We start from the raw sequence: 57,671 nt of genomic DNA, 5'->3' as shown, positions 1-57,671 counted from the left end.
TACTGATGGGCCAGGGAGTTGGCCGGCTCCATTTCGATAACGGCGGCCAGCAGTTCTTTGGCGGCGGTATATCGCCCGGCTCGCAGGTACGAGCGAGCCAGCGGAATCATAATCTCGCTTTTGTTGCCCTCCAGCTCCAGAGCACGCCGGTAGGCGTCAATGGCCTGCAGGTGGTCCTTCTGCATTTCATACAGGTCGCCGAGAAGAATTTCCGTTTCGGCTTTGTTGGGGTCAATCGCCTGGGCTTTTTTGGCGTATTCGAGGGCCTGGGTGTAATCCTCCACCAGATAGAGACACTTGGCGGCATTGTAATGGGCCTCATAGTGGCTCGGATTGAGGGTGCAGGCGGAGATATAGGCCTTCACGGCCTTGGCGAATTCCTTCAGGGCCTGATAGACCTTGCCCAGATTGAAAAAGTCCTTGAAGGACCACGGATCCAGTTCCGTAGCTTTTTCATAAGCCTTGGCGCTGTTTTCGTAGTCCTGCATCTGCTGATAAATATCCCCCTGCATTGAGTAAGCGATGGCGAATTCGGGGTCCAGCTCGGTGGCCATCTGGAGTTTTTTGAGGGCTTCGGCGTGCTCATTCAGTTCCAGCAGCATCATCGCATCGACATAGAGAGCAACCGCCATTTCTTTCTGCTGCCGGGCCTGCTGAGCCAAAAGGTCTTCGGGGGTCGGGGGCTGCGGGACGGTTTGGCCTGCCGGCGGCATCTGACATCCGCCGCTCAAACACAGACCGACTCCAACCATTGCTGTCAATGCCAATCCGAAAACCAGTTTTGCTGTCGGCATAGAAACACCCTTTCACCTCTTTTTTTCCCCGGCCGCAGACAACAGGAAGCTTCTGCCGGTCCGGCGGCGCTTGTTGTAATTGGAGACAAAAACCGGCGGTGATTATACCAGAACCTCCACCCCTGTCAAAACGTTTTTTAAGGGCTTTGATACAGGCAGGTTAGGAAAAAACGACATTTTCCGCTGCAGGAACCGCCAAAAGCACTGATTGGGGGGAACTTCGGACCTTTGGGGGCGTAAAATCATTGACAGAAAGAAGTTGAGATTTTACCATACGGTCTTTTCGGCAGGTGGAAGACACAATTTTTCTGGAGAAAAAGATGGCTCAGACCAATGTGCGGCTGCGCAAGAGACCTTGCGTAATGATTATCCGGGACGGCTGGGGATATAACCCGAATCCGGCGGAAGATGCCTTCAATGCCGTCAAACAGGCCAAGGTGCCGGTCGATACGATGCTGATGAAAACCTATCCGAATTGTCTGATTCGCACCTACGGCGAGGATGTCGGACTCCCGGAGGGCACGATGGGCAACAGTGAAGTCGGCCATCAGAACATCGGCGCCGGCCGGATTGTCTATCAGGATTCCGTGCGGATTACCCTGTCGATTCGTCAAGGGGATTTCTTCCGCAATGAAGTGCTGCTGGAAGCGGTTCGAAGCGCCAAACAGAAGAACCGGCGGCTTCATTTGTTCGGATTGTGCAGCGATATCGGTGTGCATTCTCTGCTGGGGCACCTGTACGGGCTTCTGGAACTGGCCAAGCGGGAAGGGCTCCAGAAGGTCTATCTGCATGCCTTTACGGATGGGCGGGATTCCCCGCCGACCAGCGGGGCCGGCTATCTGAGGGATATTCAGGCCAAGATGAAGGAAATCGGGGTCGGACAGGTGGCTTCCGTAATGGGCCGTTTTTATGCGATGGACCGCGACAAACGGTGGGAGAGGGTGCAGGAGGCCTATGACTGTCTGACACTCGGCAAGGGCGGCAAGGCCCGCGATGTCATCCAGGCGATTGAAGACAGTTATGCCAGGAACGAAACGGATGAGTTTATCAGGCCGGTCAATATCGTTGACGGAGACGGCAGGCCTGTGGCGCTGGTAGAAGACGGCGACAGTGTGATTTTCTTTAATTTCCGCGGCGATAGGCCGCGGGAACTGACGCGGGCCTTTGTGGACAAGGATTTCACCGGTTTTGTCCGGACGGCTCATCCGAAAGTTCACTACGTCTGTATGACGGAATACGATGCGACGATTCGGACGCCGGTGGCCTTTCCGCCGATTCGGGAGATGCCGAATATTGCCGGGGAGTATTTCAGCAAACTGGGCTTAAAGCAGTTTCGCTGTGCGGAGACGGAAAAATATGCGCACGTAACCTTCTTTTTCAACGGCGGACGGGAAGAACCGTTTGAGGGCGAAGAGCGGCAGATTGTCCCCAGCCCGAAGGTCAAGACCTATGACCTCAAGCCCGAAATGAGCGCCAACGAGGTTTGCGAAGTTATCCTCGAGAAGCTCGACTCCAACCGATTTGATGTGATTATCTGCAATTTTGCCAACCCGGATATGGTGGGGCATACAGGGGTGCTGGCGGCGGCCGTAAAAGCGGCGGAAACGGTGGATGCCTGTGTGGGCCGCATTCTGGAGAAGGTTCGTCAGATGGGGGGCAGTGCGGTAGTGCTCGCCGACCATGGCAATTTTGAGAAGATGTGGGATTTTGAGAACAATATGCCGCATACAGCGCACACGGTCGGCGATGTGCCGTTTATCGTGGTGGATGAGGAGTTCCGTCATCGCAAGATGGCTTCCGGCGGGCGCCTGGCGGATGTGGTGCCGACGTTTTTGGAGGTGATGGGGCTGCCCAAACCGGAGGAAATGACCGGACGAAGTCTGCTGTTGTAAGTCCGTTTGGGGCGGACGGCGGACGGGAGAGATGCTGCGTGGGCAAAATTGCAGTCCTCGACGACAATCTGGTGAATATGATTGCGGCCGGCGAGGTTATCGAGCGGCCCGCCAGCGTCGTTAAGGAACTGATGGAGAACAGCATCGATGCGGGCGCTCGGCGGATTGTTGTACAGGTCGAGCAGGGGGGACGAGACCTGATCCGCGTCAGCGATGACGGCTGCGGGATTGCTTTTGAGGATTTGCCGCTGGCTTTTGAACCGCATGCCACCAGCAAGATTCGCACCAGCGAGGACCTGCTGCGGATTTCCACGATGGGCTTTCGGGGGGAGGCGCTGGCGAGCATTGCGGCGGTTTCCCGATTGATGATGGTCAGCCGACCTGCGGACAGCATAGAGGCCGGACGCATTGAAATCGACTGCGGACAAAAAAATCCTCCGGTGCCCGCCGCCGGGCCGGTGGGAACCACCGTCGAGGTTCGGCAGCTTTTTTATAAACTGCCGGCGCGGCGCAAATTCCTCCGTTCGGCTAATACGGAAATGACGCACGTCGTCGAGCAGTTTACCCGGATTGCCCTGGCTTATCCAGAGCTCGAATTGGTGCTGGAGCACGGGGGACGAACGGTGTATGCTCTGCGGGCCGGACAATCGTTGGCGGAGCGGATTGGGATTTTGTTTCCGTCGGCGGTTGCGGAGGATTTGCTGGAGGTTCGGCGGCAGGAAAAGGCAATCACAATCCAGGCCTTGCTGGGCCGGCCCGACCGGGCGCGAACCAGCAGCAGTTATCAATATATTTTTCTCAATCGCCGCTTTATTCGGGACAAATTTATCCTGCATGCCTTCAAAGAGGCCTACCGGGGGTTGATTGAACCGCAGAAGCACCCCGTTGTTTTTCTCTTTCTTCAGATGCCGCCGGAGCTGTTTGATGTAAATGTGCACCCGACAAAGACGGAGGTACGCTTTGAAAATGCCAACTGGGTTTACTCGCAGGTGCTTTCGGCGCTGCGGGATAAGCTGCTTTCAACAGAGCTGCCGACCGCCGGAACCGTGCCGACTTCCGCTGCCTCGTTTCACGCGGAGGACCCGCTGGAAGAGCTGCTTCAGAAAGACCGTGAAAGCCGGATTCGCCAGGCGATGAGCGACTTTTTTCAGTCGCATTCCGCCGGTTCAGCCGTTCAGAAAAGACTGCCTTTTTCGCCGGTTCCGTCGTCAGATTGGAAGCCGCTGAAGCCGTCGGATGCAGGAGAATCAAAAAGCGAGTCGTCCTCATTTGCCTGTCTTCAGATTCACAACAGTTATCTGGTGCTGCCGACGGCGGACGGCTTTGAGGTGATTGACCAGCATGCCCTTCATGAGCGAATCCTGTATGAACGGCTGCGTGCGGCGGCCGCGGCGGGCCCCCTGGCTTCCCAGCGGCTTTTGGTTCCGGTCATTCTGGATGTGTCCGATGCGCAGCTGGACGCCTTGAAACGGGCAGCCCCTCTGGTGGGCAAACTGGGCATTGAATGGGATATGTTCGGCCCCCGCAGCATCGCCGTCCATTCGTTTCCGGTTTTGCTGGAAGGCGTGTCCGTGGAGGAGTATATTCAGGATATGCTCGATGCATTTCTGGAGAAAGGTTCGGACGTGGATGAAGAACAGCTGCTGGCGGAGGTGCTGGAGCGGGCGGCCTGCCGGGCGGCGGTCAAGGCGGGACAGCCGCTGACGCCGGCGGAGATGGAACAGCTGCTGGCGGACCGCAAACTGGCCGAAACCCCCGGCCGCTGTCCGCACGGCAGACCGACTTCGCTGGTCTTTACTCTGAAAGAATTGGAGAAACAGTTTAAGCGGACCGGTTTTTGAGAGGCCTTCGGTGTCACATTTCCGGAAAACGCTGGTATGGTTTTGCCTGCTGCTCGGCTTTGTTCTGGCTGCAGCGCTGGTTTCCTTTCGGCGGACAGACCTGAAACCGCAGTCTTTGCAGCCGGCGGAGGATTCTCTTCGTATCGTCTCGCTGGCCCCGAATCTGACGGAGATTCTGTTTGCGATGGGGCTGGGCGAGCAGGTCGTTGGGGTCAGTTCCGACAGCAATTTTCCGCCGGAGGCCGCCCGCTGCAAAAAGGTCGGAACATTCTGGAATCCGGATGTCGAGGCGGTTCTGGCGGCTCGTCCGACCCTTGTGATTACGCTTGGCTTTGAGCAGCATGTGAATTTGGCTGCTTTGCTGGAGCGGAACGGCTGTCGAACGCTGCGGCTGGATGTCGATACGCTCCCTCAATTGTATAAAGCCATTGAGGCAATCGGCTCAGCCGCCGGATGTCCGCAGGCGGCGGAGAATTTGGTTCGTCAAATTGCAGACGGTCTGGAAGCGTTTCGAGGACGAGCGCGTGATTGTGCCCGCAGAGCAGTCTGGGTTATTCAGCGTCAGCCCCTGCGGGCGGCGGGAAAGAAAACGTATTTTACAGAACTTTTGGAGATAGCCGGAGTCCGCAATGCGATCGAGTCGTCTCTTTATATGTTTCCGCCCATCAGTGATGAGCATTTTTTGTCCTGTGGAGCGGAGGTGATTTTCGAGACGGCAGACACCCCGGCGGACCTGGAGCGTCAGAAAGCGACGGCAAAGACCTTTTACGGCCGCTTTCGCGGGGTTCCGGCCGTGGAGCAGGGGCGGATTTATGTGCTCAACGGAGATTGGCTTTGTCGGCTGGGGCCGCGGATTCCGCTGGCATTGGAAGAGATGGTCCGCTGTCTGTGCGGGCAGGCGGAGGGGGCGAAATGATTACAGCCAGACAGCTGCTGAAAGAAACGATAATCGGCCTTTGCGGGCTGGCGCTGGTGGTTTTTTTGTGTGCGTTTGTCGGTTCAGAACCGATTTCTGTAGAGGGAATCGTGAAGGGCCGTCAGCCGGATGCCCAGATTTTTTTTCAGGTTCGGATTCCCCGTCTTCTGCTGGCGGTTTTGGTGGGAGCCTCACTGGCGTCAGCCGGGGCGGTTTTTCAGGTTTTGCTCAGAAATCCCCTGGCGGAACCGTATCTTCTGGGGATTTCCAGCGGGGCGGGTCTGGGGGTGGTGACGGCAGTCCTGGCGGGCTTTCATTGGAGCGGGTGGGGGCTGTCGGGGGCATCTTTGCTCGCTTTTGTCGGAGCGGCCGGAACAACCCTGCTGGTCTGGTGGCTCGGTGGTTTTACGGGGCGAACGGCGGGTCCCGGACTGATTTTGGCTGGTGTCATCGTCAATGTTTTCTTTTCCGCCGTGATGATGCTGATGGCCTCGATGGTTCCGAGCGGTCAGTTTCAGACGACCCTCTTTTGGCTGATGGGCAGTTTGAGTTCTTATACGGATTGGCCGGTTTGGCTGGTCAGTATAGTGCTGGCTGGAGCGGGGTTCGGGGTGCTGTTCCGCTTGAGCCCGCAGCTGAATATTCTTTCGCTGGGCACCTCCGAGGCCCGCAGCTTGGGCGTGATGCCGGAGCGGCTTTTCCCGGCAGCCCTGGCGGCAGCTGCTTTGATGACCTCGACAGCCGTCAGTTTGAGCGGTCTGATTGGGTTTGTAGGATTGATTGTCCCCCATACCGTTCGGCTGCTTTTTGGGGCTGATCATCGACGGCTTCTGCCGATGTGTGCGTTCTTCGGTGCCGTATTTCTGGTAATTTCAGATACAGTCGCACGGATTCTCGTTCATCAGGTTCAATTGCCGACAGGGGTAGTTACAGCCTTGACGGGCGGCCCCTTTTTCCTGTTTCTGCTTATTCGACAGTCCAGAAAGATTTACGGAGAGACTTTTTGAGTTTTATTCAGATCCAGAATCTATCTTTCTCCTATGGGGAAATAGAAGTTTTTACGAATCTATCCCTCACGATAGAGAAGGGACGATTCTGCGGGCTGGCTGGACCAAACGGAGTCGGAAAAAGCACACTGCTGAAACTTATCGGCGGGCATTTGAGGCCTTCTGCCGGGACTGTTCAAATAGATTCCTTGACGGAAATTTCGAAAATGGCGGCTTATCTGCCTCAGGAGTCGATGCCAGTATTTGGATATACCGCATCTGAAATAGTGATGATGGCCCGGTATTTTCGCAAAAAAAAGCTGTTTTTTGAGGAGGAAGAGGATTTTCGCGCGGTACAAGAGGCGATGCGTCTGACCTCAACGGAGCACCTGGCTTCCCGTCCGATTACGCATTTGAGCGGCGGAGAACGCCAGCGGGTTTATCTGGCCCGTGCGATTGCTCAGGAAACCCCTTTGCTGCTTCTGGATGAACCAGTCATTTATCTGGACCTGAAACATCAGATTCGTATTTGCGAGGTTTTACGTCGCCTTCAGACGGAACAAAACAAAACTGTAATCATGGCGACACATGATTTGAATCTTGCCTCTTTATATTGTGATTGGATGATTCTTCTGGGACCAGAAGGTCGGCTGTTCAGCGGGCCTGTTTCGGATGTCCTGACAAGGGAAAACATAAAGGATATATACGACATAGAATGTTCTGTATATACAACAGACCAAGGTCGCTTTTTTGTTCCCCGAGCGGAAAAAGAGGGGAAATCCGGCGGATAGCGTTTTGACTAAATATCGGAGGAATAAAGAGATAGTTTGCGTTCAGCCATTCGTTTGAATTGCCGATACATCAGGAAGTATTTGCTTTTCGAACGGATAGGGTTTGTGTAAGATATGCAGATTTAGTTGATAAAAAAATGAGAGGCAGGAACCGTGGCGAAAAAGACATCCAAAACCAAGGTCGGAAAGAAAAAAGTATCCAAAAAGCCGACAAAGCCGACCGCTTCCAAAAAGGTCAAAAAAAGCAGCCCTGTCAAAGGCAAAACCGCCGGGAGTGTTAGGAGCCGAGCCAAGAAAGTTGCGGTGAATACCAAACCAGCCAAGGGTTCCGAGAAAAACTCTTCCAAAATCCGGGAGTTGTTGACACCGGAGGAAATAGAGCATTTTCGTCAGCTGCTCCTTGAGAAGCTCAAGGAAATCACCGGAGATGTTCATTGGCTGGAAAATCAGGGACTCCATCGGTCCCGTCAGGATTCGACGGGGGATTTGTCCAATATGCCGATTCATATGGCGGACATCGGAACGGATACGTATGAACAGGAATTTTCGCTGGGGCTGATGGACAGTGAGCGTCGGCTTGTCCGGGAGATTCTGGATGCCTTAAAACGCATTAACCAGGGAACGTACGGCATTTGTGAGGGCACCGGCAAACCCATTCCGAAAGGACGTCTGGAAGCCAGTCCCTGGGCCCGTTATTGTGTGGAATATGCATCCTTGCTCGAACAGGGCAAGGTGATTGAACACCGCTATTCCGGTCCGATTCGCTTTGCCGACGGGTTGGAGGAAGAGGCGGAAAACGAAGAAGAAGCCGACACAACCGATGAGGGGATTGAGGAGGAATCCGATTTGATTGCGGAGGACATCGAATCGGAGGAGGGACTGGATGCGGAGGATTTTGAAGAGGAGGATGAATCGTTTTTCTAAACGGAACGGGTCAGGTGTGTGAGTTCCGAGGCAAAGGAGAGGATGAAAAGGAAGCGTTGTCCAATCTGCGGCAAAGAGACATTTTATCAGCAGGGAACGGAGAAGAATCCGTTTTTCCCATTCTGCAGTGAACGATGCCGCTGGGTTGATTTGTCTCATTGGCTGGACGGAGCTTATCGGATTCCGGGGGAGGAAACCTCGCCGGCCCGGGAGAATGCAGATTCGGAAAAACCGGACACAGAGGAGCCATGAAATCCTTGTTGGTCTGCAGAGAAAACCGTGATAAGATAAGACCGGGTTGAGTTGTATGGAGCAGCCGGACAACGTATCCGGGTGAGGAATTGTGATGGTTCGTGAACATTCCATTCGGCAAATGTGGGATGATTTGGCCCTGCCGGAGCTGACGCGGACGCTGCGTTTGGCCATCGGGCCGACGAAGATTCTTTTGTCGTTTGTGTTTGTTGTGCTCCTGTGCGGGGGCGGGCTTTTGATGGATTTGCTGACCCGCTCGGTGGTGGTGCTTCCTGTACAGGCGGGGGCTGCGGTTCCGGCGGATTCGATTTTCCGCAAAGCCGATGAACTGGCGGTGTATCTGGAAAATCCGTCGCGAACGGAGGAGTATATCCGGCTCTACCGGGACTATACAGAAGGGCGCGGGGTGTTTCAAACTCTCTGGACTCATTTTGCCGAGCGGTTCAACCACGCCACGACGCGGCTGCTGGATTTGAGCTCCTCCAACTTTTTTGCGAATTTAGCCAATGCGGGTCATAATCTGTGGCTTTGTCTTCGCTCGCTGGTGTGGGCGGTTACGTATCATCCGTTTTACAGTGCAGTTTATTTTACATATGCAGGACTGCTGATTTGCTTTTTCGGCGGGGCCATCTGCCGGTGTGCGGCTCTCGAGTTTGCCCGTTTCGAAAAGCCCGGAATGGGCGAGGCCCTTCATTTTGCCCGCGAGCAGTGGAAGGCCCTGCTGACGGCTCCTCTGGTGCCGCTGGGCATGCTGACGGGAATGGGGGCGGTCATTTATCTGGTTGGATTGGCCGGCAATATTCCCTGGTTTGGAGAGCTGCTTCTGGGGCTGCTGATCGGCCTTCTGTATCTGATTGGTCTGGCGATGTCGATTCTGCTGCTGGCGACACTCACCGGCGGGTGGTTTTTCTTTCCCGCGGTGGCTTATGAAAAAACCACGGGGCTGGATGCCATCGGACGCGCGTTCAGTTATGTCATCAACCAGCCGTTGTGGATGCTTTTTTACACCATTGTGGAGCTGATTTTGGGCACGCTGTTTTACCTGGCCATCCGCCTTTTTGTGTTTTTGTTCTTGCGGCTGACCTACACGCTTGTGAGTTTGGGCTTTACCAAGCCGCAGATTGAAAAACTGCACCGAATCTGGGCGGAACCGACGTTTTTTCATCTGCTTGATTCCCCGATGAAGGCAGCCAACTGGTCGGAAAAGATTGCCTGGGGAATGATTTATGTCAGCCTGCTTTTTATCGTGGCGGCTGTGATGGCGCTGATTGTCAGTTATTTCTTTTCCGCCATTACGGTTTTATATGCCCTGATGCGGAAAAAAGTGGACAAAATCGGAATCACCCAGGTGGAAGGTCCTGCAGAAACCTGCTCAGGAGAATTGAAGGATTCGTTATGAGTTCAGAGCCCCAGGTTTTGCATTCTGAAAAGACGGAGTTGTCGGGGGGGACTTCGAATTCATCCAACGGAGGTTGGAAAGCTCTTCTTTTGTTTTATCGCAAGCCGCTGATTGTCCTGGCCCATGTGATTGTTTTTGTAGCTGCGCTGACACTGGCGTTTTTGTTTGCCTTTAATATGCAGCTGCTTCGCCGATGGGCGGTCTATCCGTTCCCGATTCTTCTGGCGGCGGTTTTGCCGATCAAGCTGCTGGTGTTTGCCCAATTCGACCAGTACCGGGGTTGGTGGCGGTATGTGGGGATGTCGGATCTGATTCAGATTTCCAAGGCCTCTCTGGTCTGCACCGTCATTCTGATGGCCCTGTGGTATTCGTACGGGTGGTTTGGATATGCGATTGTGCCGTCTTCTGCCGTTCAGTCCGTTCAGGAAAAGGTGCAGCTGCTGGAAAAACAGCTGTCGGAAGCCCTCACCAGTGAGGAAATCCTTCGGCTGCGCCGGCACTATTACAATCTGAAAGGCTTGGAGAATCTGCTTTCGGTCAGTCAGCTTTCCGTTCTGCGCAGGGAGGCGCAGAAACTGGCGGTCAACTGCCAGGAACGGCTGCGGCTGGAGCTGGAAATTGAACGCTGTGTGGAGTTCCAGAAGACCCTCGAAAGCGTGATTATGCTGGACCTGTTTACCACCATTATGCTTTTGTCGGGTCTTCGAATGCTCATTCGGCTTTATCATGAGGAATTTTTTGCAGAAAGCCGCAAGGCGCTGCGGCGGTTTTTGATTGTAGGGGCCGGGGATGCCGGCGAGGCCCTGTTGCGGGAATTGATGCGCCGCAAGGACAGTCCCTATCAGGTGGTGGGCTTTGTGGATGATGACCCGGCCAAATATCGGATGAAAATTCACGGTGTGCCGGTGCTCGGCAGCGTCGAGCAGCTGCCGCAAATCTGTCAGAAGTACAGCGTGGATGAGATTGCAATAGCGATTCCCAGCGCCACCCCCAAGCAGATGCGCCGGGTTGTTCAGATTTGTCAGGGAACCAAACTGCGGTTCAGCACCGTGCCGTCCATTACGGATATTGCCTCCGGCAAGCTGCGGGTCTCTCAGATTCGCGATGTGGATATCAACGACCTGCTGGGGCGCGAAGAGGTGAAACTGGACATCGAGGGGATTCGGCGGTTTTTGACAGGCAAGACCATTCTCGTAACCGGGGCGGGGGGCTCGATTGGCTCCGAAATGTGTCGGCAGGTCTGCGGATTTGTCCCCAAATGTCTGCTGCTGGTGGAACAGGCGGAAAACCCCCTCTTTTATATTGAAGGGGAACTGCGGAAGGCCTATCCGAATGTGCCGCTGGAACCCCTGATTTGTGATATTACAGACCGCGTACGGGTGGACCAGATTTTCGACCGATTTCGTCCGGAAGTCGTGATCCATGCCGCAGCTCATAAGCATGTTCCTCTGATGGAAATCAATCCCGGGGAGGCCATTAAGAACAACGTCATCGGGACGATGAACGTAGCGGATGCGGCGGACCGAATCGGCTCTGAACATTTTGTGATGATCAGTACGGATAAAGCCGTGAACCCCACGAGCATTATGGGCTCTTCCAAACGGATTGCCGAGATGTACATTCAAGACCTGAACAACACGAGCAAAACCCATTTTGTGACGGTTCGGTTCGGGAATGTGTTGGGCTCGAACGGTTCGGTGGTGCCGATTTTCAAAAAACAGATTGCTGAAGGCGGTCCGGTGACTGTGACGCATCCGGAAATGCGGCGGTATTTTATGACGATTCCGGAGGCCAGTCAGCTGGTGCTGCAGGCGGCGGCCATCGGCAAGGGGGGAGAGATTTTTGTTCTGGATATGGGTGAGCCGGTGAAAATTGTGGATTTGGCTCGCGATTTGATTACGCTCAGCGGGTTTCGGCCGGGAGAGGATATTGAGATTGTCTTTACAGGCCTGCGGCCCGGGGAAAAACTGTTTGAGGAATTGTCGATTGCCGGCGAGGATATGATTCCGACCGTGCATCCGAAGATTGCCGTTTGGAAAAATATTCCCAAAGACCGGCAGTTTTTACGCACCCACATTCAGAAACTGATTGAGGCGGCCTATACACAAGACCGCGCTCGTATTGTGGAACTCATTAAGATTTTAGTTCCCCAGTATATGGGAGAATCCGGAGGCGGCGCATCGGCATCTGCCTGAGAGAGCCGGATGCCGGCCGGGGGGCTACCGAACCGCCGAGTGCACCACTTCTTCCCGCGGATGGGCGTTCTGATACTGCTCTTTCATCCGGCTGGTCGTTACATGGGTGTAAATCTGGGTGGTGGACAGCGACTGATGCCCCAGCAGTTCCTGAACGCTCCGGAGGTCTGCTCCATTGTTGAGCATGTGGGTGGCGAAGCTGTGCCGCAGCGTGTGGGGACTGATGGACGGATCCAGCCCGGCCTGAATGAGGTATTTGTCCATTTTGCGGCGGACGCTGCGGGTGCTCAGCCGCTTGCCGTGCTTGTTGGCAAAGAGGACCTTCGTGTCAAAACTCGGATCGGTCTGAATCCGTTTGTTGCGGAATTCTATGTAATGCTGGATGGACTGCAGGGCACTGGAGCCGATGGGGCAGATGCGCTCTTTCTTTCCCTTGCCCCGAACGTGAATGACCTCGCCCAAAAAGTCCACGTCTTCGAGATTGAGAGCCACCAGTTCGCTGACTCGCATTCCGGTGCTGTAAAGCACCTCGAGCATGGCCCGGTCTCTGGCCCCCAGCCAGGTATCCGCCGGCGGGGTGTTCAGAAGTTTTTGAACCTGCTCGTATTCGAGGAACTTGGGCAGTTTCTTTTCCTGCTTGGGGGTTTTGATGGACGACACCGGGTTGCTGCTGAGCCGCCCGCGTTTGACCAGAAATTTATAGAAACTGCGCAGGGTTGCCAGTTTTCTGGCTGTGGTGGATTTGGTGTAATGGCGTTCATTCAGGAAAGCCATGAATTTGCGTACGGTCTGAACGTCGACAGACAGCAGAAGCTGATCCGGTCCGGCGGAAGGAGCATTGGGGTCGGCTTTTTGCTCATCCTGAAGGAACTGAACGAATTGTTCGAGATCGGCGCCGTAGCACTTGGCGGTGTAGTCGGAAAAATGCTTTTCCAGTTTAAGGTACGTGATGAAATCCTGAATGATTGCCGCGTCTTTCATAATCGTTCCTTCTTTCTATCGTTCCTTGCGAAAGGTTATTCAGGGTCTTCGCTGTCATCCAGAGGTTCGGAGGTCTGCATAGGAAGAGGAAGGTCTTTATACAGAAGCTGGTCGGCCTGACCGATTAAGGATTGAGTCAGGCGAAAACTGAGAACGGCGGCGTCAAACCAGTCAAAGTCTGTCCGCGGGTCCGTCGCACACGCCACCAACGCGTCCAGAAGAGGCCCCTCCTGTCCCGGTTCATAACGGAAAATATATTTTTCTCCGCCTTTGTTGAGGACCAGTTGTTTTTTTTCTGTATTCATAAATGACGTTCCGATAAGTGAAAATCTCTACATCTTTTATCGGTCGGAATGACGGTTTCTAAAGTATTTTTTTGTTTTTTCAGGCAAAAAGAAGGGCTCTTTTTAATGCGGCTGAAACAGGACCGATAATAAAAATGATTTGAAGATAAAGAAAATCAGGAAAGAAGCGCAGTCAGCAATGTTCTAATTGGCACAAAAATAAGATTTGCCGTTTCGGTTTTCAATCCGTACCTGGCCGCTCTCCAGAAGATGCTGAAGGTACTTGGCTGCAAGAGAAGGAGCAATCTGGAGACTGGCGGCCAGCTCGTCGAGGGCACAGGGACGACGCTTGAGGGTTTCGAGGATTGTCTGTTCGGAAAAGGGCTTTTGCTCTTCCATTTGGGCTTTGGGAAAGTCGGCAATGACCTCGGCGTTTGGATGAAGCTGAGGGGCTATCTGCTCCAGGACAGACAAAGGAACAGCCCGGATATGCGGATGAGCGGTGGGCCGGACGGCGGTGTTCAGCTGGACTTTGTCCGGATTAATTTTTTTGATAAGGCGATTCAGATTTGTAATGGAATTGGGGTCGGTGTTGAGCCCCTCACAAAGGAAGATTTCCAGCCAGATTGGGCCTTTGTATTCCCGGCGAAAAAGAATCAAACCTTCCACAAAACGTTCAAAGGAAATCCCTTGATGGGGCTGGTTGATTTTTCTGAATGTTTCCGGGTCACCTGCATCGAGGGACGGAAGGACCACATCGGCCAGGGAGCATTGTTTTCGGACTTCCGGGTCCCAGAACAGCGTGCCGTTGGTAATGAGGGCTGCCGGAATTTTGGTTAAGCGATGGATTCCTTCAATAATTTCATCGAGACGGCTGTGAAGGGTTGGTTCACCGGAACCGCTGATTGTAATATAGTCCGCCGCGATTCCTTCCGTCAGCCGCCGGCGGATTTCTTCAAGAATGTCCTCGGGGGGAACATAGTTTTTTCGTTCGAGAGTCTGGGCGGCATCTGTCCCTAATTGGCAATATAGGCAATTTTGTGTGCAGGTTTTGAAGGGGACCGGGTCCACGCCGAGACTTCGGCCGAGCCGTCGGGAGGGGACCGGACCAAATAAATAGCGATATTTCGGAGCCGGATTGGTCATGTTTTTTGGCGAACAATCTGATAGATCTGATAGCAGGTTTTTACGAGGGGTTCGACCTGGTCTAAGGGCAGCATACAATCGGCATCGCAAAGGGCCTTTTGCGGGTTCGGGTGCACTTCCATAAAGAGACCATCAGCTCCGGCGCCCGCAGCGGCCCTTGCCAGAACAGGGGCCAAATCCCGCCGACCCGCACTGGCGGTTCCTAAGCCGCCGGGTCTTTGTGTGCTGTGGGTCGCATCGAAGATGACCGGACAGCCGAGGTTCTGCATAGCCGGGATGGCGGTCATATCGTTAACCAGGCGGTTATATCCGAAAAAGGTTCCCCGCTCTGTAAGGAAAATCTGCTGCCCGCCGGCGGCCCGGATTTTTTCAACAGCGTTTTTCATTTCTTCCGGACTGACGAACTGGCCTTTTTTGACATTGACGGGTTTTCCGCTTTTGGCACAGGCAACCAGAAGGTCGGTTTGGCGACACAAGAAGGCGGGAATTTGCAGGCAATCCACTACTTTGGACACTGGAGAAACCTGAGAGGGTTCGTGGATATCTGTTAAAACGGGCAAACCTGTTTTTCGACGGACTTTTTCGAGCACTTCAAGGCCCTTTTCCAGACCCGGGCCGCGAAAACTTTCGATGCTGGTTCGGTTGGCTTTGTCAAAACTGGCTTTGAAGACAAAGGGGATTTGGGTTCGTTTTTGAATCTGGAGAATCGCATCGGCTACATCCAGGCACAATGACTCACTTTCAATCACACAAGGCCCGGCGATAACAAAAAACGTTTTCCCCAGCTCGATGGAAGCCGGTCCGATTTGATAGATGGTTCTGTTTTGCATAGAGATTATCCAATCATTCTTCTCAGTCGAGTCCGAATGCCGGCGGGTTTTGTGCCGGGCGGAACAAGAACATTGATGGCCTGAGGAATCAATTTAATTTCGGCAGGGGGTTCCGGGCCCGGGTCACCGTCAATCTGGCAGTAAATCGGCTCTTTGGCTAAAGACTCTACGGTAATCACAGTGCCCTGTTTGTAAAGGACGTCTTTTCCGCGAGTATGCATCTTGAAAATGGTGGCGACGGCGTGTTTGAGCAGATGAGCCTGATGACGGCATTTGTAGATGCATAAATCCAGTTTTCCATCGCCGTATTGGGCATGTTTGCAGATTTGCAGCCCGATGGCATACCGGGAGATGTTCCCGACAAATACCAAACCGCGGCCGGAAAAGCACTCCTGGCCGTCGATGGTAACCCGCATCGGAGGAAAGGTGTGGGACCAGAAACACCTCCAAATCGGCCAAAAATAATCGAGATGGCTGATATGTCCGGTTCGCCAGCTGTGGATGCGGTGAATGACATCTCCATCGAAGCCGAACCCGCAGATGGAGGTAAAGCATTTTCCGTTGATGGTTCCCAGGTCAAGAGGACGAAGCTGCCAGGCCTCGTAGGTTTTGATGAGTGTTTGGGGCTGCAGGTCGAAGCCCAGTTCGTTGGCCAAAAGATTTTCAGTTCCGGATGGGATAATCAGGAGGGGTTTGTCGCTTCCTTCCAGACCGTGGATGACTTCTCGGATGGTGCCGTCTCCGCCTGCAGCGGCTACCAGAGAGCAATCGTAATCCACTGCGGCCTGACGGGCCAGTTCACAGGCATGCGTGAGCGACTGCGTCAGGAACGTTTTCATCCGGCAGCCGGACTGCTGGAAATAATTCTGGAGGCATTTGACCAGGTGTTTTCGGCTGCTGGCACCGGATTTGGGGTTGATAATCAGAAAGATGTATCCGTTCAGGTTCGGCATGGTTTTCATCCGGAGAACGGGTCAGATTTGTTTTTTCAGAAGAGCTCTGGCCAGAAGTTTGGCGTATCCTTCCGAGAGGTGGTGTTCTCCCTGAAGGCCGAGGTGAGCCAGGGCCTGTTCGACTTCGATTTCCGTGGGGGCCTCCACTTCGACGAAACAGCCCATCGGAGGCACACGGTCCAGGCAGATATGACAGTGCTTCCAGGTCCAGATTTTTCTGGTTTTTTTGACAATGATGCCGGAGGTGAATCCCAGTCCGAAGAAGATTTTTTTGGCGGCCTCAAAATCGCTGATTTGAACTTCGGCTTCGGGGCGTGTTTTAAAGCGCCGTTTTTCTTTGGGGCCTTTGAAGGTCAGGAAAAATTTTTCCCCTTCCGGCCCGTGCTGTCTGCGCAGCCGCAGGCCGCAGCCCCGTTTCAACGGGTGGCCGTGCGTTCCTTTCAGATACAAATCCGTTTCGCGGACTTCTTTAAGAAAAACAGCATTCATTTTTTTCAGTCGCTCTTCGAGCGGAGCCAGCGACGGGACAGCGATTTTGGCTTCAATTTCAATTTTCACGGTCCATTACACCCCTGGGTTACGGGATTATGTTTACCAGCCGGGATTTGACGATGATGACTTTTTTGGGTTTTTGTCCATTCAGAACGGCCTGAATTTTCGGATGAGCCAGGGCCAGCCGTTCGATTTCCTGTTCATCCGCATCGGCGGAAACACAGAATCGGTCTTTGATTTTGCCGCAGAGCTGGAGGGCCAGCTCCACCTGTTTTTCCTGCGCCAGCTGAGGGTCAAATTGCGGCCAGGGTTCATAAGCCAGCGTGTTGGAATGGCCCAGCCGCTGCCAGAGTTCTTCGGCGATATGAGGAGCAAACGGCGACAAAATCAGGATAAACGGTTCGAGAATTTGTCTGGGACGGATGGTCTGACGGCCGAGGTGATTGACAAAAATCATCATTTGGCTGATGGCGGTGTTGAAGGCGAAGTTTTCGATGTCTGAGGTCACTTTTTTGATAGTCTGGTGGAGCAGCCGCAGGGTTTGTTCATCGGGGTCTGCGTCCTGAACCGCCGGATTCAGATTTCCGGTTTCGGGGTCCACCACGAGCCGCCAGACTTTATGGAGAAAGCGGTGAACGCCTTCAACCCCCTGCATGCTCCAGGGTTTGACGGCTTCCAGGGGCCCCATGAACATTTCATAAAGCCGCATCGAGTCGGCGCCGTATTGGGCAATGACAGAATCGGGATTGATGACATTGCCGCGGGATTTGCTCATTTTCTGGTTGTCTTCCCCCAGAATCATTCCCTGATTAATCAGTTTCTGGAAAGGTTCCGGCGTGGAGACATATCCGAGGTCATAGAGCAGTTTATGCCAGAACCGGGAATAGAGCAGATGGAGAACGGCATGCTCGGCCCCGCCGATATACAAGTCAACCGGCATCCAGTATTTTTCGATATTGGGGTCGAAGGGTGCCTTGTCGTTTGTCGGGTCGAGGTAGCGCAGGTAATACCAGCAGCTGCCGGCCCATTGGGGCATGGTGTTGGTTTCGCGTTTGGCTTTTGTCCCGTCCGGCAGGGTGACATTGACCCAGTCCACGGCCTTGGCCAGGGGCGGTTCTCCGGTGCCGGTGGGTTTAAAATCGTCCAGTTCGGGCAAGCCCAGCGGCAGGTCGGATTCGGAAAGGGCGATGGTGCGTCCGTCCTCCGTGTGGAGGATGGGGAAGGGCTCGCCCCAGTAGCGCTGCCGGCTGAAGAGCCAATCGCGCAGTTTGTAATTAACGGCCTTTTTCCCCAGCCCTTTTTCTTCGAGCCAGGCTGTGATTTTCTCTTTGAAAACCGGTGTAGGCAGGCCGTCAAACGGTCCGGAATTGAAGGCCGTTCCATCGCCGGTGAAACAGACTTGTCCGGCCTGGACCTGTTGGGCCAGCGCCGGGTCGTCGGGTTTGACAACGGGGATGATGGGCAGGCCGAATTTTTGGGCGAATTCGAAGTCGCGTTCGTCATGGGCCGGCACGGCCATAATGGCACCGGTGCCGTAACTGATAAGGACATAATCGCTAATCCAGATAGGAATCTGTTTGCCGTTGACCGGATTGACGGCAAAAGCCCCTGTAAATTGACCGGTTTTTTCCTTGGATAATTCTGTGCGGTCGAGGTCGCTTTTCCGGGCGGCCTGCTCTTTGTACTCCGCAACGGCTTGTTTGTATTGCGGGGTTGTGATTTGGTCCACAAGCGGATGTTCCGGAGCCAGAACCATATACGTGGCCCCAAAGAGCGTGTCGGGGCGGGTGGTGAAGATACGGATTGTGGTGTTATGGCCGACGACGGAGAAACTGACTTCCGCACCGACACTGCGTCCAATCCAGTCCTGCTGAAGTTTTTTGATGGATTCGGGCCAGTCGAGCTGATTGAGGCCTTCGAGGAGGCGTTCGGCATAGCGGGTGATGCGAAGCATCCATTGACGCATCGGCTTTCGGATGACCGGATAGCCGCCGCGTTCGCTGACGCCGCCGACGACTTCTTCATTGGCCAGCACGGTTCCGAGAGCCGGGCACCAGTTGACCGGGGCTTCGGCCTCGTAGGCAAGCCGGTGGTCATCGATGTATTTCCGGACCGCTTTCTCGCCCTGGGCAGCAATTTCTTCCGGAATCGGCAGCTCTTCAATCGGTCGGGCCTTCTGGAGTTTTTCGTCGAACCAGCTGTTGTAGAACTTCAGGAAAATCCATTGAGTCCATTTGTAATAGCGGATATCGGTGGTATCGACCTGTCGGTCCCAGTCATAGCTGAAACCGAGGGCCTGAATCTGGCGTCGCATGTTTTCGATATTCCGCTGGGTGGTGACGGCCGGATGGGTGCCGGTCTGGACGGCGTACTGTTCGGCAGGCAGCCCGAAGGCGTCCCAGCCGATCGGATGGAGGACATTGTAGCCCTTCATTCGCTTGTACCGTGCGACAATATCGCTGGCGGTGTATCCTTCCGGATGGCCGACATGGAGCCCCTGGGCGGACGGATAGGGAAACATATCGAGGACGTAGTACTTGGGGCGTTCGTGAAGCGGAGCTTTCGGGTCGGGCTGAGGGGGCTGCTGGCCTTTTGGAAGGGGTCGGCCGTCCGGGGCCTTAAAAGTTTTATTGCGAAGCCAATAATCCTGCCATTTTTTTTCGATCGCAAGAAAGTCGTATCGGCCGTTTTCCATAAGAATTCTCTAAACTGGTCAAACCCTACATTATTTATCAGCAATGAATGATTTGATTGAAAAAACGTATTATATCCAAATTTTATCCGTAAGCAACGGCAAGCATTTATTTCTCTTCATTCGTCGCGCTCAGGTCGATGAGAAATAGGGAAGAGGAGGGCAAATGATTCAGTGCTTCCCGAGTCAGGTTAAACCAGCCGGGGCATTCGTCCAGAACGGCGCTGTCGCTTGTAGCGACCGGCGAAGGGGTTTGCCGGAGGAGCTGGTCCGGGTTTTGATGGATTTCGACCTGCCAGGGGAGGTTTTGAGTTTTGAAGAAGTCTTCGAGGAGGACTTTCAGCCGGCCGGAGTTCGACACAGGACGGTCCAGGAGCCAGAGGACTTCTTTGGGGTTTAGCTTTTTGAGGGTTTCTGCGGCCAGTTCGACCGCCGGAAGGGTTTCCGAAACTTTCCTCCATGTCCCGTGAAGACCGGATAAGTCCCGGATGCATCCATCCTGACCGACGAGAAGCACTCCGCCGCTGAGGGCTGCTTCGAGGGTGATGAGAATATTGTATCCGTCGAGCAGAAGCGTGCGGTTTGCAAGGTTTGAAAGGGGGATTTCTTTCTGCTTTCGCAGGATTCGCTGGGTGTCGGAGCAGGCGGAACGCATCACGGCCAGCCGCTGTCGGCTGTCGAGGGAAAAGTGGTCGCCCACCAGTTTCAGGGCGCTTGTCTGGGCATATCCGCGGGTCAGGAGCCAGGAGTAATGGCTGACGGCCTTTTGGAGAAGGGGAATTTGGTCGGCGGCGAAGAGCCGCTTATCTTCCGGATGGGGACCGCGATGGGTGCGTTTGTCAGGCATTCTTTCAGGATAGCGAGTGGAGGAGGGCAGTTCAAGGGAGGAAAAAGTTGACAGAGAAGGTTGTTTTTTCTACGATTCGTTTTTTTAGGAACAGGATATGCCCAGTCATAATCTGGCCCACATACAAATAGGCAATCTGGATGTTTTGGGGTATTCGGTCGCCGGTGAGGAAACGGTGGTTGCTATGCCGCAGCTGGATGTCTGCTTTGACATCGGCAAAGCCCCCGACCAGGTGATTCCTATTAATCATGTGCTCCTGACGCACGGCCATATGGACCATGCGGCGGGGATTGCCTATTATCTTTCGCATCGCCAGTTTTGCGGTCTTTCGCCGGGGACGGTTCTGGCTCCGCCGAATACGCTCGGCCCGATTCGACAGATTCTCAATGCCTGGAGCAAGCTGGATGGAAGCCGAATAAAAGGCAATCTTGTTGCGGTGGGGCCGGGGGAGGAATATTCGGTAAAACCGAATCTGTTTGTGAGGGTTTTCCCTACAAAGCACACGGTTGGGGCGGTTGGGTTTTCTGTTCTGGAACGGCGAAAAAAACTCCGAGAGGAATATAAGGGGTTAACGGGTCCGCAATTGGTAGAATTAAAGAGGCAGGGAATCGAAATAGACCGGCCGCTGGAGATTCCGCTGGTCAGTTATCTGGGGGATACCCAGTATGTGGACTTTTCGCAGCTGGATTATATTTCCAACAGTCGGCTGTTAATTGCGGAATGCACCTTTTATGAAGAGGAACATGCCGGCCGGGCGGAGGCGGGGCGGCATATGCATATTGAGGAGCTGGGGCCGCTTCTGGAAAAGATGAACAATGAGTTTGTCCTGCTGACACATCTAACCCAGCGGACGAGCTTGTCGGAGGCCCGGCGAATGCTGAAGCAGAAGCTGCCGTCGTCGGTATTCCGCAAGGTGTATCTCCTGATGGATTATCTGCCGAACAGACGAACTCGAAAGAAGCCGAAGAAGTCCGGTTCGCCGGAGGGGACTCAGGACGAAGCGGCCTGCTGAAGGAGCAGCCAGATACGCAGGACTTCCGCCACACTCCAGGCCTGGGCGGGACATCCGCGTGGATAGTGCGGTGCGTCCCCATCGAAGATTTCCGAAATGCTGCCCAGACAGGCGTGGTTGGCAAAATGATGAATCAAAGGAGAAAGCATGGCGGCGGTCTGCTTGCGGGCCTGCGGACTGTTGTTGTGGACTTTCAGAAAGGCCTCCAGAAAAGCCCCCATCAGCCAAGGCCAGACGGTTCCCTGATGATAAGCGGCATCGCGGCGGAACATATCTCCTTCATAGCGTCCGATGTACCGGGGGTCGCGCGGGCTAAGGGTCCGAAGGCCGTAGGGGGTCAGCAATTCCTGCTGGACAATTTGAACCACGCGTTTCTGGCGGTTGGGCGACAAGGGGCTGTGAAGGAGGGAGACGGCGAAAATCTGATTGGGACGGATGGACGGGTCGGGGGTGCCGTCGGGGAGGATGCAGTCATTCAGGCAGCCGGTGTGTTCATTCCAGAAAAGCCGGCTGAAATTCTGTTTGACCAGTTCTGCGCGAGCAGCGAAAAACTCGGCCTTGGAGCGGTTTCGGTTTTGGAAGTAGTCGGCTGTGCGGCAGAGGATGTCATACCAGAGGGCGTTGATTTCCACGGCCTTGCCGTATCGAGGGGTAAAGACCACATCGCCGCATTTGGCATCCATCCAGGTCAGCTGCGTCTGCGGGTCGCCGCCGGTGATAAGACCGTCGGCGTCGGCGTGGATGCCGAAACGGGTCCCTTCCTGGTATCCGCTGAGGATTTGCAGAACGGCGGGCAGAAGATTTTTTTCGAAAAAGGATTGGTTCTGCGTTTGTTGGAGCCATTGGTAGGCGGCTTCGACAAACCAGAGCGAGGCGTCGATGCTGTTGTAATGGGCCGGTCCGCCGTAATCGTCAAAGCGGTTGGGAATCATTCCTTCGCTGACGGCCTCGGCAAAGGTCTGCAGAACGCCGGCGGCCGTGTCGGTACGGCCCGTGCTCAGGCAAAGACCCGGCAGGGCAATGAAGGCATCCCGTCCCCAGTCGAGAAACCAGGGATAGCCGGCCAGGATAGTCGGGCTTGTGCGTCCCTGAATGGTTCGTTCGACCACGAATTGCCCCGCAGAGATAAACAGGGCCTTTTGAATGGGGTCTCGCGAGAAGGCGCTGCGGCAGAGGTCTTTTTGGCGATTGGCGAGGTCTTTGAGCATTTGGTGAAAGTCCGGCGGTTCGAAGGAGGAACCGGCAGGCTTCAGGGCGGCCCACAGAATGACTGAGCCGGGCTGTTCGATGCGGCAGGAGTACCAGCCGGGGGCCCAGAGGTCCTCGAAACAGTCCTGTCCCCGCTGGGCCTCGATGCGGTAGTAAAAGCGGTACCACCAATGGGGGGCCGGCCGGAAGGTCATTGATGAGACGACGAGATGCAGCTGAAGGTCGTCTTCAGAGGGGCCGGTAATGCAGACGGCGTGAGGCCTTTTTGTTTCAGCGGTTATGGGGCGGGCGGCGTTTTGGAGGCCGTGAAAATCCCGCATGGCCGCCAGCGGCAGCAGAGAAAAAGTGAATGGGCGGACCAGATGGCTGAAGGCGTACTCGACGGCGACGATGTCTTCGGTGGGGTGCAGATAAACGGATTTGGTGCATCGGGCCAGACCGAGTTCATATTCGAAGTGGACGCCGATATCGCGGGAGAAGGCGGTCAGATGTTCGTAACCTTTCGGGTGGAAGGTTCGGTCGAATTCAAAACAGCTGAATTCCAGCGAATCTTCTTCGAGAGAGATTTTTTCCAGGCAGGCGGCCAGGCCGAGAAACCGGGCGGCGGGAGGATGGGGAGTTCCGATGAGCAGGCCGTGATAGCGTCGGGTATTGCAGCCGGCCAGCGTGGAAAAGGCAAAACCCCCGCGGCTGTTGGTCAAGAGCCATTCCCGGCTGAGCATCTCCTCCAGCGGCAGGTCGCTGAGGTTGACGGCCAGGATGGCTTCTTTGTGCAGTTCCATTGCATTCTTTAATCCGCGCAGGCGTTCAGGAGGCCTGTTCGGAGACGGTTTGCTGAGTCAGGGCCTGTTTGCAGCGTTCCCGCAGATGATTAAGCACGTTCATATAATTAATATAGGAATCATACGGCGACTCGTAGGGATTGAAGTATTTGTGGACATCGCCGTCGGAGAAATACTTGGTGCACATATAATAGAAATGATCGGAGGTCAGCAGTTTTCTCCAATCCTCAATAATCTGGGGGTCCTGGGTCTGCTTGACGAGTTTCTCCATTTTATAAACTTCGTGGAGGGCGTTGGACTGCATGGCGTTGCCCAGCCAGGCGGACAAGTCCCGTTCCATATCGGCCCAGCTGATAACGTGGGGGACATCGACCACGTCCATGACCGGATAAGTGCGAACCACTTCGCTGGGCGTCATAAAGTTGTTGTCGGGGTGGCGGAGGATGTATTCGGGCAGATGGTACATAAAGTCGAAGATGCCGGTGTCCTCCCACTGGTGTTCCCCGAAGGTTTCGTAGTCCATAAAGAGATTGACGGTATGGCCGCAGCCGTTAATCTGGTCAATCCATCGGGCAAACTTGGGGGCATCCAGCGGCCATTCCTCCCAGCCGCGGTTGCTGAAGCGGAAGGCGATGTCATCGGACAGGGAGTAGTTTTTCAACAGCAGCTTCAGGTGCTTGCAGTTGGGGGGGCGATAGACAAAGTTGGCGTTGCGGTGGCCGAGAATGCGGTCGGCGCCCTCCGTGATGACGGCGTCAAACTGATTTAAGGACTCGATGGTTTCCGCCAGCTGGTTGTTGTAAATCAATTCTGTATTGCGGAAGATGCGGGGAGTTTGGCCCCAGAGTTTCTGCATCAATTCAATATGCTTTTGAATCTGTTCGAAAAATTCATTGCGGGAATAAAGGAAGCTGAGACTGTGGTAGTAGGTTTCCGCGATAAACTCGACGCATCCGGTTTCGGCCAGAGCATCAAAGGTGCTGATGACCTCGGGGCAGTATTTCTGGAATTGTTCGATGACGACGCCGGTGATGCTGAAGGAAACCTTAAAGCGTCCTTCATAGCGGCGAATCATCTTCAGCAGAAGCCGGTTGGAGGGCAGGTAGCACTTGTTGGCGACCTTGCGGCAGATGGAGGCGTTTTTGAATTCGTCGAAGTAGTTACCGGATTTGTCAAAGACGGTATAGTGCCGAAGCCGAAACGGCTGATGCACCTGGAAATAAAAGCAAACCGACGGCATACGAAACCCTCACCTTCCATGAAGTTTCAGACGGCGACCTGGGTGACTTCCTGATAGACCTTCAAACATTTCTTGGCCGCTCCGGACCATTTGAGTTTGCGCACCTCGAAGTTTCCATGTTCCCGCAGGGTCATCTGGAGCGGCGGATACTTCAGGACGGCGATAATTTTGTTGGCCATTTCCTGAATGTCCCAGAAGTCCACTTTGAGGACGTGTGTGAGGACTTCGGCGACGCCGCTTTGCTTGCTGATGATGACGGGCACGTCGTGGTTGAGGGCTTCCAGGGGAGCGATTCCGAAGGGTTCGGAAACGGACGGCATGACATACAGGTCCGCCATCTGATAGACCCGGTTGACGTCTTCGCCCCGGAGAAAGCCTGTAAAGAGGACTTTGTGTCCGATACCCATCTGGGCCGCCATTTCGATGATGCGGTGCATCATATCGCCGCTTCCGGCCATGACGAACTTGACGTTTTCCATTTCTTCGAGGACCTTGCGGGCGGCCATGAGAAAGTATTCGGGACCTTTCTGCATGGTGATTCGTCCAAGGAACAGGACGATTTTTTCATCACTGCGGATACCGACCTGCTGCGCGGAAACGCGGTTGCTGTCTTCGGGCTCTACGCCGTTGTAGATGACCTCGATTTTGTCGCCGAGCGCGCCGTATCGGGTCAGGAGGATGTTGCGGGTCAGATAGCTGACGGCAATGACCTTGGCGGCGGCGTGGATGCCGCGTCGTTCAATATCGTAAATCATCTGGTTGACGTGTTCGCCGCTGCGGTCGAATTCCGTGGAATGGACGTGCACGACCAGCGGTTTTCCGCTGACGGCGGCAACGGCGATTCCGGCCGGATAGGTCATCCAGTCGTGTGCGTGAATTACATCGAATTCCTGCTGGAGGGCCAGGCGAACGGCGGCGGCGGCGTAGCGGTGCACTTCGGTGTACATATCGCCGCTGTACTGGCCGGGGCTGACGGAAAGGCCTTCGATTTCCTGCTCCAGCCACTGGTCGAGCATCTGCTGTGATTGGGACGACAGGAGCTGCTTTTGACGGATAAGTTCCTCCAGCCGCTTTTGGTACTGCTGCGGGGTCGTGTACGGCTGAAGGGGGGAGCTGACCGTATGGAACTGAACGTTCTTGAGTTCCTGCGTGGTTTCGGCGGTTTGGGTGACCGTCCGGGTGGCTCGGCAATGCTGAGGCGTGAGCATCTGGACATGGGTGGGCGTTTTTGTTTCAATCGGTTTCGGGAGGACAAACGTGATTTTGACTCCCAAATCGCTTAACGCTTTGGTCAGTCCATGGCACGCGGTACCTAAGCCCCCGCTGATGTAAGGCGGAAACTCCCAACCAAGCATGAACACTTTCATATCAGACCCCGTTTACTCACACATTTTTTCTCAAAAAGATTCAAGATGTAATCTCATCCTACCACCTTCTGACAATAAATCAATTATAAAATAAATCTGCAAAAGACCTAATGAAATTTACTGAAAATGGGGGAAAAAAGTTCAGGATGTCGGGACACAGATGGAGCGGTGAAAAATTTATCTATCTTGACAGGGAGAGGGGTTTCCAGACAAAAAAAAGCCACTTCTTTGGAGGAAGCGGCTTTTGATTCTTTGCCTGCCGACTGCCTGCGGCATGGAGAACCTAAGCAGTCAGGACTCTTACAGGTCCTGCGGCTTGACGGTGCTGCGCCGGTTTGCCTGGGTGCGGCAAACGGCCGCATCGAGCAGCTGATAAATCTTGTCGTTCAAGGCCGCAATCGAATCACTGGCAGTCATCATCCCTTTGGACTTGATGTAGGCCTTGACTTTGCTGGCGACGACCAGCATTTCCGACTTGCCGCCTTTCGGGGCAGCTTTCTTTGCAGCGGCTTTCTTCTTTGCCATACGGCACCTCCGTGTAAAAGGTTACTTGGTTCCCATAAAAGCAGCACGCACGTGCCGCTAAACGACGTTTTGGCGTATTGTGGCTGTATTTGACCGACTTTGCAATAAAAAATTTGCGAAAAAACGCAAAATTTTGCATCCAGAGGGCCTATAGACGCAAAAATCCCTATGAACGCTTTGTTCCGTTTGACCCTTCCGCCCCCGTCTGAAGCAGGGGTTTTTTCTGCGGGAAAGTGCTTAATTGGGTGTGCGGCTTGGTCGATGAAAGGGTCGATGCAGTCAGACAAAAACTCAGAATTGTCCGTGTTTGGAGCGGAATATGTCGGAGCCGAAAAAGCCGAATAAGCCGATTCAGAAGACATCGCTCGGAGAATTTGTGACGGTGGCCTTCGCGGAAGATATGGATTTGGCCCGTCACTATAAGAAAATGCTGGAGGAGAACGGAATTCCCGCCGTAGTCCGGCAGCCCGAAAGCGAGGGGGCTGCGTCGCCTGGGATAGCGGTCCTGGTGCCGGAAGATGTGCTCGATGAGGCCCATTCTCTGATTGCGTCGCAGGCGCCGTTTGAGCATTTCTTTGATGTTTTCTTTCACGGCAGCGGCTGCTGGCTGGAAGATGACAGACAGGATGAGTAAGCGGCAAAGAAACGGTAACCTACAGTTTTTTACAGGTGTGATGAAATGACGGAAAAGATAAACGAGAACAATCCGCAGGAAGAAACGGTTCAGGAGCGTCGGACTTTTGTGGAGCGCCGCAAGAATGTTGTGGACCGCCGCAGCGGGTGGGACCGGCGGCGCGGTCCGGGACATCGCCGGACGGAAGAACGCCGGTTGGCTGAAGAAGGCCAGATGACGGATGAGCAGTTCGAGTTTCTGATGGCCATCGACCAGTATAAGCGGGCCAACCAGCGTCCGTTCCCGACCTGGACGGAGGTGCTGGAAGTCATTAAGGCCCTCGGCTATAGGAAAGTGGCCGAGCCGCAGTCGCTGGAATCGTTCCGCAAGGCCGACAAGGCCGTCCCCTCCGGAGTTTAGGCGTCGGTTTTTGCCGTCGGTCCTTTGGGGGGCAGGGCGGCTCGAACCTCCGAAAGAAACCGTGTAATATTCTCCCGCATTTTTTCCGGGTTATCGGGGGCTTCTTCAATAAATTTCACAATTCGGCTGCCGATAATTACTCCGTCTGCGCCTGCCCGGGCAACCTCGCAGGCGTGCTGAGGGGTGCTGATGCCGAACCCGACACACACGGGCTTGTCCGTCAGCCGTTTCAGCCGGGCTACCAGCGGGCGGACGGCGTTGGAAAGGGCCTGGCGTTCCCCGGTAGTTCCCAGCAGAGAGACTGTGTAGATAAACCCTGTGGTTTTTTCGGCGATGCGTCGGAGCCGTTCGTCGGGGGTGTTGGGGGTAGCCATAAAGACGGTTTCCAGCCCGGCTTTTTTGGCCGGAATGGCGATTTCATCGGCATCGTCGATGGACAAATCCGCCACGAGGACACTGGTGCCGCCGGCTTTTTTAAAATCCTGCAGGAACCGTTCGGTTCCGTACTGGACGAGGAGGTTGTAATAGACCAGCAGGCCGATGGGGATGGGTTTATAGGCCGTAATTTCCCGGATAAATTGAAGGGCTTTGGCGGGTGTGATGCCTGCCTTCAGGGCCCGCAGGTCGGCTTTTTGGATGGTAGGGCCGTCGGCTACGGGGTCGGAAAAGGGGATGCCCAGTTCGAGAATGTCGGCGCCGGCGTCCACAGCGGCCTTGACCAGCTGTAAAGAAATGTCGTACGAGGGGTCGCCGATGACGAAGAAGGGAATCAGGGCCGCCCGGTTCAGTTTGGAAAAGCAACTCTGATAGGGATTCATAGGGACCTCGCAGTCAGGGGTCTGTGGTGTTCGACGATATCGATGTCTTTGTCGCCCCGTCCGGACAGGTTGGCGATAGCGATGGTATCCGGCGGGAGAAGTCCTTTTTGCCGGACGAGCCAGGCGAGGGCGTGGGTGCTTTCGAGGGCCGGCAGGATGCCTTCCATTCGGGAGAACAGGAAAAAGGTATCCAAAACCTCCTCATCGCAGACGCTCACGTAACGGGCGCGTCCGGTTTCTTTCAGGTAGGCGTGTTCGGGCCCGACGCCCGGGTAGTCCAGACCGGCAGAGATGCATTCGGTGTCGCGAATCTGTCCGTTTTCATCCTGCAGCAGGTAGGTACGGGCTCCGTGCAGGACGCCGACCGTGCCGGTGCAGAGGGTGGCGCAGTGCTGGGTGGTGTGGAGGCCTTTTCCGCCGCCTTCGACGCCGACCAGCTGGACCTGCGGGTCATTGAGGAAACCCGAAAAAATGCCGATGGCGTTGGAGCCGCCGCCGACGCAGGCCGTGACAAGGTCGGGGAGCCGGCCGGCTTTTTCGAGGCATTGCTGCCGGGCCTCCCGTCCGATGGGTTCCTGGAAGTGCCGGACTATGGTCGGGTAGGGATGAGGCCCGCCGGCTGTTCCAAACAGATAAAAAGTATCTTCGACATGGGCTGTCCAGTATCGAAGGGCTTCGTTGATGGCGTCTTTGAGGGTTCCGGTGCCGCCTTCCACAGGGATCACTTCGGCGCCGAGAAGTTTCATTTTGTGGACGTTGACATTCTGGCGGGCGACGTCGGTTGCGCCCATAAAGATTTTGGTTTCCATTCCGAAGAGGGCTCCGACGATGGCGGTTGCCAGGCCGTGCTGGCCGGCGCCGGTTTCGGCAATGAGTTTGGTTTTGCCCATATAGCGGGCCAGAAGTCCCTGTCCTAAGGTGTTGTTGATTTTGTGGGCGCCGCCGTGCAGAAGGTCTTCCCGCTTCAGATAGACTGTAAACCCGACCTCTTCACTGAATCGGCGGGCATGATAAAGGGGAGTAGGCCGGCCTGCATAGTCGGTATAGAGGGCGTTTAAGTCTTTCAGGAAGTTCGGGTCTTCCCGGAATTGTTCAAAGGCGGCCTCAATTTCCTCGAGGGCCGGAATAAGCACCTCCGGCACATAATAGCCGCCGAAGGGACCGAATCGTCCTTTGGATTTCATATATGGACCTTTCCGCCGTGGATACGGCTGATGGAGTCAAAAAGCTGTTTGAGTTTTGCAGGGTCTTTTTTGCCGGGGGCGCTTTCCACACCGCTGTTGACGTCGATGCCGTAGGTTCCGACTTCGAGGGCCTGACGGATATTGTGGGGGCCGATTCCGCCGGACAGGAAGATGCGCCGGGGCGGATAACCGATGAGGGACCAGTCGAAGGTCTGTCCGGTTCCGCCGTACAGTCCGTCGGTGTAGGTGTCCAGGAGCACCGCATCGGTCGGATAGGTCAGGGCTTTGTCGATATCGGAGCGGTCTTTGACCCGGACGGCCTTCATCAGCTTGATGTTGAGCCAGTGGAGCGACCGGCAGAAATCGGGGGTCTCGTCCCCATGCAGCTGGACCCAATTAAACCAGCCCTGCTGGGCGGTTTCCTGGACCTGCTGGAAGGTCGGATTGACGAAAACGGCCACGGTGTCGACAAAGGTTGGGATTTTGGCGATGATATCCCTGGCCTTTTGGGGGTCAATATATCGGGGGCTTTTGGGGTAGAAAATGAACCCGAGCAGGTCCGCCCCGAGTTCGACGGCGGTTAAGGCATCGTCCAGGTTTGTGATTCCGCAGATTTTGATTTTTGTAAAGATCATACCTGTCAGCGATTGCTCAGTTCAATGAGTTTTTCGAGGCATTCGGCGGCCTTTCCGCTGTGAATGGCCTGGTCGGCGCGTTCGATGCCTTCGACGAAATCTTTGGCCAGGCCGGCTACCATTATAGCGGCGGCGGCATTCAGGACCACAATATCTTTTCGGGGGCCGGGGGCTTTTTCGTAAAGGATTTCGCGGATGATGTGGGCGTTGGTGTCGGCATCGCCGCCGGCCAGGGCGTCAAATTCGGCTTTGGGGATGCCGAAGCGCTCGGCGTCGAGGATTTCCTCGGTAACAGAGCCGTCCGGCATCAGATGAAGAATTCGGGTGGGGCCCATGGTGCTGATTTCATCCAGGCCGTTGCTGTGAACGACCATCGCCCGCTTCAGACCGAGGGTTTTGAGGGTTTCGGCGATGCGAGGCATCAGGGACACATCGGCGACGCCCATGACCTGCGCCTGGGCACGGGCGGGGTTGGCCAGGGGGCCAAGGATGTTAAAGGCGGTGCGGAAATCCAGCGACTTTCGGACGGGCTGGACGTGCTTCATGGCGGGGTGGTATTTCGGAGCGAACATGAAGCCGATATGCGCCTGGCGAATGCACTCGGCGACCGTATCGGGACCGGCTTCAATATTGACGCCCAATGCGCTTAAAACGTCGGCGGAGCCGCAGATGCTGGTGATGCCGCGGTTGCCGTGTTTGGCGACATAAACCCCGGCTCCGGCGGCGACAAAGGCGGCGGCGGTGGAGATGTTGAAGGTTTTCAGGGCGGCCCCGCCGGTTCCGCAGGTGTCCACGAGATTGTCGATGCCGACCCGGACGGGCACAGCATGTTCCCGAAGAGAAGTGGCCAGCCCCGCCAGTTCGCTGACGGATGCCTTTTTGACCCGCATGGCCGCCAAAAAGGCGGCGATTTGGACCTCAGCCACGTCGCCCTTGAAGATGGTGTCCAGCAGCTGCTTGGCCTGTTCGAAGGTCAGGTCGTGCCCTTCGAGGATGATTTCGAGATACTCGGTAATTTTGGTCATAACGGCTCTCCTTTTATGGGTGTTTCTTTTTGTTGTTGAGGGCGATTTTGAGGATGTTTTCGATGACTTTTCCGCCGGCGGGAGTCAGGATGCTTTCCGGGTGAAACTGGACGCCGTAAATCGGCAGGGTTTTGTGCTGGATTCCCATGACGACCCCTTCAAAGGAGGCGGTTTCTTCCAGACAGTCCGGCAGGGTGACGGCACACAGGCTGTGGTAGCGGCCGGCGTGGAGCGGATTTTCGAGGTTTTCGAAGGCCCCTTTGCCGTTGTGGGTGATTCGAGAGGCCTTGCCGTGCATGACGCAGGGGGCATGGCTGACGGTGCCGCCGAAGTACTGCACGATGGCCTGATGGCCCAGACAGACCCCGAAGATGGGCAGTTTGTTGTGGAAATAGTCGATGGCTTCGAGGGTGACGCCCGCAGTGGACGGGTTCCCCGGTCCGGGCGAAATGACCAGCAGGTCCGGCTGGAACTGTTCGGCGGCGCGGACCAGCTGGGATAGGGGGGTATCGGCCCGGTAGACCAGCGTAGGGCATTTGCGTTTGGCGAACTCATCGACGAGGTTGTAGGTAAACGAGTCGAAGTTGTCGATAAAGAGGACACGTACGGGTTCCATGGCATCTCCTTACGGCTGAAGTTGTTTGGCGGCTTGCGCACAGGCCAGTCGAACGGCTTTCAGGCAGGATTTGGCCTTGTTTTCGGTTTCTTCGAATTCGACGGCCGGAATGCTGTCATAGACGATTCCGGCTCCGGCGCGGATGTAGGCGGTATGGTCCCGAATCTGGAGACTTCGAATCGTGATGCAGCTGTCGAATTGGCCGTCCACGGTCAGGTACATCACAGCACCGCCGTAGTAGCCGCGTTTATTCTTTTCAAGCCGGCGGATGATTTTCATTGCCTCAATTTTCGGGGCGCCGGTGAGGGTGCCCATATTCATTGTGGCCAGGTACGCGCTGAGGGCATCCAAATCCGGACGCAGTTTTCCTTTGACGTTGCTGACCAGATGCATCACGGATTCGTAGCGTTCGACCGTGAGCAGTTCATTGACCAGACGGCTGCCGGGCTGTGAAACGCGGGCAATGTCGTTGCGGGCCAGGTCCACCAGCATCATGTGTTCGGCCAGCTCCTTGTGGTCCAGCTGGAGTTCGGCTTCATAGCGCATGTCAGTTTCGGGGTCGATGACACCGTCCACCCAGCCGCGGGGTTTGGTGCCGGCGATGGGGCGGATTTCCACGATGCGGTCTTTTTTGCCGCTCACGCGGAGGTTCAGCTCGGGGCTGGCCCCAATCAGGCAGGTGGTGCCGGTATTCAGATAGAACATATACGGAGAGGGATTGAGCAGGCGGAGTCGGCGATAAACGTCCAGCGGCTCGGCGGGGCAGGGTTCCGTAATAGTCCGGCTTAAAACCACCTGAAAGATGTCACCGTTGCGAATATGCTCTTTGGCGGTGCGGACCATCTGTTCGTACTCCGGCTGGGGGGTGTCGGTTGCGGGAGAAGGCAGCGGACCATCGTAGAAGGATGGTTCGGGGCGGTCTGTCCGCATTTGTTTCAGATAGGAATCAAAACGGGCCATGGCCTCTTCATAGATGGCCTGACGGTTGCCGTTGGTAATGACGGCGTTGACAATCAGGTACCCTTTGCTCTGGTGGTGGTCCATCAGAAAGATATTGTCCGCGAAGTACAGCTCATAATCCGGGTTGTTCAGCAGGTCATTCTGATTGGGCGGCAGGGTTTCAAACTGGTCGATAAAATCATAACTGATTGCCCCGAGCAGTCCGCAGGTGACGCGGAAGGGGGGGCTGGCCAGCTCGAACGCGAAGGCCACGGCCCGAATGACATCCATCTGGCTGACACTTTTGAGGCGGGTATGCTCATCGGTTTTGCCCGACAGCCGCTGAATGGTGCCGGTTACGGCCTCCGGAGTAAATTGGACGGTTTTGCAAAAAGCAAAGCGTTCCGGGCGTTCGGCCAGGTATTGAATCATCCGTTTGCCGGTCGGGCTGAGGGCCCGGATTTCGAATCGGTCTTCCCGGCCGGTCAGGTAGAGAGCCGGGTCGGCAGTTCCGAACGTCAGTTCGTTGCCTTTGGCCTCCGAAAGATAATCGCGGGATTCGAGCAGACAGCAGTGGCGGGCCCGGCCGTAGTCGCTCAGGCGGGCGAAGAATTCCACCGGGCAGGACAGTTCAATTTCCCGGACCATTGGAATGATTTGTCCGGGTTTGGCCTGTTCGATTCTGGTTTTATAATCTGTCATTTGTACAAGTTCCTTATTTTTCGGGTTTCGGGAATAAAAAACGACCCGGTTTGAGGCCGGGTCGAAGAGATGTTTCGGGAAACGGAAACAGAATTCCTGCCGACCGCGGGCCTAAGCCTGCGGCCGCCACCAATACTCCTTTTGTGTCAAGGCGATACTATTCATAGAAACAAGTATATCGAATGATGAAGATCGGTTCAAGAGGAAAATAAAAAATTTTTTTGAAGTTCCTGAAATATGGACTGTTTATGTCCTGTACCTTTCTTTACAGAAGCGGAATATCCCCCACACCGCTGAGGATATAATCGGGCCGATAGGGGAATTTCGGGATATCTTTTTCCTGTGTGATGCCGCTGAGAACCAGGACGGTGTCGATTTCGGATTCGATACCGGCGATGATGTCGGTGTCCATTCGGTCGCCGATGATGACGGTTTCCTCCCGCCGGCAGGCAAGCCGTTTGAGCGAATGCCGCATAATCAGGGGGTTGGGTTTTCCGATGAAGTAGGCCTGTCGGCCGGAGGCGATTTCTATCGGAGCAATAAGAGCGCGGCAGGCCGGCGCTATGCCGCTTTCTACAGGACCGCTGATGTCGGGGTTTGTGCCGATGAGTTTGGCGCCGCCGAGGACGAGATTGACGGCTTTTTCAATCTGGGCGTAATTGTAGGCAGCAGTTTCCCCGACGACGACATAATCCGGATTCTCTTCCGTGAGGCGAATGCCCTGTTCAAGAAGAGGCTGCCGCAGACCGTTGTCGCCGATGATATAGGCACTGCCGCCGGGTTTTTGAGAGGCCAGAAAAGAAGCTGTGGCAATCCCGCTGGTCATGAAGTGTTCCGGCGAGACTTCGATGCCCATCCCCGCCAGTTTTCGGCTTAATTCCTCCGGGGTTCGCGAGGAAGAGTTCGTCAGGAAAAGGTATTGTTTGCCCTGCTCTTTGAGCCAGCGGACAAACTCTTTGGCGCCGGCCAGCAGGCGGCTTCCGTGATACAAAACCCCGTCCATGTCGCAGATAAAGGCTCGTTTTTGGTGGAGCGGGTGCATTTATCGGATTCCTGCATGATACGATTGAAGGGAGCGCACCGACGATTCCTGTGTCTTTCTGGCGGCGATGCCTTTGACGCTGGCCGCTGCCGCCGCTACTGTGGTGATGTACGGGATTTTGTACTGAATAGCGGCCTTGCGAATATAGGAATCATCGGTGACGCTTCGTTTGCCGATGGGGGTATTGATGACCAGCTGAATTTCTTTATTCTTGATGGCATCCAGGATATTCGGACGGCCTTCGTGCAGTTTGAAAATCCGTTCGGCTTTGATGCCTTTTTTGCGAAGGTAGTCACAGGTTCCCTCGGTGGCAATGAGCCGAAAGCCGATGTCGGCAAATTCTCTGGCGACCGGAACAATGGCTTCTTTGTCGGAATCGTTGACGGTAATCAAAACCGTTCCTTCCAGCGGCAGGGGCTGCTGCGTGGCCTCCTGTGCTTTAAAGAAGGCCATTCCAAAAGAATCGGCCATGCCGAGCACTTCACCGGTGGAGCGCATCTCCGGGCCGAGAATCGGGTCTACTTCGGGGAACATATTGAACGGAAAGACGGATTCTTTGACGCCGAAGTGAGGGATTTTGCCGTGTTTGAGATTTATGTCTCTGAGTTTTTTGCCCAGCATAATCTGCGTAGCGATGCGTGCCATCGACAAACCGCAGACCTTGGAGACCAGCGGCACGGTGCGGGACGCTCGCGGGTTGGCCTCCAGCACATAGACCACATCATCCGCGATGGCATACTGCATGTTCATCAGGCCGACGACGCGAAGCTCGGCAGCGATTTTGCGGGTGTATTCGCAGATGGTGTCAATGTGTTTTTGGGGAATCGAGACCGGAGGAATCACGCAGGCGGAGTCGCCCGAATGAATGCCCGCCTGTTCGATGTGCTCCATCACGGCAGGGATAAAAACGTCTGTTCCGTCGGCAATGGCGTCCGCTTCGGCCTCGACGGCGTTGACGAGGAATTTATCGATTAAAATCGGACGTTCCGGCGTAACATCCACGGCGGCGGCCATATATTCGCGGAGCATCGTTTCATCGTGGATAACTTCCATCCCCCGTCCGCCGAGGACGTAGGACGGCCGGAGCATCAGCGGATAGCCGATTTGCTCCGCCACGCGGAGGGCTTCTTCGACACTTGCGGCCATTCCGGCTTTCGGCATGGGGATACCGAGTTTTTCCATTCGGGCGCGGAAGCGGTCGCGGTCTTCGGCCAGGTCGATGCTGTCCGTGGAGGTGCCCAGGATGCGGACGCCGGCTTCTTCGAGCTGGCGGGCAATGTTCAGGGGCGTTTGTCCGCCGAACTGGACGATAACGCCCATCGGTTTTTCCTTTTCATAGATGCTGAGGACATCTTCCACGGTCAGCGGTTCAAAGTACAGTTTGTTAGAGGTATCGTAGTCGGTGGAGACGGTTTCCGGGTTGCAGTTGACCATGATGGTTTCAAACCCTTCATCCCGCAGGGCAAAGGCTGCGTGGACGCAGCAGTAATCGAACTCGATGCCCTGGCCGATGCGGTTGGGGCCGCCGCCGAGCACCATCACTTTTTGGGGATTGGACGACGAACTGACCTTGTTTGGAGCATTGTATGTGGAGTAGTAGTAGGCGGCATTTTCCACCCCGCTGACGGGGATGGGTTCCCACCCTTCGACGACGCCCAATCGGGTGCGATGCTCCCGAATCTGCTCTTCTTTGACGCCCAGCAGTTTGGCCAGATAACGGTCGGCAAAGCCGTCTTTCTTGGCCTGCCGCAGGAGCTCATCAGGGAGCGGTTTGCCCTTGTACTTGAGGATTTTTTCCTCCAGCTGAACCAGCTCGGCCATCTGCTGAATAAACCATTCTTTGATGGCGGTTTTTTCGACGAGGGCTTTGACAGAGGCGCCTTTGCGAAGGGCTTCGTACATCAGGAACTGCCGTTCGCTGCTGGGATGATTGAGCCGGAGCATCAGCTCTTCCAGCGAGAGGGAATTGAAGTTTTTGGCAAAGCCCAGCCCGTATCGGCCGCTTTCGAGCGAACGGATGGCTTTCTGGAAGGCCTCTTTGTAGGTCTTTCCGATGCTCATGACTTCGCCGACGGCCCGCATCTGGGTGCCGAGTTTGTCTTCGATTCCCTTGAATTTTTCAAAGGCCCAGCGGGCGAATTTGACCACAACATAGTCGCCGGACGGGGTGTATTTCTCGAGCGTTCCGTCTCTCCAGTAGGGAATTTCGTCGAGCGTCAAACCGCCGGCGAGCATGGCGGAGACCAAGGCAATGGGAAAGCCGGTTGCTTTGGAAGCCAGAGCTGAAGAACGGGACGTGCGCGGGTTGATTTCGATAATAACCACCCGGCCGGTTTTGGGGTCGTGTGCAAACTGGATATTGGTTCCGCCAATAACGCCGATGGCATCCACAATGTCATAGGAGTATTTCTGAAGCTTTTGCTGAAGGGTTTTGTCGATGGTGAGCATCGGGGCGGTGCAGAAGGAATCGCCCGTGTGCACGCCCATGGGGTCCACGTTTTCAATAAAACAGACTGTGATTTTCTGCCCCTTGCTGTCCCGGACGATTTCCAATTCGAGTTCTTCCCAGCCCTGTACGGATTCTTCCACAAGGATTTGATGAACCAGACTGGCATCCAGTCCGCGGGCGGCAACGGTGCGGAGTTCGTCGATGTTATAGACCAGACCGCCGCCGGTGCCGCCCATGGTATAGGCGGGGCGGATGACCAGCGGAAAGCCCAGTTCTTTGGCGATGTCTTCGGCTTCCTGCACAGAATAAGCCGGCTTGCTTCGGGGCATATCAATCCCGAGGCGTTTCATCGTGTTTTTGAATTCGATTCGGTCCTCCCCTCGTTTAATGGCATCCAGCTGGACACCGATGACTTTGACATTGTATTGGTCCAGAACCCCTGCCCGGGCCAGCTCGGAAGCCAGATTCAGGCCGGTTTGCCCGCCTAAGTTCGGCAGAAGGGCATCAGGGCGTTCTTTCTGGATAATTTTTGTCATGGTTTCCAGGTTTAGGGGTTCAATATAGGTAACATCTGCCATCCCGGGGTCGGTCATAATGGTAGCGGGATTGGAATTGACCAGAACAATTTCAAAACCCAATTTTCGCAAGGCCTTGCAGGCCTGTGTTCCGGAATAGTCAAATTCGCAGGCCTGCCCGATAATAATAGGGCCTGACCCGATAATCATTACTTTTTTGATGTCATTACGCTTCGGCATCTTTTTTCTCCATGCAGAAAAGGGTGAGATGTTCTGGTTTGGGCGGATAAAGTATCCGAAAACGTCGGAATATACAAGATAAAAAAAGGTGATATTCAGTATAAGATATTGTCATATTTAGACGGCATTTGCAGGGGATTCAGGTCAGGTTTTCTGTTTATGTAACTAACCAAAAATTGGAATCTTAGATATTAAGTTGAGTGCCGAAAATGCTGATAGGATTTTAGGAATAGTCTGCAGGGAGGAATAAAAAAGGCCAGGAAGAAACAGAGTTGTTGGGGGTTGAGCGGGAGTTTTAGAAATGAAAAGTCCTTTTGGCAGGAACTTATTTTTATCCGTGTGTTCCGCGATGCTTCTTTGGTTCTTTCTGCTTTGTAAGGTCGATGCAGAGGAGATGGTATTCGGCGATTTTGAAAGCGGATTAGACGGCTGGACCGGTGCCTGGACCGGTACACAGGATTTAAGCACCAGTACCAACGGAGCCACACTCGGCAGCCGCAGTCTGGCAGTTCTTGTCGGGCCGAGCGAGTTCTGGAAACTCGAGCGGATTGGGGTATTGAATTTAGCCGGAGCTGCTCGCATCACGATGGATATTACATTTATTGCAGCGGAGTGGCCCCCCGAGACCTGGTGCAATATCAACAAGATTGCCCTGATGGATAGGTCAGTCTGGAACTGGCAGGAGATAGACCGTGACCAAATGGTTGTAACCTCTCTCAGCGGAGCAGCCGCGCCGCCGCGAACTGATGATGGAAATGTAGCCTGGTGGGGGCCCTGGATGGGGGATGCAACCTGGCGGGTCAGCTGGCGGCTTGGGAATATCGTGAGAACCAACGATGTGTATGAATTGCGGATGGCGCTTCAATGCAATGTGGAAAAGGGACAGGGAGGTTATTTTTATATTGATAACGTCAGGGTTGAAACAGAGGATGCACCGGTTCCGCTGCCGCGGCTGTATGCCGAGGGGAACCGAATCAAACAGGTCGGAGGCGGTGACTTTACGCTGCGCGGGGTGTCTTTAATCGACCTTGGTTTTTTGCAGAGTTGGCAGGGCGGTGCCGTCCAGATGATCAGCCGGCTGACGGACCCGGAGGATATGCGATGCGGCAGCGTCGGCTGGAAAACCAATGTGATTCGCATTCCGATTTTTCCGCCGCATCTGGTTCAGGGCTGGCCTTATCCTTTTGATCCGGAGAATGAAGACTTATACACGCTGCTTCGCAGTGTGGTGGATTTTTGCATTCGGCAGGGGGTGTATGTCATTCTGGACTGGCATGACATCAATAACACGTTTGACACCCTTCCGCAGGCCATTGAATTCTGGGAGTACATGGCGCCGCGGTTTGCGGATGATACCAATGTAATGTATGAGTTATTTAATGAGCCCATCAACAATATCGGCACGGATGAGGAAAACTGGCAGAGTGTCAAGGAGGATATGGAAACATTGATTCAGGTTATCCGAACCTATGCACCGGAGACGCTGTTGTTTGTCGGTACGCCGCGATGGTGTCAGATTATCGGACCTGTGGCAGAGTCCCCGCTGAGCGATGAAAATGTAGTCTATACAGTCCATATTTACCCGTATCACTGGCTGTCGGATACCCTTTACTATCGAGATTCGATTAGCCGGGCATCTGCTGCAGTTCCGGTAATTTTGGGGGAATGGGGGTTTATCGAAGGCGACCCGGGAATTTTAAATGGGACCATTGAGACCTATGCCGCTCCTCTGCGGGAGTTTGTGGAGGATCTGGAAATCGGTCATATTGCCTGGGTGGCCAGCTATGATTGGCAGCCGCCGATGTTTGATGTGAACTGGAATCTGCTGGACGGAGAAGGGTATATGGGCTGTTTTGCCAAAAACTGGCTTTACAGAAGCTGGCGGTGGGAGCAGGATTTGGAGATTGCCTTAACGATCAGCCGCTGTCAGGTGACGGCCGGAACGACAGCCGGGCAGGATACAATAGAGATGTCAGGCACGTTTGAGAGAGTTCCCTCCGATCTGCTTGGGATTCCTCATGTGGAGGTGGTAATCAGTTCTCTGAGGGACAATTCGGTGATTTACACCGAGAACTGCAATTATGTCTGGGACACAACCGGCAATCGGTTTATCTGGTCGGAGCGCTACCGTAAAGGAGAGCCGGGCAGGATTACTCTGCTGCTGCTGAACTTTGCACAGCGGAGATTTTTGCTCCGAGCGCAGAATGTGAATTTAACCGGATTGGGCTGTCCGCTGGAATTGTCTATGACGGTCGGTCCGTATGTGCTCCGGGGCCAGGCGGATGAATCGATTGTCAACGGACCGGCGAGAATTCCTATCCGCCTCATGCGGGGGTATGCGAATGAACTGCGGATGAATCGGGCAGCGGTTCAGATAGGCCGAAGAGCGGATACAGATTCTCTGAGGGTTTGGGGAGAAATTGCGGTTCAGGATCTCAGTCGAAACTTACGGAATGAATCAGTAGTCCTCCAGTGGGGGGAACAGACGTTTACTCTTCCGGCAGGTTCGCTTCGGGCTGACCGGAGGGGGATGGTCTATTCCTGTTCAAATGTCCGTACCCCGGAAGGAGCCAGGGTATGGCTGCGAATAGACCTTCAGGGGTGTCTGTATTCCGCAAGAATCTCAAATACCACCCTGACGGCAAGAAACGGCGAGGTTTCCTTTGGGCTGCGATGGACCGATTTCGAGGAAAGTGCCTCTATCACACTGCCGTGATACACAGGACTTAACGGTCCAGGCGGATTGAAACGACTTGCCCCTGGAGGGGCGGCTCAGGAAACTCGGCGGTTGAGCAATCTACCATAAAGTACCGGTCGCAGCGGCCTGCGGGGGGATTTGTCTGTTCGAGAATCACACGAACAGTCTGGCCGATAAACTGACGTCGAAACTTTTCCTGAAGTTCCTTATCCAGTTTCTGAAGTTTCTCTGCGCGCCTGCGGATGACTCCCGCGGGGACAGGCGGTTTCATTCGAGCGGCCGCTGTACCCCGTCTGGGGCTGAATGGGAAAATATGCATTTTTGCGAATCCAACCTGACGGCAAACTTCAACAGTTTTTTCGAAATCCTCTTCCGTTTCTCCGGGAAAACCGACGATAATATCCGTCGTGATGGCCGGTCGGTCCAACCGTTCCTGCAGTTTTCGGCAGATATTCAAATATTCCTCTGACGTGTATTGTCGGGCCATCCGTTTCAGGATGCGGTCCGAGCCGGATTGAAGGGGAAGATGAAGATGCGGAACCAGATTCGGATATTGTTGATAGACTTCAATGAGTTCATCCGTTACATCCGCCGGCTCCAGGGAGCTGAGCCGAAGGCGGATAAGATTCGGAAGCTTTAAAATCTGTTTCAAAAGAGAGACAAGAGGGTTGGGTTCGTCAGGCTTCCAGTGTTTCCGACGGGCTGTGCTGCGCCCCCATGCCCCCAGAAAGATGCCTGTCAGGACAATTTCTTTATGTCCGGCAGCAAGAAGGTCCTCTGCTTCCCGAAGAATTACATCTGTGGGTTTGCTCCAGAGTTTTTTGCGGATTTTTGGAACAATACAATAGGTGCAGAAAACATCGCAGCCGTCCTGGATTTTCAGAAAGGCGCGGGTTTGGCCGGAAAAACTGTTCAGCGGACCGAAAGGGTCGCAGTCGGGAAATTGTTGTATGTCCAGGTCGTTTTTGTGCTTGATTTTATAGGAAAATGGTGTTTTACTGATTCCGTTGGATACTCTGTCTTCAGATGAGTCGGACAAAGAACGCAGAATATCCAGCAGCTGATGTTTATCGGCGGCCCAGACGGCGGTTTTCGGCAGGTCGGCGGTTTCCTCGGCGGTAGCTGCGGACAGGCAGCCGGTAAGAATCAGAAGGGCGGAGGGGTTCTGCTTGTGGAGTTTGCGGACGGCCTGACGGCTTTTCGAAGCAGCGGTTTGGGTGATGCAGCAGGTGTTGACGATAACCAGGTCGGCCGGAGAACCGGAGGGGGCGGGGCAGACGCCGTGAGAACGCAGCCATTGTTCAATCTGGCAGCTTTCATATTGATTGACTTTGCAGCCGAGCGTATGAATGATAAAGTGTTTCATAGACGGCTTACTATAGAATCGTCGGCGGGGCGGATGCAAGTTTTTTTGCAGACGGCCTCGTCGGATGGAGCATAAGGAAGAAAGGAACATCATGGCCAAAGCGTCGCATGCGGTCTGGGGGATTGATATCGGAACCTGCTCATTAAAGGCCTTGCGGCTCCGGCGGGGTGCAGAAGGGCTGGAGGTAGCGGGCTTTGCCTGTCTGGAACACTCGAAAATTCTTTCCACCGCAGACGTCACACCGGAAGAACGCCGGGAAACTATTCAACAAACCCTTCGAGAGTTTCTGAAAGAAAATGAGGTCGGCAGGGAAGAGGTTGCCATTGCTATAGCCGGTCAAAACAGTTTTGCCCGGCTGGTCAAGATGCCGCCGGTGGACCCCAAGCGGATTCCCAAAATCGTCCCTCTCGAAGCCGTACAGCAGATTCCCTTTGATATCAATGAGGTCGAGTGGGATTGGCAGCTGCTGAAAAATCCGGACAGCCCTGATACGGAAGTCGGGATTTTTGCCATCAAAAATGAAGTCATCGCCGAGATGCTGGACTTTTTCAGTCGGGAAAATCTGCGTGTCAGCTGTGTGCAAATCAGTCCGATTGCTCTGTATAATTATGCGCTGTATGACCTGAAGGATATCAGTGCTTCGGCCGGAAAAGCCACCATTATTCTCGACATGGGGGCCGAGAACACTACGCTGGTGATTGCCACCCGCGATTCGGTCTGGCAGCGCAGCATTCGAATCGGGGGCAACACGTTTACTGAAGCGATTGCCGACGCCTTTAAGCTGAAGTTTGCCAAGGCCGAAAAACTCAAGCGGACGGCCCCGATGAGCAAGTATATGCGGCAGATTTTCACAGCGATGAAGCCGGTTTATACGGATTTGGCCGGTGAAATTCAGCGAAGTCTTGGGTTTTATTCATCCAGCGGAGCCGGCCGGGATAAGGGATTTTCACGCATACTGGCGCTGGGGGGCGGTTTTAAGCTTCAGGGACTGACCAAATATCTTCAGCAGAGTCTGGGGCTTCCGGTGATTAAGCCCGATTCCTTCGAGCGGCTGACGCTTTCTCCGGAAGTGTCCGCGGCCAAGTTTCATGAAAATCTTTCTGAGTTCGGTGTGGTATACGGTTTGGGGGTTCAGCTGCTGGGCGAATCGAAGATTGAAACCAATCTTCTGCCTCGCCGAATTGCCCGGGCAATGGCCTGGACCCGCAAAGCGAGGGTCTTTACGGCTGCAGCCGGGGTTTTTCTGGCGGTCAGTCTGGTTTGTCTGCTCTGGACCTTCCGTCTGCTTCAGCAGTACACCCGCGAGAGCGGAGCCCTTCGGACGGTTCAGGCCGTAATGCAGCAGGCCCAAAGCATCAATTCAGCCGTTTCAGAATTTGAAAGCCAAAAACCGATGTTTGAACAGCAGGTTCAAAAGGAGCTGGATTTGTTCAAATATCGGCAGATTATTCCTCTCCTGAATGAAACCCTTTTGAAGTGTTTTCCAAATAAAGACAACACGCCGGAAATCGCCGCTTTATACGAGGCGTTTGTGAATGGAGACATCCGGACTATCCGCTCCATACCGCGTGCAGAAAGAAAAATTATGTTTGTGACGCGTCTGGAGATTCAGTTTGCACCGGATTTGGCCTCGGCGGCTTTTCCGCAGGGGAGCCGGCGGGGGGCAAGCGGATTTGGCCCCGGCGGCGGGTTCGGCGGAGAGATGGGCGGCTTTATGGGCGGACCTGTCATGCGGCCCGGAGGGATGCCGGGAGAGATGTTCGGGGGGCCTGGTATGGTCGGCGGAGACATGATGGGAGCCGCCGGCACAACGCCGCAGGCGGGATTTGTTGTATTAATTGAGGGCTACAGTCCTTATAAAAATATTGCTCAATTGCTGGACCCGCCCGGGGTCGGGTCAGACTCGAGACGATGGGGTGTGGTGACCCGGTTTGAGAATCTCAAAACCCTGTTTCCGGATACGCCGTTTGAGCTGTTCGGCAAAGGCGATATCCGGCATTTTCGGGATGAATCCGGAGCCGTGGACCCGGCGGATATGCAGATGCCGGCCGGAATCGGGATTCTCCGGGAGGTGGAGCGGGTTCCGTCAACTCAGCCGGCCGGTGCCGCACCGGGGATGACGGCGGCGCCGGGTCCTATGATGCCCGGGATGACCGGAGCGGTTCCGACTCGCGTCACCAGGGAGATTGTCCTTATCGATCCGATGACAGAGGAGGAAATCAGCAAAACGCTGGATTATATTACGCCGGAGGATATTAGAAATAATCCGGCTTATACGGACCGGGACTTGGGCCGTGTCAAACAGAGCCCCTTCGGAGAACCTCAATATATTTTGCGGGATTCCTGGTTTCGGATTCAGGCCAAGTTTGTATGGAAAGACGCCCCGGTTGTGCCGGAAATGAGTACAGGCGGTATGGGCGGCGGATTTTTCCCAACGGCTGTTCCGACAGCTCCCGGCGGCGTCGGAGGCGGCGGTGATTTTTAGGCAGATCATAGCGAAGCAATCATCCAGATGTGAGACTAAATCATGAATATGGTAATTGATATCATCAAGGGGTATTTGAAAAAATATTCGGCTCTTCTGCTGCCGGCGGGGCTGCTGCTGGTCGGGCTGGTTCTGTTCGTTCCGACGATTCTGATTGGACGAACCGTCAGCACCAAAAAGCAGGACTGGGAGCGAATGGCTCAGACTCTCGACAGTCTGGCTCGAACGACCCCTCCGAAAGAGCAGGCCGAACAGGTTCAGAGAGTTCTACAGCAGTATCGGGCGGATGCAGAAGCCGTTCAGCGGATGTCAATCCAGTCCTCGCTGCGTGAGCTGATTAAATACGGAATTTTTCCGAAATCCGAGGACACATCGTCCCAGGTCTATCTGGATTTCGGGCGACGGTATCGAGCGGCCATTGAACAGATGATTACCGAACGACTGAAGGCCCTCGATGCTCCCTCGGAAAGCGAAATTCGGGCGGCCGGCGGCGGGACGGTCGGTGCCGTTCGCGGCGGGGAGTTTTTGGGAGGAACGCCCGGATTGGGTCAGTTGGGAGCGGCGGACAATCCGATGGTCAATGCGATTTGCAATGCTCGGGCGGAGCGAATTGCGATGTATGCGCATCCGCGGGTTTTTGCCTGGTATGATTTTTGGGAATCGTACCAGTTTGTGGGGGCCGAGCAGGCCCTGCGCGACTGCTGGTTTGCTCAAACGGCCTATTGGATTTATGAAGATGTAGTGGCGGCGATTGAGGCGATGAACACGGGGTCGGAGCGGGTTGCGGATTCTCCCGTTAAACGGCTGATGGGGGTGAGTTTTCAGCGTCCGGTGTCGGATGTCCCTGCGGGGGGACTGTCCGGAGGGGTCGGGGGGATGCCTGGAGTTGTGTCTCCGCGTTTCGGAGGGTTTGGCGGATTCGGCGGCAGCATGACATCTGACCAGCCGGCTTATGTCCTGCCCGGTATGCCCAGCCCGCTGATTTCGCGTCCCTGGACGGCTCGAATCGGCAACGAGGACATTGATGTAGTTCACTTTGCCGTATCGGTGATTGTGGACAGCCGCTATACGCAGGCGTTTTTGAAAGAACTTTGTTCCAGCAGGCCCCACAGTTATCGGGAGGGGTTTAAGGAAAACGGTGAAATTCGTCAGGGCCGCCACAATCAGATTACGATCTTGGCCAGTACTTTTTCCGCAGTGGATAAGCAGAGCCCTTCGCATTATTATTACCGGTACGGAACCGATGCGGCGATGCGGGTGGACTTGGTTTGCGAGTATCTGTTTGTCCGCAAGGCCTATGATGAAATCAAACCGGAGCCGGTGAAGGTCCTGCTGGGACAATCTGCAGCGGGTGCCTCTGCTGCGCCGTTTGGGCCGGCGGGGTATTGATGATGACAGGCCGGCTGCGGGATGAGCTGTTCGAACGGAAAATGATGAGCACAGGATATTTTCATGAGCAAAAAACGAGAAAATCTTCTTGAGCAGCATTTGGATAAAATCATTCTTGCCGGAATCGGTCTGCTGAGTCTGGGGCTGCTGTGGCTGTTTGTTTTTCGAAATCCGTTCGGTCCGGTGATTGATGGGCGCAAGGAATCTCCCGGTTCGGCCCAGAATAAGCTGGCTCAGAAAGCGGAACGTCTTCGTGAACGAATTGAGGGGGCGTCGGAGACGGTATCACTGCCGCTGCCGGATTTTATTCCCTCCTATGAACGGCTCCTTGCTTCCTCTGTTCCGACCCTGAATCTGCAGGTTTACCCGATGCTGCCCGGGATTGGGCGTCAGCCGATCGAAACAGACCGGGAATACGCTGTGCCGGAGATTCCGCCGCTGCAGGATGTTCAGATGGCTTATATCCGTTCGGCCGCTTACGTTCCGACGGAAGAGGTTACGCCGGAGCTGCCGTATGAGAATGTTCCCGTCCAGATAGGAGATGTGGATTTTGTGACGGTTTCGGCCCGGCTGGATGTCCGGCGGATTGTGCAGCAGTTTCAATCGGCCTTTATGGGCTTGGGAGTTCGTCCGGCCCATAAAGACCCGGTTTTGGCGGTTCCTGTTGCCGCCCGAGTGGAGCTGCAGCGTAGAGAACAGCTTCCGGACGGCTCTTGGGGGCCTTGGGAGCGGGTGCCGAGCCCCCAGACGATTGCTTATAAAAAACTGTTTGACCAGCTGCCGTACCGAACCGAAGAGCTCAGCGGCGGCGGCGTTTCTGTTCAAATAGAACAATTTAAAGAACGCATTCGTCAGGCGTCACTTCTGCAGCAGCGGCCGTATGATTTTGCTACGTCGCGGTATCAGTATTGGATGCCGCCCCCGTATCTGGAAGAAGCCCAGAAGCTGCTTCAGCAGCAGCGGGATGAAGCGCGTCGATTGGCGCAGCAGCAGGCGGCCGGCGCCGCGGGAGCGGGTCCGGGCCGGACGGCTCCGGGAGGGATGGAAGGCGGCTTGCCGGGGCCCGGAGGAGCGCGGCAGCCGGGACGCCAGCCGGGACGTCAGCCGCAGCCGGGTCGGGAACAGCCGCAGCCCGGGCGAACTCAGCCGGGCGGCCCCGGAGTGATGCCTCCGGATATGGGGGCCCCGGGCGTGGCAACTCGACCGGGAACACGCCAGCGAACGGTTGAAGACATCTGGCGGGATTACCAGAGAGAATTGCTGACGGATGACTGGTGGAAGCGGACCGAACCTTTGCTGGTTTGGGCTCATGATGACACCGTTCAGCCGGGAAAAACCTATCAATACCGAATTCGAGTCGGCCTGTTTAATCCGATTGCCGGCAGGGACTGGTTTAAGCCGGACCAGCAGGAGTTCAAGAATCAAATCGTTTTATGGACGCCGTTTGCGGAAACTGTCGCCAAAAGGAATGAACCGCTGATTGCTTCGATTCCCAAAACACTTCATATTTTCCCGATGGATATTTCCAGAACCAACCCGATTGCGGTGAACGTGCGCGTTTCCAAATATTATATGGGCCGCTGGAGAAGTCATGAGTTTGAAGTACTCCCGGGACAACTCATCGGTTCAGAAGTTGAGGTCAAAAGGACCGCCGCTTCTGCGGAAACCGGCGCAGGGTTCGGGATGGAAGGGGCGGTACCTCCTCCGATGGGCGCTGCATTTCCGATGCCTATGGAAGGCCCCGGTATGGGGACAACGGCGGCTTCCGTTCCGGAGAAAATTGATTTTACGACCCCGTATCTCTATTTGGACCAAATTGCAGAAGTAGATTGGTCGGGTGCAATGACGGCTCTGCGCCGGCGGGAGTTTGTGAGCATGCTTTATGCGCAGGAGGATGGGATTCTTGCAAAACTTCCTATCCGCCAGGCGAACTGGACAGCGGAACTGCGGAAAAACTATCGCGATGTTCAGGAGGCTGAACGAGAGGCCGAGAGTGACGTATTTGTCGGACGAACATCCCAACCGGGGATGTCGCCGACCCCCGGCGGCTTTACACCCGGCGGATTAACCCCAGGCGGCTTTGCTCCGGGCGGTTTTCCGCCTCCTATGTCGCCGCCCGGCGGATTTAGAGGGGAGGGTTGATGCTTCATTTGAGGAATCTCATTTTTTAATTAATATATCCCCTTTTCTTATTTTGATTTAAGAATATTTTTTTAAAAATCCCATTTTTTTGTTGCAGGGAAAATCTTGGCTCGTTAAACTTGTAATAGTTGTAATAGTACAACAAGAAAGGAAGCATTTTGCAGATCACAATTGTTTCCAATTCTGAACGGCCGGTTTATCAGCAGATAATCGACCAAATCAAGCAGGAGATTGCTTCCGGACGTCTTCTTCCGGGTGAACAGCTGCCGACAATCCGCCAGCTGGCTGTGCAGCTTGTTATCAATCCGAACACGATTGCGAAGGCCTATAAATATCTGGAGCAGGAAGGGCTCATAAATACCAGACCGGGCGGGGGTTCTTTTGTGTCCGAAATCTTCTCTCGGCTGAGCGACTCGGCCAAGAAGGAAATTGTCTGCAATTTTCTGAAACAAGCGGTAGTCGAGGCCGTCCTTCTTAAGGTGGCTCCAGAACTTTTGAAGGAGTGGTTTGAAGAAACCTTAAAAAGCTACAATATCGATACACAAAGGAGATGAAAATGGACACCTTTATTGTGCAGACGGAGGGGTTGGTGAAGTATTATGACGGCCGGGCAGTTCTGAAGGGAGTGACTTTGAAAATTCCTCAGGGATGTATTTACGGTCTTTTGGGGCGAAACGGTGCCGGCAAAACTACGCTGATACGGATTTTACTCGGTTTGGAAAGCCCGACCCGCGGAAGGGCCTTTCTTTTCGGGCAGGATTCGCAGATGCTTTCCAGAAAGACCAAAACACGAATCGGGTATACGGCAGAAGGACATCCTTTAATCGGGACATACACGGCGGGCCGTCTGGCTGCCCTGTGCAGGGGGTTAGCCGGACGCTGGAATCAGAGTCTTTTTGAGGAGTTGGCGGGTTTATTCAATCTGCCGATGAATCGGAAGGTCAAAGACCTTTCCGCCGGAATGAGGGCTCAGCTGGATTTGACGTTGGCCATGGCGGCAGAACCGGAGCTGCTGATTCTGGACGACCCGACCCTCGGGCTGGATACGGTTGTCCGGAGGCAGTTTCTTGAATTGGCGATTGATGTTATTCAGCGTCAGGGGCGGACGATTCTGTTCAGTTCGCATATTCTCAGCGATGTGGAACGCATTGCGGATCGGATCGGGATATTGGTGAACGGATGGCTGGCGGCGGACTGCACCCTCGAGGGGCTGAAAAACGGAATCCGAAAATTTCGTGTGATTTTTTCTGACCAGGCGCCCGAGCGGCTTTATCTGACGGAATTAATCCGCCAGCACAAAGAGGGACGAGAGCTGGTCTTCACGGCCGCCAACTGGAATCCGCTGAAAATGAAAATGGTTCAGTCGCTGCAGCCGCAGGAGATTGTGGAAATTCCGATGAATCTGGAAGAAATCTTTCTGGAATGCACAAGAACGGAGCCGGTCTATCAGATGGTTTAGCAGAAAGGAGAGGGCAATTATGTGGACGCTGATACGAAGAGAAATCGAAGATATGTGGGTGTTTTATCTGGTGTTTCTGCTGTTATGGGGCGGTGCAGTTCTTTTGCTCGTCTCTGCGGCTTTTCGGGGGACGGAAGAGGCCCTTCGTCTGAAAGGGGGGGTTGTGTACCCGTACCCGTTTCTGTGTGTGGGATTAGCAGTTCTGGGCGTTTCGCAGATGTATTTTGATCGGATGCGCCGCCTGTCGGCTTTCCTGCTGGGTCGAGGGGCGGTCCGTCGGCAGGTTTTTGCGGCTCGGGTTGCGGCCGGTCTTATTCCGAACCTCTTTTTTACAGCAGGCCTGGGCACTGTTTCGATGATTCTGTTCAGGGACTTTGCGTTTTTTAATGAGGCCTTTCGGGATGATCTGATTTCCTCGTTGATTTCCGGTTTTTTGGCGGGGACGGCCTGTTATGGAATCGGGCTGGCGGCGGGCTGGATGTCCAGCCGGGTCTTTCCGACACTCGGGACGCTGGGGCTGGTTATCATTCTGCTCAGTTTGCTGAGCATCAAGGGATTTGACGTTCAGGTTCAGATTCTCTTTTTGACGGCGACGGTTTCCGCCGTGCTTCTGGGCTGGGAAATCTATCGAACTTCTTCTCTGTAAGGAGAGGGTTTATGGCACGTACTGGAAATGGTTTGAAGATTTTTACGACGGGCTTTCTGGTTCTTCTCTTCTGGGCCATCCTTCTCTTCTGGGCGGATTGGTTTTGCCGAAAGGGCATTGCTTCTGCAAATTTTCGCCGTATTGAGGCCGTTTGGGTTATGTTGGAAGGTATGGATAGAAAAAATGATCCGAATTTTTTCCCCTGTTCTCTTTTGGTTTCTTTGGGAAGCGGCCTTCCCGCGAGTGTATTGGGAGAGCCGGCATGGGCCCCTATGTCGGATGCCCGGCGTTCGGTGATTGGGAAAATTTCAACCGGATGGGATGTTTTCCAGTATGATGCGGAAAGCGGTCTGTTTGAATGGAAATACTATGAGGGGACTCTCCGTCGGCAGAAGGGGGCGGCACATTATTTAGGTCCTGGGGGCATAAGCCCTGTAAAGAAAGAATCGCTCGGGCGATTTCGTGATCCGTTCCTCTATAAAGACGAACAGGAGGGAAAGCTTTTTATCTATGACAGACAGCTGCGGCAGTTTTTCCATTTAGATTTGTGCGGAATGGAACCGCGGTTTTCGGCCGGTCCCGTTCTGGGAGATTCCATAGAGCCGATTCAGTTTGGTTCATTGCAGAAGGGAAGAGAAATTGATGTTGTTGTCCAGGAAGCCCGTCGATGGAGGCCGCCGAAGACAGGACAAACCGGCGGTTATGCGGGACGCTGGTGGGAAACAGTTCCTTCTGATTTTCGTTTGGATACGGCGGGGCCCTGGCTGCTTGTGCTGGATGCAGACGGACAAATCCTGCGTCTGAATAAAGAAAGTCTCTGCATAGAAGGTCCTGCCGGACGTTTGCCTGCTCCGGTCGGTCTGTTCGGCTCTCGGACAGAGGGCCGACCGGAAAAATTATCTGCATATCGGGTGTATCCTGTGTGCCGCGAGAAAAACGGCCAGCTGGTCTATTATGGCTGCTGTGCCGCCTCCGCAGCTCCCGAAGGGGTCGGTTTGGCTGTCGAGTGTTTTGATGCCCAGGGGCAGATGACGGGTTATGATATGTTTCGTTCCCCTGCGGCGAATTCTGTTTCAGGATATTATCAAGAGGTACTGTTGAGCAAACTTTTCGAACGGGGGGACGGAGCGCTGGCGATAACCGCCCGCTTTTTTGCCGATTCGCTGCAGCCGGCGGTTTTTCACGGTTTGTCATTTCTGTGTGCGGAGGCAATCGAGCCGCGGGCCGGTATGAGGGCGTTGTTTCTCCGTCCTCACAGTTTTATCGGGATTCTTCGAAGGTGTCGGCAGATGGGTCTTCCTGCGCAGTTTTTTTGGGCCTTTTTGATGCTCCTGCCCTCGCTTTTGGTGGGTCTTGGGGTCGGGCTTTGCCTCCGCAGGAAGTCCCTTTCGCTCGGCGGCTCGTCCCGGGCTGCGCGTGGATGGTTTGCGTTAGGAATATTGTTCGGGGTCCCTGCATGGATTACATTCCATCTGGTGCGGCCCAGAGAAAAAGAGGTTACTTGTCTGAATTGCGGTTCCCTGCGGCGGCCGGACCAGATGACCTGTCATGTCTGTCGGGCGGGCTGGGATTTCAAGGGGCTGGAATCGCCGGATTGGTGCCTGATAGAGCCGTTGGAGGAGTCGGAGTCTCCGGTTGGTCCTGCACTGTCAGAGCGGCAAACGGATTTATAAAATATCCGGTTTGACGAGCCAGTTTAGCTGCCAGAGGCCGTCGTCATTTCGCCGCAGACAGACCACACCGGCCTTTTCGAAGAGCACAGGTTCGGCGTCTGCACTGCCGCAGAGCAGCAAACCGGCCAGTCGCGACAAAAACGGCAGGTGTCCGACAATCATCAGGTCTGTCTGGGCTTTTTCAATTTCCTCGGCAATCGGCTCCGGGTCATCCTCGGGAGAAAGCCCTTCGTGCTTGTCCAGGGGGCAGGGTCCCTTTACAGCGGCGTGAAAGAGTTTCGCCGTCTGGAGGGCCCGGGTCTTTCCGCTGTGCCAGACGGCTCCGACGGAGATGCCCAGCCGTTTTACAAACTCTGCGGTCTGCTGGGCCTGCCAGTATCCTTCCTCTGTGAGGGGGCGGTCTGCATACTGCTCTTTCGGGAAGGCCTGGGCGTGCTGAATCAGGTACAGATTCATTGCCTGTCCTCTTTTTTCGCCGTCCGATTAGGCGGAGCACTGACGGATCATTTCGTCGCAGTGGCGGCGCCATCCTTCCGGTCCGTGTTCTGCGAAATAGTGAAACGATTCGTCGCTGGCCAGTCTGCCCAGCAGGGCTTTCCGCTGGTCGCTGTCGGGAATGGTTTCGATGATGCGGGAGCGGACTTTGGCCAGTTCGTCCACAAAATGACCGTGTGTATCCGTAAAAATTTCCTCTAATTTCTGCCGGAGATGACCGGCGTAGGCCGGACAGTGTCCTTCGGTTCCGATGGCAATCTGCAGGTCGCCGCGTTTGACCACGGCCGGCACAAAGAAGTCGCACAGCTCCGGCTGATCCACCACATTACAGAGGATTTCCAGTTCCTGGCAGTCTTCATAGATGCGGCGGTTCAGGTCGGGATTGTTGGTGGCGGCAATCACCAGGGCGGCGGAGACAAGAAAATCCTTGTGATACCGGCTGAGGATGATTTCCGCGTTCAGCTGGACGAGGGCTTCCTCGATTTCCGGCAGGATATGTTCGGCAACCACGGTAACACGAGCTCCCGCCTCTGCGAGCCCCTGAACTTTTCGAAGGGCTACAGGGCCGCCGCCGATAACCACAGCCCGCCGGCCGGCCATTTCCAGAAAAATCGGGTATTTGGCCATAGCTTTATTATATCTTTTCCGGATATCCGACCGCAATCTTTTTTCCAAAAGAAAAAAGGGGTTCAAGTTCGGATTTCCGGGGAAGAAATTTTGTCGAAAATCGTCTTTGCATCTCTATAATAAGCGGTGATGAGTCCTTTATCAGAAACAAGAATCCAGACCCCTCTCAAAGACGAGCAAATCAGCCGGCTTCGGGCCGGAGACTGGGTGCGTCTGAACGGGGTTGTCTATGCGGCCCGCGACCAGGCGCATCGGCGTCTGTGTGCCCTTTTGGAAGCCGGACAGCCGCTTCCGTTTGACCTGAAAGGGGCGGTGATCTACTATGTGGGACCGACGCCGGCGGCGCCGGGGCGTGTAATCGGCTCGGCCGGTCCGACCACATCGGCCCGAATGGATGCCTTTGCGCCGGCTCTCTTTCAGGCCGGGTTGAAGGGGACGATTGGGAAGGGATACCGTTCCAAAGAGGTTCAGCAGGCCCTCCGGCAGTATCGGGCGGTTCATTTTTCGGCGATGGGCGGCTTTGGGGCGCTCCTGTCCAGGCATATTACCGCCAGCCGGGTTGTTGCCTATGAGGAACTGGGGCCGGAGGCGGTTCGGGAGCTGGTGCTGGAGGATTTTCCGGCCGTAGTGGCGTATGATTGTTTTGGAAACAGTGTTTATCCGCGAGGATGTGAAGAATGAAAGCAGCAGTCATCGGGATGCTTCAGTCGGGCAAGAGCACATTGGTTTCCGCCGTCAGCGGCAAACCGCCCGTTCCGCCGGGGGCCCCGGAGATTCACGAGGTGATGGTGCCGGTGCCGGATGAGCGGCTGGACTGGCTGACGGAGTTATACAAACCCGCCAAGACGGTGCATGCGACGATAGACTGTCTGGACCTTCCGGGGCTGAATTTTACGGATGAGCACGGACGGGCCGCCGCCCGCAAACTGTTTGGACAGCTGCGGACGGTGGATTTGTTTGTGGCCGTTCTTCGTGCGTTTGAGAATGATTCTGTGCCGGCGTATCGGAACCGAATTGACCCGCGCAAGGATTTGGAGGAGCTGAAGACCGAGATGCTGCTGGCTGATTTGGAGCTGGTGACCAACCGGATTGAGCGTCTGGAAAAGCAGATGCACAAGCCCACCAAGACCCAGGCCCGGGATAAGGAGGAGCTGGTCCTTCAGCGCAAACTCCAGCAGATTCTCGAATCGGAAAAGCCGCTCCGCCAGGCGGCTCTGAATGCCCAGGAGCTGGAGCTGATTAAGCCGCTGGGGTTTTTGACCCTGCGTCCGATGATGATTGTAGTCAACGTCGGCGAAAAGCAGCTGGGGCAAACGATGGATTTGGGAGCGGCGGCGGACGGGGCGGAGGTGATTTGCCTGTCGGCGGAGATTGAAAGTGAACTGGCGCAGCTGGATGCGGAAAGCCGGGCGGAGTTTATGAAGGATTTGGGGATTACCAAGCCTGCCTCGGCGCAGTTTGTGCAAAGCTGTTATCGAACGCTGGGGCTGATCAGCTTTCTGACGGTCGGCAAGGACGAGGTGCGTGCCTGGCCGATTCGGGCGGGGACGATTGCTCACGAGGCGGCCGGCAAGGTCCACAGCGATATTCAGCGGGGCTTTATCCGGGCCGAGACGATGTCATATGAGGATTTGCGCCGGCTCGGGGATGAGAAAGCCGTCAAAGCCGCCGGACGGATGCGTCTCGAAGGCAAAACCTACGTCGTTCAGGACGGCGACATCATCTGCTTCCGGTTTAATGTCTGATTAAAATTCAAAAAGCAGACCGGCGAGCACGGAGAGGGTATAATCTTTTTCTACAATGGGGCTGTCGGTGATTTCATTGTCCAGCCATTCGAGGTTTGCCAGGCCGAACAGGGACCATTTCTCGGAGAGTTTATAATTCATCTGCAATCCGGTCAGCCAGCCGAGAGAGCCGCCGACATTATAGGCATCTCGGCCGGGTGCAGATTCAGAGGACCGCACACCATAGTAGTAGTCATTTAACTGTTTGTTTCTCCAGTTTACGCCGATAGATGGAGTGAGATTAAGCGATTGAATATCCAGTATGTCTCGAAAGGTCTTTCTCAAAGTCAGTCGGCTTTCCCAGCCGCTGTGTTTGTCTAAAATGTCGTGGCTGAAATCCAGTGCCAGCACGGCAAAATTTAAATCGTGAAGGTACCGAAACCCGAGTTCAACAGTGGGGTCTCGGTCTGACATGCCGTCTAAATATCGGCTGTCATTGTTGTTATATCCTTCCATTCGGATACGTGCCAGCCCCTGAAAGGCCCAACGGTTTTCCTCGCCGAAAAGGGAATATGTCGCCACAGGGCCGAACAATGTTAATTTGGGGCCCTGATAAATGAGAAGCGGGAGAGCATAGCATTCCGCCTCGACGCCTTTATAGGGTTTTTGGAGAGTCAAAAACCCGCCGCCTGCCCAGAGTTTGCCGACGGATTCCGATTCGCTGAAGTTTTTTTCTGCAGCGGAGACTGCTGACAGCACAAGGACGATAAGAAAGAAATTTTTCCGCATGGTTCGCTCCTTAATAGTTTTTCCAATCTTTCATTCTAAATGAAAACAGTCGGACTACAAGAAATTTCCGGAAAGGGGGGTTGAACAGCAAAACGGCCGAAGCGTAAAGATAAAAAAAGAAAGGAGACCGGAAATGAGCAGAATTCTTTACATTCAGGCATCACCGAGGAAGGAACGTTCGAAATCCATCCAGGTTGCGGATGCGTTTGTCGAATCGTACCTAAAGTCCCATCCCTCGGATACTGTGGAAAAATTGAATCTTTTTGAAACCGAACTTCCGTCATTTGACGGATTGGCGGTCCAGGCCAAATATACCATTCTGCACGGCCAAAAGCACACGGCACAGGAGCGTCAGGTTTGGGATAAAGTGGAGAAGGTTATCGAGCATTTTAAGAATGCAGACAAGTATGTTTTTGCTGTACCGATGTGGAATTTCGGGATTCCCTGGAGGATGAAGCAATATATCGATATTCTGGTGCAGCCGGGGTATACCTTCCGGTTTGGGGAGAATGGCTATGAAGGACTGGTTCGGGGAAAGCCGGCCATGGTAATTTATGCCCGCGGAGGCAGTTATCCGCCGGACAGTCCCTTTGATTTGCAGACCAAATACGTGGAGCTGTTCCTCCGGTTTATCGGTTTTGAACAGATTGGGTCAATTCTGGTTGAACCGACACTGGCAGAGCCGGCTGAATCGGAAAAAGCGATTCAGCGTGCCCTCGAGCAGGCCCGTAAAGCGGCGAAAACCTTTTAGGTTTGTCCTATAAAAAAGACTTGCTCTCCGGAGAAATAGGGGGTATCCTTTCCTCAGATGCCGAACTTTGTTGGGTTCGGTGCCAAAAAGGAACCGTGATTTCGGAGGGCTTGTTATGAAATCATCCTTTTCCTGTTCATGTCTGTCTTTTCTTCTGTTGACGGCGGGAATCTCGGCGGTTTTGTCTTTTCCTGCGGCGGCACAGTCGGCCGGAATGGGAGGGGCCGGCAGGGGGCTTTGGGGCGATTGGGAACTGAAAATCAAGTTTGAAGACCGCGAAATGGATGCCCTTGTTTCCTTCGGCCGGGATGAAAACGGCAATCTGACCGGGGACTGGATCAGTTTCTGGGGAGTCGCCGAGCTGAAGGATATCCAGTTTGAGGACGGCAAACTCCGTTTCGAGCAGATTTCTCGTTTTCGCGGCGAGGAATACCGGTCGAAATTTTCCGGCAAGGTGGAAGAGGATAAACTGTCCGGTACTCTTTCGGGAGAGCGGGGGGAATCGGAGGTGACAGGCCGCCGTCTTCCGCGTCTTCCACGGGTGGTGGGGACCTGGAATTTGAAATATAAGGTCGGGGACATGGATGTAGAGGCCAAGCTGATTATCAAGGCGGACAAAGAAGGCAATTTGTCCGGCCAGTGGCAGTCGGCTCCCGTGGAAAGCGAAGTGTCGGATGTGAAATACGAACGGGGCACCCTGAGCCTCAAGCGGAAAATGAAAATGGGCGACCGCCAGATGGAAGCCAGCTTTGAAGGAACGATTGACCGACAGAGCGGTTTGCTCAAAGGCACGCTGAAATCCGAAATGGGGGATATCGCTGTCGAGGGTGCGCGGTTCGGCGAAGCTCTGATAGGAAGCTGGGACCTGGAGATTGCGACAGACCAGGGTTCTTACAAGCAGCGGCTGCGTGTGAATCCGGACCTGAGCGGTCTGTACGGGACCCTTCCGATTGAAAAGATTGAGTTTGACGGAACGAAGGTTTCGTTTAAGGCCAAACGGGAGTTCGGAGAACGGACGTTTGAAATCAGTCTGGACGGCAAACTGGCGGATTCGAAACTGACCGGCCAGATTACGACGATGCGCGGCACGCAGACGTTTGAAGGGAAAAAGATTGTTCGCGCTATGGTTCGTCCGGGCGGTGCCGTTTCGTATTGATTTCTGCCAAACAAAAAGGTCTGCTGACCGGTGTCGGCGGACCTTTTTTATGCGCCGTTGATTTCTCTGGTTGCCTCTGCTACACTGCCGCTATGAAGCTTGTTTGCTGCGGTGTCAGTTTTCGGGATGCGCCCTACGAAGCGAGGGAAAAGCTGGCTTTTTCGGAAGAACAGCAGCGGCATCTGCTGCGCGGCCTCCTGCGGTGCTCCGGCGTGTATGAAGGGCTGATTCTCTGTACCTGCAACCGCACGGAGATTTATCTTTCGATGGATTCGTCGGCAGACAGCCGGTGTTTGCTGGAGCCGCTGATTGCCGAAATGCAGCCGGAGGCCCTGGAGCCGTGGCGTTCTTATTCAAAAGAATATGACGGCACAAAGGCGGTGGAACATCTTTTCGCCGTGGCCGCCGGACTGGATTCTCAAATGCTCGGCGAGCATCAGATTATCAGCCAGCTGAAGGCGGCGTATGCGCTGGCCAATGAAGAACAGACCACGCGCTACCTTTTTCATCGGCTGATTCACCGGGCGTTTCGCGCGTCCAAAGAAGTGCGGAGCCGGACGATTCTCCAGTCCGGGACTATTTCGCTGGGGGCGGCGGCGGTGGAACTGGCCTGGAAGGAAATGTCCCTGCCGGGGGCTACGGTGCTTCTGCTGGGGGCCGGCGAGAATGCGGAGCTGGTGGGCCGTCTTTTGGTGAAGGTCGGAATCGGCCGTTTGTGGATTG

50 protein-coding genes (2 of these 50 running past the window's edge) are annotated in these 57,671 nt (G+C 54.7%); 25 read left to right on the top strand and 25 right to left on the bottom strand.

Annotated features, from left to right (window positions below; genetic code table 11):
• A protein-coding gene (locus WHS88_01920; protein ID MEJ5258926.1) for a tetratricopeptide repeat protein crosses the window boundary here: on the bottom strand, positions 1-794 show its 5' portion. 244 nt of this gene lie to the left of the window's left edge; only the first 794 of its 1,038 coding nucleotides appear in the window; the start codon lies at positions 792-794; its stop codon lies off the left edge, out of view.
• Positions 795-1,114: 320 nt separating this feature from the next.
• Between WHS88_01920 and gpmI the strand changes: the two genes are divergently transcribed.
• The 9 genes from gpmI (at position 1,115) to WHS88_01875 (ending at position 11,990) form a co-directional block, all read left to right on the top strand.
• Complete coding sequence (gene gpmI / locus WHS88_01915) at positions 1,115-2,686, top strand: 2,3-bisphosphoglycerate-independent phosphoglycerate mutase (protein ID MEJ5258925.1); 1,572 nt, start codon at positions 1,115-1,117, stop codon at positions 2,684-2,686.
• A gap of 38 nt (positions 2,687-2,724) precedes the next feature.
• On the top strand, positions 2,725-4,527 hold the full coding sequence (gene mutL / locus WHS88_01910) for a DNA mismatch repair endonuclease MutL (protein MEJ5258924.1): 1,803 nt from the start codon (positions 2,725-2,727) through the stop codon (positions 4,525-4,527).
• 10 nt (positions 4,528-4,537) lie between these two features.
• Positions 4,538-5,443 (top strand): helical backbone metal receptor, encoded by a 906-nt coding sequence (locus WHS88_01905; protein ID MEJ5258923.1) that lies wholly within the window; start codon positions 4,538-4,540, stop codon positions 5,441-5,443.
• Positions 5,440-6,450, top strand: a complete 1,011-nt coding sequence (locus WHS88_01900; protein ID MEJ5258922.1) for an iron ABC transporter permease — start codon at positions 5,440-5,442, stop codon at positions 6,448-6,450. Before WHS88_01905 ends, WHS88_01900 begins: the two co-directional genes overlap by 4 nt.
• Complete coding sequence (locus tag WHS88_01895) at positions 6,447-7,220, top strand: ABC transporter ATP-binding protein (GenBank protein MEJ5258921.1); 774 nt, start codon at positions 6,447-6,449, stop codon at positions 7,218-7,220. The genes WHS88_01900 and WHS88_01895 overlap by 4 nt, the downstream gene beginning before the upstream one ends.
• Positions 7,221-7,523: 303 nt before the next feature.
• The gene (locus WHS88_01890) at positions 7,524-8,144 is read left to right on the top strand and encodes a TraR/DksA C4-type zinc finger protein (protein ID MEJ5258920.1); all 621 of its coding nucleotides are present in this window, start codon (positions 7,524-7,526) and stop codon (positions 8,142-8,144) included.
• A gap of 42 nt (positions 8,145-8,186) precedes the next feature.
• On the top strand, positions 8,187-8,396 hold the full coding sequence (gene yacG / locus WHS88_01885; GenBank protein MEJ5258919.1) for a DNA gyrase inhibitor YacG: 210 nt from the start codon (positions 8,187-8,189) through the stop codon (positions 8,394-8,396).
• A 94-nt stretch (positions 8,397-8,490) separates the two neighbouring features.
• The gene (locus WHS88_01880) at positions 8,491-9,795 is read left to right on the top strand and encodes a hypothetical protein (protein ID MEJ5258918.1); all 1,305 of its coding nucleotides are present in this window, start codon (positions 8,491-8,493) and stop codon (positions 9,793-9,795) included.
• A complete protein-coding gene (locus WHS88_01875) occupies positions 9,792-11,990 on the top strand; it encodes a nucleoside-diphosphate sugar epimerase/dehydratase (protein ID MEJ5258917.1) in 2,199 nt (732 codons plus the stop codon). The genes WHS88_01880 and WHS88_01875 overlap by 4 nt, the downstream gene beginning before the upstream one ends.
• Before the next feature lie 24 nt (positions 11,991-12,014).
• Here WHS88_01875 and xerC read toward each other — a convergent pair whose 3' ends face one another.
• The 8 genes from xerC to WHS88_01835 all read right to left on the bottom strand — a co-directional run bounded on the left by xerC (position 12,015) and on the right by WHS88_01835 (position 20,215).
• On the bottom strand, positions 12,015-12,971 hold the full coding sequence (gene xerC, locus WHS88_01870) for a tyrosine recombinase XerC (protein MEJ5258916.1): 957 nt from the start codon (positions 12,969-12,971) through the stop codon (positions 12,015-12,017).
• A 35-nt stretch (positions 12,972-13,006) separates the two neighbouring features.
• Entirely contained in the window at positions 13,007-13,276 is a 270-nt protein-coding gene (locus tag WHS88_01865) for a hypothetical protein (protein ID MEJ5258915.1), read from the bottom strand.
• Between the two features lie 183 nt (positions 13,277-13,459).
• The gene (locus tag WHS88_01860; protein ID MEJ5258914.1) at positions 13,460-14,401 is read right to left on the bottom strand and encodes a radical SAM protein; all 942 of its coding nucleotides are present in this window, start codon (positions 14,399-14,401) and stop codon (positions 13,460-13,462) included.
• Positions 14,398-15,231 carry a 3-deoxy-8-phosphooctulonate synthase gene (kdsA, locus tag WHS88_01855; protein ID MEJ5258913.1) on the bottom strand — a complete coding sequence of 278 codons (834 nt, stop codon included), beginning with the start codon at positions 15,229-15,231 and terminating at the stop codon, positions 14,398-14,400. The genes WHS88_01860 and kdsA overlap by 4 nt, the downstream gene beginning before the upstream one ends.
• Positions 15,232-15,236: 5 nt before the next feature.
• Complete coding sequence (locus WHS88_01850) at positions 15,237-16,184, bottom strand: diacylglycerol kinase family protein (protein ID MEJ5258912.1); 948 nt, start codon at positions 16,182-16,184, stop codon at positions 15,237-15,239.
• 21 nt (positions 16,185-16,205) lie between these two features.
• Positions 16,206-16,742: a class IV adenylate cyclase gene (gene cyaB / locus WHS88_01845; GenBank protein ID MEJ5258911.1), complete on the bottom strand. Its 537-nt coding sequence runs from the start codon at positions 16,740-16,742 to the stop codon at positions 16,206-16,208.
• 19 nt (positions 16,743-16,761) lie between these two features.
• Positions 16,762-19,371, bottom strand: coding sequence for a leucine--tRNA ligase (gene leuS / locus WHS88_01840; GenBank protein MEJ5258910.1), 2,610 nt, complete (start codon positions 19,369-19,371; stop codon positions 16,762-16,764).
• 106 nt (positions 19,372-19,477) lie between these two features.
• On the bottom strand, positions 19,478-20,215 hold the full coding sequence (locus tag WHS88_01835; protein ID MEJ5258909.1) for a DUF434 domain-containing protein: 738 nt from the start codon (positions 20,213-20,215) through the stop codon (positions 19,478-19,480).
• Between the two features lie 97 nt (positions 20,216-20,312).
• On the opposite strand from WHS88_01835, the gene WHS88_01830 reads away from it, so the two are divergent.
• Positions 20,313-21,227: an MBL fold metallo-hydrolase gene (locus WHS88_01830; GenBank protein MEJ5258908.1), complete on the top strand. Its 915-nt coding sequence runs from the start codon at positions 20,313-20,315 to the stop codon at positions 21,225-21,227.
• Here WHS88_01830 and WHS88_01825 read toward each other — a convergent pair.
• The 4 genes from WHS88_01825 to WHS88_01810 all read right to left on the bottom strand — a co-directional run bounded on the left by WHS88_01825 (position 21,206) and on the right by WHS88_01810 (position 26,350).
• Positions 21,206-23,218 (bottom strand): amylo-alpha-1,6-glucosidase, encoded by a 2,013-nt coding sequence (locus WHS88_01825; GenBank protein ID MEJ5258907.1) that lies wholly within the window; start codon positions 23,216-23,218, stop codon positions 21,206-21,208. The two genes, WHS88_01830 and WHS88_01825, sit on opposite strands and share 22 nt — an antisense overlap.
• A gap of 25 nt (positions 23,219-23,243) precedes the next feature.
• Complete coding sequence (locus WHS88_01820) at positions 23,244-24,458, bottom strand: glycoside hydrolase family 57 protein (GenBank protein MEJ5258906.1); 1,215 nt, start codon at positions 24,456-24,458, stop codon at positions 23,244-23,246.
• 26 nt (positions 24,459-24,484) lie between these two features.
• A complete protein-coding gene (locus tag WHS88_01815; GenBank protein ID MEJ5258905.1) occupies positions 24,485-25,825 on the bottom strand; it encodes a glycosyltransferase in 1,341 nt (446 codons plus the stop codon).
• A 300-nt stretch (positions 25,826-26,125) separates the two neighbouring features.
• The gene (locus WHS88_01810) at positions 26,126-26,350 is read right to left on the bottom strand and encodes a hypothetical protein (protein MEJ5258904.1); all 225 of its coding nucleotides are present in this window, start codon (positions 26,348-26,350) and stop codon (positions 26,126-26,128) included.
• Positions 26,351-26,669: 319 nt separating this feature from the next.
• On the opposite strand from WHS88_01810, the gene WHS88_01805 reads away from it, so the two are divergent.
• Together WHS88_01805 and WHS88_01800 are read left to right on the top strand one after the other, a co-directional pair.
• A complete protein-coding gene (locus WHS88_01805; protein MEJ5258903.1) occupies positions 26,670-26,984 on the top strand; it encodes a DUF2007 domain-containing protein in 315 nt (104 codons plus the stop codon).
• Between the two features lie 45 nt (positions 26,985-27,029).
• Positions 27,030-27,383 (top strand): hypothetical protein, encoded by a 354-nt coding sequence (locus WHS88_01800; GenBank protein ID MEJ5258902.1) that lies wholly within the window; start codon positions 27,030-27,032, stop codon positions 27,381-27,383.
• On the opposite strand, the gene trpA is transcribed toward WHS88_01800, so the two are convergent.
• From trpA to carB, 8 genes are all read right to left on the bottom strand, one after another.
• Positions 27,380-28,201, bottom strand: a complete 822-nt coding sequence (trpA, locus tag WHS88_01795; GenBank protein ID MEJ5258901.1) for a tryptophan synthase subunit alpha — start codon at positions 28,199-28,201, stop codon at positions 27,380-27,382. The two genes, WHS88_01800 and trpA, sit on opposite strands and share 4 nt — an antisense overlap.
• Positions 28,198-29,385 (bottom strand): tryptophan synthase subunit beta, encoded by a 1,188-nt coding sequence (gene trpB, locus WHS88_01790; protein ID MEJ5258900.1) that lies wholly within the window; start codon positions 29,383-29,385, stop codon positions 28,198-28,200. Before trpB ends, trpA begins: the two co-directional genes overlap by 4 nt.
• Positions 29,382-30,020, bottom strand: coding sequence for a phosphoribosylanthranilate isomerase (locus WHS88_01785; protein ID MEJ5258899.1), 639 nt, complete (start codon positions 30,018-30,020; stop codon positions 29,382-29,384). The genes trpB and WHS88_01785 overlap by 4 nt, the downstream gene beginning before the upstream one ends.
• Positions 30,021-30,025: 5 nt before the next feature.
• On the bottom strand, positions 30,026-31,045 hold the full coding sequence (trpD, locus tag WHS88_01780; GenBank protein ID MEJ5258898.1) for an anthranilate phosphoribosyltransferase: 1,020 nt from the start codon (positions 31,043-31,045) through the stop codon (positions 30,026-30,028).
• A 13-nt stretch (positions 31,046-31,058) separates the two neighbouring features.
• Positions 31,059-31,661 (bottom strand): aminodeoxychorismate/anthranilate synthase component II, encoded by a 603-nt coding sequence (locus WHS88_01775; protein MEJ5258897.1) that lies wholly within the window; start codon positions 31,659-31,661, stop codon positions 31,059-31,061.
• A gap of 9 nt (positions 31,662-31,670) precedes the next feature.
• A complete protein-coding gene (locus tag WHS88_01770; protein MEJ5258896.1) occupies positions 31,671-33,302 on the bottom strand; it encodes an anthranilate synthase component 1 in 1,632 nt (543 codons plus the stop codon).
• A 265-nt stretch (positions 33,303-33,567) separates the two neighbouring features.
• Positions 33,568-34,344 (bottom strand): HAD-IIA family hydrolase, encoded by a 777-nt coding sequence (locus WHS88_01765; GenBank protein MEJ5258895.1) that lies wholly within the window; start codon positions 34,342-34,344, stop codon positions 33,568-33,570.
• Positions 34,345-37,548 carry a carbamoyl-phosphate synthase large subunit gene (gene carB, locus WHS88_01760; protein ID MEJ5258894.1) on the bottom strand — a complete coding sequence of 1,068 codons (3,204 nt, stop codon included), beginning with the start codon at positions 37,546-37,548 and terminating at the stop codon, positions 34,345-34,347.
• 337 nt (positions 37,549-37,885) lie between these two features.
• Between carB and WHS88_01755 the strand changes: the two genes are divergently transcribed.
• Positions 37,886-40,264, top strand: coding sequence for a glycoside hydrolase family 5 protein (locus WHS88_01755; protein MEJ5258893.1), 2,379 nt, complete (start codon positions 37,886-37,888; stop codon positions 40,262-40,264).
• Between the two features lie 10 nt (positions 40,265-40,274).
• On the opposite strand, the gene mtaB is transcribed toward WHS88_01755, so the two are convergent.
• On the bottom strand, positions 40,275-41,612 hold the full coding sequence (mtaB, locus tag WHS88_01750; GenBank protein ID MEJ5258892.1) for a tRNA (N(6)-L-threonylcarbamoyladenosine(37)-C(2))-methylthiotransferase MtaB: 1,338 nt from the start codon (positions 41,610-41,612) through the stop codon (positions 40,275-40,277).
• Between the two features lie 91 nt (positions 41,613-41,703).
• Here mtaB and pilM point away from each other — a divergent pair, with 91 nt between their 5' ends.
• The 7 genes from pilM (at position 41,704) to WHS88_01715 (ending at position 51,406) form a co-directional block, all read left to right on the top strand.
• Entirely contained in the window at positions 41,704-44,097 is a 2,394-nt protein-coding gene (gene pilM / locus WHS88_01745; protein ID MEJ5258891.1) for a type IV pilus assembly protein PilM, read from the top strand.
• A gap of 42 nt (positions 44,098-44,139) precedes the next feature.
• Positions 44,140-45,486, top strand: a complete 1,347-nt coding sequence (locus WHS88_01740; protein ID MEJ5258890.1) for a hypothetical protein — start codon at positions 44,140-44,142, stop codon at positions 45,484-45,486.
• A 63-nt stretch (positions 45,487-45,549) separates the two neighbouring features.
• Positions 45,550-47,628, top strand: coding sequence for a hypothetical protein (locus tag WHS88_01735; protein ID MEJ5258889.1), 2,079 nt, complete (start codon positions 45,550-45,552; stop codon positions 47,626-47,628).
• Between the two features lie 158 nt (positions 47,629-47,786).
• The gene (locus WHS88_01730) at positions 47,787-48,182 is read left to right on the top strand and encodes a GntR family transcriptional regulator (GenBank protein ID MEJ5258888.1); all 396 of its coding nucleotides are present in this window, start codon (positions 47,787-47,789) and stop codon (positions 48,180-48,182) included.
• Positions 48,183-48,184: 2 nt separating this feature from the next.
• On the top strand, positions 48,185-49,087 hold the full coding sequence (locus tag WHS88_01725) for an ABC transporter ATP-binding protein (protein MEJ5258887.1): 903 nt from the start codon (positions 48,185-48,187) through the stop codon (positions 49,085-49,087).
• Between the two features lie 19 nt (positions 49,088-49,106).
• Entirely contained in the window at positions 49,107-49,733 is a 627-nt protein-coding gene (locus WHS88_01720) for a hypothetical protein (protein ID MEJ5258886.1), read from the top strand.
• 272 nt (positions 49,734-50,005) lie between these two features.
• A complete protein-coding gene (locus tag WHS88_01715) occupies positions 50,006-51,406 on the top strand; it encodes a hypothetical protein (GenBank protein ID MEJ5258885.1) in 1,401 nt (466 codons plus the stop codon).
• On the opposite strand, the gene sixA is transcribed toward WHS88_01715, so the two are convergent.
• Positions 51,401-51,862, bottom strand: coding sequence for a phosphohistidine phosphatase SixA (sixA, locus tag WHS88_01710; protein MEJ5258884.1), 462 nt, complete (start codon positions 51,860-51,862; stop codon positions 51,401-51,403). The genes WHS88_01715 and sixA overlap by 6 nt on opposite strands.
• Positions 51,863-51,889: 27 nt before the next feature.
• A complete protein-coding gene (locus tag WHS88_01705; GenBank protein ID MEJ5258883.1) occupies positions 51,890-52,528 on the bottom strand; it encodes a bifunctional precorrin-2 dehydrogenase/sirohydrochlorin ferrochelatase in 639 nt (212 codons plus the stop codon).
• Positions 52,529-52,657: 129 nt separating this feature from the next.
• Here WHS88_01705 and WHS88_01700 point away from each other — a divergent pair, with 129 nt between their 5' ends.
• Together WHS88_01700 and ychF are read left to right on the top strand one after the other, a co-directional pair.
• Entirely contained in the window at positions 52,658-53,209 is a 552-nt protein-coding gene (locus tag WHS88_01700; GenBank protein MEJ5258882.1) for a FumA C-terminus/TtdB family hydratase beta subunit, read from the top strand.
• Positions 53,206-54,273, top strand: coding sequence for a redox-regulated ATPase YchF (ychF, locus tag WHS88_01695; protein ID MEJ5258881.1), 1,068 nt, complete (start codon positions 53,206-53,208; stop codon positions 54,271-54,273). Before WHS88_01700 ends, ychF begins: the two co-directional genes overlap by 4 nt.
• On the opposite strand, the gene WHS88_01690 is transcribed toward ychF, so the two are convergent.
• On the bottom strand, positions 54,274-55,041 hold the full coding sequence (locus WHS88_01690; GenBank protein ID MEJ5258880.1) for a MipA/OmpV family protein: 768 nt from the start codon (positions 55,039-55,041) through the stop codon (positions 54,274-54,276). It abuts the gene before it with no gap.
• 133 nt (positions 55,042-55,174) lie between these two features.
• Between WHS88_01690 and WHS88_01685 the strand changes: the two genes are divergently transcribed.
• The 3 genes from WHS88_01685 to hemA all read left to right on the top strand — a co-directional run.
• Positions 55,175-55,792 (top strand): NAD(P)H-dependent oxidoreductase, encoded by a 618-nt coding sequence (locus WHS88_01685; GenBank protein ID MEJ5258879.1) that lies wholly within the window; start codon positions 55,175-55,177, stop codon positions 55,790-55,792.
• Between the two features lie 115 nt (positions 55,793-55,907).
• Positions 55,908-56,948, top strand: coding sequence for a hypothetical protein (locus WHS88_01680; protein ID MEJ5258878.1), 1,041 nt, complete (start codon positions 55,908-55,910; stop codon positions 56,946-56,948).
• Between the two features lie 92 nt (positions 56,949-57,040).
• Positions 57,041-57,671, top strand: partial view of a glutamyl-tRNA reductase gene (hemA, locus tag WHS88_01675; GenBank protein MEJ5258877.1) — the 5' end (the start) only. It continues 653 nt past the right edge of the window; only the first 631 of its 1,284 coding nucleotides appear in the window; its start codon is at positions 57,041-57,043; the stop codon falls past the right edge of the window.

The sequence above is a fragment of the Anaerohalosphaeraceae bacterium genome (assembly GCA_037479115.1).
GTDB lineage: Bacteria > Planctomycetota > Phycisphaerae > Sedimentisphaerales > Anaerohalosphaeraceae > JAHDQI01.
This window is presented reverse-complemented; position numbering and strand designations above follow the sequence as displayed.

Coding starts and splice junctions, on each gene's coding strand:
- WHS88_01900 (MEJ5258922.1), top strand. CDS start 5,440: ATGATTACAGCCAGACAGCTGCTGAAAGAAACGATAATCGGCCTTTGC.
- WHS88_01820 (MEJ5258906.1), bottom strand. CDS start 24,458: ATGCCGTCGGTTTGCTTTTATTTCCAGGTGCATCAGCCGTTTCGGCTT.
- WHS88_01680 (MEJ5258878.1), top strand. CDS start 55,908: ATGAAATCATCCTTTTCCTGTTCATGTCTGTCTTTTCTTCTGTTGACG.
- WHS88_01725 (MEJ5258887.1), top strand. CDS start 48,185: ATGGACACCTTTATTGTGCAGACGGAGGGGTTGGTGAAGTATTATGAC.
- WHS88_01880 (MEJ5258918.1), top strand. CDS start 8,491: ATGGTTCGTGAACATTCCATTCGGCAAATGTGGGATGATTTGGCCCTG.
- WHS88_01775 (MEJ5258897.1), bottom strand. CDS start 31,661: ATGGAACCCGTACGTGTCCTCTTTATCGACAACTTCGACTCGTTTACC.
- WHS88_01835 (MEJ5258909.1), bottom strand. CDS start 20,215: ATGCCTGACAAACGCACCCATCGCGGTCCCCATCCGGAAGATAAGCGG.
- sixA (MEJ5258884.1), bottom strand. CDS start 51,862: ATGAATCTGTACCTGATTCAGCACGCCCAGGCCTTCCCGAAAGAGCAG.
- trpB (MEJ5258900.1), bottom strand. CDS start 29,385: ATGAAATCCAAAGGACGATTCGGTCCCTTCGGCGGCTATTATGTGCCG.
- kdsA (MEJ5258913.1), bottom strand. CDS start 15,231: ATGCAAAACAGAACCATCTATCAAATCGGACCGGCTTCCATCGAGCTG.
- WHS88_01765 (MEJ5258895.1), bottom strand. CDS start 34,344: ATGCACCCGCTCCACCAAAAACGAGCCTTTATCTGCGACATGGACGGG.
- WHS88_01825 (MEJ5258907.1), bottom strand. CDS start 23,218: ATGGAACTGCACAAAGAAGCCATCCTGGCCGTCAACCTCAGCGACCTG.
- WHS88_01815 (MEJ5258905.1), bottom strand. CDS start 25,825: ATGAAAGTGTTCATGCTTGGTTGGGAGTTTCCGCCTTACATCAGCGGG.
- WHS88_01785 (MEJ5258899.1), bottom strand. CDS start 30,020: ATGATCTTTACAAAAATCAAAATCTGCGGAATCACAAACCTGGACGAT.
- WHS88_01800 (MEJ5258902.1), top strand. CDS start 27,030: ATGACGGAAAAGATAAACGAGAACAATCCGCAGGAAGAAACGGTTCAG.
- WHS88_01715 (MEJ5258885.1), top strand. CDS start 50,006: ATGTCGGATGCCCGGCGTTCGGTGATTGGGAAAATTTCAACCGGATGG.
- WHS88_01740 (MEJ5258890.1), top strand. CDS start 44,140: ATGAATATGGTAATTGATATCATCAAGGGGTATTTGAAAAAATATTCG.
- xerC (MEJ5258916.1), bottom strand. CDS start 12,971: ATGAAAGACGCGGCAATCATTCAGGATTTCATCACGTACCTTAAACTG.
- leuS (MEJ5258910.1), bottom strand. CDS start 19,371: ATGGAAAACGGCCGATACGACTTTCTTGCGATCGAAAAAAAATGGCAG.
- WHS88_01770 (MEJ5258896.1), bottom strand. CDS start 33,302: ATGACAGATTATAAAACCAGAATCGAACAGGCCAAACCCGGACAAATC.
- WHS88_01735 (MEJ5258889.1), top strand. CDS start 45,550: ATGAGCAAAAAACGAGAAAATCTTCTTGAGCAGCATTTGGATAAAATC.
- pilM (MEJ5258891.1), top strand. CDS start 41,704: ATGGCCAAAGCGTCGCATGCGGTCTGGGGGATTGATATCGGAACCTGC.
- WHS88_01805 (MEJ5258903.1), top strand. CDS start 26,670: ATGTCGGAGCCGAAAAAGCCGAATAAGCCGATTCAGAAGACATCGCTC.
- trpD (MEJ5258898.1), bottom strand. CDS start 31,045: ATGACCAAAATTACCGAGTATCTCGAAATCATCCTCGAAGGGCACGAC.
- WHS88_01810 (MEJ5258904.1), bottom strand. CDS start 26,350: ATGGCAAAGAAGAAAGCCGCTGCAAAGAAAGCTGCCCCGAAAGGCGGC.
- mtaB (MEJ5258892.1), bottom strand. CDS start 41,612: ATGAAACACTTTATCATTCATACGCTCGGCTGCAAAGTCAATCAATAT.
- carB (MEJ5258894.1), bottom strand. CDS start 37,548: ATGCCGAAGCGTAATGACATCAAAAAAGTAATGATTATCGGGTCAGGC.
- WHS88_01860 (MEJ5258914.1), bottom strand. CDS start 14,401: ATGACCAATCCGGCTCCGAAATATCGCTATTTATTTGGTCCGGTCCCC.
- WHS88_01690 (MEJ5258880.1), bottom strand. CDS start 55,041: ATGCGGAAAAATTTCTTTCTTATCGTCCTTGTGCTGTCAGCAGTCTCC.
- WHS88_01830 (MEJ5258908.1), top strand. CDS start 20,313: ATGCCCAGTCATAATCTGGCCCACATACAAATAGGCAATCTGGATGTT.
- WHS88_01705 (MEJ5258883.1), bottom strand. CDS start 52,528: ATGGCCAAATACCCGATTTTTCTGGAAATGGCCGGCCGGCGGGCTGTG.
- WHS88_01850 (MEJ5258912.1), bottom strand. CDS start 16,184: ATGCCGAACCTGAACGGATACATCTTTCTGATTATCAACCCCAAATCC.
- ychF (MEJ5258881.1), top strand. CDS start 53,206: ATGAAAGCAGCAGTCATCGGGATGCTTCAGTCGGGCAAGAGCACATTG.
- WHS88_01875 (MEJ5258917.1), top strand. CDS start 9,792: ATGAGTTCAGAGCCCCAGGTTTTGCATTCTGAAAAGACGGAGTTGTCG.
- WHS88_01865 (MEJ5258915.1), bottom strand. CDS start 13,276: ATGAATACAGAAAAAAAACAACTGGTCCTCAACAAAGGCGGAGAAAAA.
- yacG (MEJ5258919.1), top strand. CDS start 8,187: ATGAAAAGGAAGCGTTGTCCAATCTGCGGCAAAGAGACATTTTATCAG.
- WHS88_01685 (MEJ5258879.1), top strand. CDS start 55,175: ATGAGCAGAATTCTTTACATTCAGGCATCACCGAGGAAGGAACGTTCG.
- WHS88_01720 (MEJ5258886.1), top strand. CDS start 49,107: ATGTGGACGCTGATACGAAGAGAAATCGAAGATATGTGGGTGTTTTAT.
- WHS88_01700 (MEJ5258882.1), top strand. CDS start 52,658: ATGAGTCCTTTATCAGAAACAAGAATCCAGACCCCTCTCAAAGACGAG.
- gpmI (MEJ5258925.1), top strand. CDS start 1,115: ATGGCTCAGACCAATGTGCGGCTGCGCAAGAGACCTTGCGTAATGATT.
- trpA (MEJ5258901.1), bottom strand. CDS start 28,201: ATGAATCCCTATCAGAGTTGCTTTTCCAAACTGAACCGGGCGGCCCTG.